54 protein-coding genes (1 of these 54 running past the window's edge) are annotated in these 50,126 nt (G+C 62.9%); 34 read left to right on the forward strand and 20 right to left on the reverse strand.

All coding sequences use genetic code 11. From position 1 onward, the window contains the following. The 5 genes from GRI42_RS02010 to lepB form a co-directional block, all read right to left on the reverse strand. Positions 1–745, reverse strand: partial view of an MgtC/SapB family protein gene (locus GRI42_RS02010; protein ID WP_160606390.1) — the 5' portion only. Its footprint begins 509 nt before the window's first position; 745 of the gene's 1,254 nt are visible here — the first part of the coding sequence; its start codon is at positions 743–745; the stop codon falls past the left edge of the window. 178 nt (positions 746–923) lie between these two features. Next, positions 924–1,196, reverse strand: a complete 273-nt coding sequence (locus GRI42_RS02015; protein WP_160606391.1) for a hypothetical protein — start codon at positions 1,194–1,196, stop codon at positions 924–926. A 78-nt stretch (positions 1,197–1,274) separates the two neighbouring features. After that, positions 1,275–2,180: a GTPase Era gene (gene era / locus GRI42_RS02020; protein ID WP_160606392.1), complete on the reverse strand. Its 906-nt coding sequence runs from the start codon at positions 2,178–2,180 to the stop codon at positions 1,275–1,277. After that, positions 2,177–2,848: a ribonuclease III gene (gene rnc / locus GRI42_RS02025; protein ID WP_160606393.1), complete on the reverse strand. Its 672-nt coding sequence runs from the start codon at positions 2,846–2,848 to the stop codon at positions 2,177–2,179. The genes era and rnc overlap by 4 nt, the downstream gene beginning before the upstream one ends. Then, complete coding sequence (gene lepB, locus GRI42_RS02030) at positions 2,845–3,744, reverse strand: signal peptidase I (RefSeq protein ID WP_160606394.1); 900 nt, start codon at positions 3,742–3,744, stop codon at positions 2,845–2,847. Before lepB ends, rnc begins: the two co-directional genes overlap by 4 nt. A 53-nt stretch (positions 3,745–3,797) precedes the next feature. Here lepB and pgi point away from each other — a divergent pair, with 53 nt between their 5' ends. Then, on the forward strand, positions 3,798–5,381 hold the full coding sequence (gene pgi, locus GRI42_RS02035) for a glucose-6-phosphate isomerase (RefSeq protein WP_160606395.1): 1,584 nt from the start codon (positions 3,798–3,800) through the stop codon (positions 5,379–5,381). On the opposite strand, the gene GRI42_RS02040 is transcribed toward pgi, so the two are convergent. Then, positions 5,378–6,619: a hypothetical protein gene (locus GRI42_RS02040; RefSeq protein WP_160606396.1), complete on the reverse strand. Its 1,242-nt coding sequence runs from the start codon at positions 6,617–6,619 to the stop codon at positions 5,378–5,380. The two genes, pgi and GRI42_RS02040, sit on opposite strands and share 4 nt — an antisense overlap. Before the next feature lie 15 nt (positions 6,620–6,634). Beyond that, entirely contained in the window at positions 6,635–8,215 is a 1,581-nt protein-coding gene (locus tag GRI42_RS02045; protein WP_160606397.1) for a winged helix-turn-helix domain-containing tetratricopeptide repeat protein, read from the reverse strand. Positions 8,216–8,365: 150 nt separating this feature from the next. Between GRI42_RS02045 and GRI42_RS02050 the strand changes: the two genes are divergently transcribed. Then, a complete protein-coding gene (locus tag GRI42_RS02050) occupies positions 8,366–8,590 on the forward strand; it encodes a tautomerase family protein (RefSeq protein ID WP_160606398.1) in 225 nt (74 codons plus the stop codon). A 64-nt stretch (positions 8,591–8,654) separates the two neighbouring features. On the opposite strand, the gene GRI42_RS02055 is transcribed toward GRI42_RS02050, so the two are convergent. Next, positions 8,655–9,725 (reverse strand): MBL fold metallo-hydrolase, encoded by a 1,071-nt coding sequence (locus GRI42_RS02055; RefSeq protein WP_160606399.1) that lies wholly within the window; start codon positions 9,723–9,725, stop codon positions 8,655–8,657. Positions 9,726–10,043: 318 nt separating this feature from the next. Here GRI42_RS02055 and GRI42_RS02060 point away from each other — a divergent pair, with 318 nt between their 5' ends. The 7 genes from GRI42_RS02060 to GRI42_RS02090 all read left to right on the forward strand — a co-directional run bounded on the left by GRI42_RS02060 (position 10,044) and on the right by GRI42_RS02090 (position 15,294). Continuing rightward, on the forward strand, positions 10,044–11,435 hold the full coding sequence (locus GRI42_RS02060; RefSeq protein WP_160606400.1) for a DEAD/DEAH box helicase: 1,392 nt from the start codon (positions 10,044–10,046) through the stop codon (positions 11,433–11,435). A gap of 98 nt (positions 11,436–11,533) precedes the next feature. Continuing rightward, positions 11,534–12,220, forward strand: a complete 687-nt coding sequence (locus GRI42_RS02065; protein ID WP_160606401.1) for a CDP-alcohol phosphatidyltransferase family protein — start codon at positions 11,534–11,536, stop codon at positions 12,218–12,220. Positions 12,221–12,279: 59 nt separating this feature from the next. After that, positions 12,280–12,525 carry a helix-turn-helix transcriptional regulator gene (locus GRI42_RS02070; RefSeq protein ID WP_160606402.1) on the forward strand — a complete coding sequence of 82 codons (246 nt, stop codon included), beginning with the start codon at positions 12,280–12,282 and terminating at the stop codon, positions 12,523–12,525. Next, positions 12,525–13,031 (forward strand): hypothetical protein, encoded by a 507-nt coding sequence (locus GRI42_RS02075; RefSeq protein ID WP_160606403.1) that lies wholly within the window; start codon positions 12,525–12,527, stop codon positions 13,029–13,031. Before GRI42_RS02070 ends, GRI42_RS02075 begins: the two co-directional genes overlap by 1 nt. A gap of 16 nt (positions 13,032–13,047) precedes the next feature. After that, on the forward strand, positions 13,048–13,509 hold the full coding sequence (locus tag GRI42_RS02080) for a hypothetical protein (protein ID WP_160606404.1): 462 nt from the start codon (positions 13,048–13,050) through the stop codon (positions 13,507–13,509). A 97-nt stretch (positions 13,510–13,606) separates the two neighbouring features. Continuing rightward, positions 13,607–14,962: a glutathione-disulfide reductase gene (gorA, locus tag GRI42_RS02085; RefSeq protein ID WP_160606406.1), complete on the forward strand. Its 1,356-nt coding sequence runs from the start codon at positions 13,607–13,609 to the stop codon at positions 14,960–14,962. Between the two features lie 86 nt (positions 14,963–15,048). Beyond that, positions 15,049–15,294, forward strand: coding sequence for a hypothetical protein (locus GRI42_RS02090; protein WP_160606408.1), 246 nt, complete (start codon positions 15,049–15,051; stop codon positions 15,292–15,294). Between the two features lie 14 nt (positions 15,295–15,308). Here the strand turns inward: GRI42_RS02090 and GRI42_RS02095 are convergent, their stop codons facing one another. Beyond that, a complete protein-coding gene (locus tag GRI42_RS02095) occupies positions 15,309–16,430 on the reverse strand; it encodes an NAD(P)/FAD-dependent oxidoreductase (RefSeq protein WP_160606410.1) in 1,122 nt (373 codons plus the stop codon). A gap of 59 nt (positions 16,431–16,489) precedes the next feature. Here GRI42_RS02095 and GRI42_RS02100 point away from each other — a divergent pair, with 59 nt between their 5' ends. The 7 genes from GRI42_RS02100 (at position 16,490) to GRI42_RS02130 (ending at position 21,605) form a co-directional block, all read left to right on the forward strand. Beyond that, on the forward strand, positions 16,490–17,515 hold the full coding sequence (locus GRI42_RS02100) for an NAD-dependent epimerase/dehydratase family protein (RefSeq protein WP_160606412.1): 1,026 nt from the start codon (positions 16,490–16,492) through the stop codon (positions 17,513–17,515). 95 nt (positions 17,516–17,610) lie between these two features. Beyond that, on the forward strand, positions 17,611–18,168 hold the full coding sequence (locus GRI42_RS02105; RefSeq protein ID WP_160606414.1) for a TspO/MBR family protein: 558 nt from the start codon (positions 17,611–17,613) through the stop codon (positions 18,166–18,168). Between the two features lie 31 nt (positions 18,169–18,199). Next, the gene (locus GRI42_RS02110; protein WP_160606416.1) at positions 18,200–18,445 is read left to right on the forward strand and encodes an accessory factor UbiK family protein; all 246 of its coding nucleotides are present in this window, start codon (positions 18,200–18,202) and stop codon (positions 18,443–18,445) included. 70 nt (positions 18,446–18,515) lie between these two features. Continuing rightward, positions 18,516–18,773 carry a hypothetical protein gene (locus GRI42_RS02115; protein ID WP_160606418.1) on the forward strand — a complete coding sequence of 86 codons (258 nt, stop codon included), beginning with the start codon at positions 18,516–18,518 and terminating at the stop codon, positions 18,771–18,773. Between the two features lie 2 nt (positions 18,774–18,775). After that, complete coding sequence (gene recO, locus GRI42_RS02120; RefSeq protein WP_160606420.1) at positions 18,776–19,375, forward strand: DNA repair protein RecO; 600 nt, start codon at positions 18,776–18,778, stop codon at positions 19,373–19,375. Next, entirely contained in the window at positions 19,372–20,439 is a 1,068-nt protein-coding gene (leuB, locus tag GRI42_RS02125) for a 3-isopropylmalate dehydrogenase (protein WP_160606422.1), read from the forward strand. The genes recO and leuB overlap by 4 nt, the downstream gene beginning before the upstream one ends. A 32-nt stretch (positions 20,440–20,471) precedes the next feature. Beyond that, a complete protein-coding gene (locus GRI42_RS02130; protein ID WP_199800386.1) occupies positions 20,472–21,605 on the forward strand; it encodes a glycosyltransferase family 2 protein in 1,134 nt (377 codons plus the stop codon). Between the two features lie 4 nt (positions 21,606–21,609). Here the strand turns inward: GRI42_RS02130 and GRI42_RS02135 are convergent, their stop codons facing one another. Further along, positions 21,610–22,881 (reverse strand): phospholipid carrier-dependent glycosyltransferase, encoded by a 1,272-nt coding sequence (locus GRI42_RS02135; RefSeq protein WP_160606426.1) that lies wholly within the window; start codon positions 22,879–22,881, stop codon positions 21,610–21,612. Positions 22,882–22,924: 43 nt separating this feature from the next. Further along, the gene (locus tag GRI42_RS02140) at positions 22,925–23,317 is read right to left on the reverse strand and encodes a hypothetical protein (protein WP_234033761.1); all 393 of its coding nucleotides are present in this window, start codon (positions 23,315–23,317) and stop codon (positions 22,925–22,927) included. 65 nt (positions 23,318–23,382) lie between these two features. Between GRI42_RS02140 and GRI42_RS02145 the strand changes: the two genes are divergently transcribed. Genes GRI42_RS02145 through GRI42_RS02160 form a run of 4 tightly spaced genes read left to right on the forward strand, consistent with a single transcriptional unit; the run spans position 23,383 to position 26,507 of the window. Next, entirely contained in the window at positions 23,383–23,922 is a 540-nt protein-coding gene (locus tag GRI42_RS02145) for a TetR/AcrR family transcriptional regulator (RefSeq protein ID WP_234033762.1), read from the forward strand. Positions 23,923–23,962: 40 nt separating this feature from the next. Continuing rightward, positions 23,963–25,168: a trans-sulfuration enzyme family protein gene (locus GRI42_RS02150; protein ID WP_160606428.1), complete on the forward strand. Its 1,206-nt coding sequence runs from the start codon at positions 23,963–23,965 to the stop codon at positions 25,166–25,168. Then, the gene (locus tag GRI42_RS02155) at positions 25,165–25,896 is read left to right on the forward strand and encodes an SDR family oxidoreductase (RefSeq protein ID WP_160606430.1); all 732 of its coding nucleotides are present in this window, start codon (positions 25,165–25,167) and stop codon (positions 25,894–25,896) included. The genes GRI42_RS02150 and GRI42_RS02155 overlap by 4 nt, the downstream gene beginning before the upstream one ends. After that, positions 25,896–26,507, forward strand: coding sequence for a 2-hydroxychromene-2-carboxylate isomerase (locus tag GRI42_RS02160; RefSeq protein WP_160606432.1), 612 nt, complete (start codon positions 25,896–25,898; stop codon positions 26,505–26,507). Before GRI42_RS02155 ends, GRI42_RS02160 begins: the two co-directional genes overlap by 1 nt. 4 nt (positions 26,508–26,511) lie before the next feature. Here GRI42_RS02160 and GRI42_RS02165 read toward each other — a convergent pair whose 3' ends face one another. Genes GRI42_RS02165 through GRI42_RS02175 form a run of 3 tightly spaced genes read right to left on the reverse strand, consistent with a single transcriptional unit; the run spans position 26,512 to position 28,658 of the window. Next, positions 26,512–26,913, reverse strand: coding sequence for a TadE/TadG family type IV pilus assembly protein (locus tag GRI42_RS02165; protein WP_160606434.1), 402 nt, complete (start codon positions 26,911–26,913; stop codon positions 26,512–26,514). Further along, positions 26,910–27,389 carry a TadE/TadG family type IV pilus assembly protein gene (locus GRI42_RS02170; RefSeq protein WP_160606436.1) on the reverse strand — a complete coding sequence of 160 codons (480 nt, stop codon included), beginning with the start codon at positions 27,387–27,389 and terminating at the stop codon, positions 26,910–26,912. Before GRI42_RS02170 ends, GRI42_RS02165 begins: the two co-directional genes overlap by 4 nt. 3 nt (positions 27,390–27,392) lie before the next feature. Continuing rightward, positions 27,393–28,658: a TadE/TadG family type IV pilus assembly protein gene (locus GRI42_RS02175; protein ID WP_160606438.1), complete on the reverse strand. Its 1,266-nt coding sequence runs from the start codon at positions 28,656–28,658 to the stop codon at positions 27,393–27,395. A gap of 336 nt (positions 28,659–28,994) precedes the next feature. On the opposite strand from GRI42_RS02175, the gene apaG reads away from it, so the two are divergent. Beyond that, positions 28,995–29,393: a Co2+/Mg2+ efflux protein ApaG gene (gene apaG, locus GRI42_RS02180; RefSeq protein WP_160606534.1), complete on the forward strand. Its 399-nt coding sequence runs from the start codon at positions 28,995–28,997 to the stop codon at positions 29,391–29,393. Between the two features lie 3 nt (positions 29,394–29,396). Here the strand turns inward: apaG and GRI42_RS02185 are convergent, their stop codons facing one another. The 4 genes from GRI42_RS02185 to argJ all read right to left on the reverse strand — a co-directional run bounded on the left by GRI42_RS02185 (position 29,397) and on the right by argJ (position 35,239). Beyond that, a complete protein-coding gene (locus tag GRI42_RS02185) occupies positions 29,397–30,935 on the reverse strand; it encodes a Ppx/GppA phosphatase family protein (RefSeq protein ID WP_160606440.1) in 1,539 nt (512 codons plus the stop codon). After that, positions 30,932–33,118 (reverse strand): RNA degradosome polyphosphate kinase, encoded by a 2,187-nt coding sequence (locus GRI42_RS02190; protein WP_325065286.1) that lies wholly within the window; start codon positions 33,116–33,118, stop codon positions 30,932–30,934. The genes GRI42_RS02185 and GRI42_RS02190 overlap by 4 nt, the downstream gene beginning before the upstream one ends. A gap of 100 nt (positions 33,119–33,218) precedes the next feature. Continuing rightward, positions 33,219–34,016, reverse strand: a complete 798-nt coding sequence (locus GRI42_RS02195) for an inositol monophosphatase family protein (protein ID WP_160606442.1) — start codon at positions 34,014–34,016, stop codon at positions 33,219–33,221. Beyond that, positions 34,013–35,239, reverse strand: a complete 1,227-nt coding sequence (gene argJ / locus GRI42_RS02200) for a bifunctional glutamate N-acetyltransferase/amino-acid acetyltransferase ArgJ (RefSeq protein WP_160606444.1) — start codon at positions 35,237–35,239, stop codon at positions 34,013–34,015. The genes GRI42_RS02195 and argJ overlap by 4 nt, the downstream gene beginning before the upstream one ends. A gap of 113 nt (positions 35,240–35,352) precedes the next feature. On the opposite strand from argJ, the gene GRI42_RS02205 reads away from it, so the two are divergent. The 3 genes from GRI42_RS02205 (at position 35,353) to secA (ending at position 39,227) form a co-directional block, all read left to right on the forward strand. Further along, positions 35,353–35,967 (forward strand): energy transducer TonB, encoded by a 615-nt coding sequence (locus tag GRI42_RS02205; RefSeq protein WP_160606446.1) that lies wholly within the window; start codon positions 35,353–35,355, stop codon positions 35,965–35,967. 77 nt (positions 35,968–36,044) lie between these two features. Next, complete coding sequence (locus GRI42_RS02210) at positions 36,045–36,341, forward strand: hypothetical protein (protein WP_160606448.1); 297 nt, start codon at positions 36,045–36,047, stop codon at positions 36,339–36,341. A 123-nt stretch (positions 36,342–36,464) separates the two neighbouring features. Then, the gene (gene secA, locus GRI42_RS02215) at positions 36,465–39,227 is read left to right on the forward strand and encodes a preprotein translocase subunit SecA (protein ID WP_160606450.1); all 2,763 of its coding nucleotides are present in this window, start codon (positions 36,465–36,467) and stop codon (positions 39,225–39,227) included. A gap of 26 nt (positions 39,228–39,253) precedes the next feature. Here secA and GRI42_RS02220 read toward each other — a convergent pair whose 3' ends face one another. Then, positions 39,254–39,868, reverse strand: coding sequence for a GNAT family N-acetyltransferase (locus tag GRI42_RS02220; RefSeq protein ID WP_160606451.1), 615 nt, complete (start codon positions 39,866–39,868; stop codon positions 39,254–39,256). A 61-nt stretch (positions 39,869–39,929) separates the two neighbouring features. Here GRI42_RS02220 and GRI42_RS02225 point away from each other — a divergent pair, with 61 nt between their 5' ends. The 10 genes from GRI42_RS02225 to GRI42_RS02270 all read left to right on the forward strand — a co-directional run bounded on the left by GRI42_RS02225 (position 39,930) and on the right by GRI42_RS02270 (position 47,700). Then, positions 39,930–40,667 (forward strand): sulfite exporter TauE/SafE family protein, encoded by a 738-nt coding sequence (locus GRI42_RS02225; protein ID WP_160606453.1) that lies wholly within the window; start codon positions 39,930–39,932, stop codon positions 40,665–40,667. A 171-nt stretch (positions 40,668–40,838) separates the two neighbouring features. Further along, positions 40,839–42,059: a tyrosine-type recombinase/integrase gene (locus GRI42_RS02230; RefSeq protein WP_160606455.1), complete on the forward strand. Its 1,221-nt coding sequence runs from the start codon at positions 40,839–40,841 to the stop codon at positions 42,057–42,059. A 120-nt stretch (positions 42,060–42,179) separates the two neighbouring features. After that, positions 42,180–42,383: a MerR family transcriptional regulator gene (locus tag GRI42_RS02235; protein WP_160606458.1), complete on the forward strand. Its 204-nt coding sequence runs from the start codon at positions 42,180–42,182 to the stop codon at positions 42,381–42,383. Between the two features lie 562 nt (positions 42,384–42,945). After that, on the forward strand, positions 42,946–43,296 hold the full coding sequence (locus tag GRI42_RS02240; RefSeq protein WP_160606460.1) for a hypothetical protein: 351 nt from the start codon (positions 42,946–42,948) through the stop codon (positions 43,294–43,296). Between the two features lie 194 nt (positions 43,297–43,490). Next, positions 43,491–44,570 (forward strand): bifunctional DNA primase/polymerase, encoded by a 1,080-nt coding sequence (locus GRI42_RS02245; RefSeq protein WP_160606462.1) that lies wholly within the window; start codon positions 43,491–43,493, stop codon positions 44,568–44,570. Between the two features lie 199 nt (positions 44,571–44,769). Further along, positions 44,770–45,345, forward strand: a complete 576-nt coding sequence (locus GRI42_RS02250) for a hypothetical protein (protein WP_160606464.1) — start codon at positions 44,770–44,772, stop codon at positions 45,343–45,345. 1 nt (position 45,346) lies between these two features. Next, positions 45,347–45,700, forward strand: coding sequence for a thermonuclease family protein (locus GRI42_RS14050; RefSeq protein ID WP_325065287.1), 354 nt, complete (start codon positions 45,347–45,349; stop codon positions 45,698–45,700). Between the two features lie 14 nt (positions 45,701–45,714). After that, entirely contained in the window at positions 45,715–46,197 is a 483-nt protein-coding gene (locus GRI42_RS02260) for a hypothetical protein (RefSeq protein WP_160606466.1), read from the forward strand. Positions 46,198–46,830: 633 nt separating this feature from the next. Beyond that, entirely contained in the window at positions 46,831–47,268 is a 438-nt protein-coding gene (locus tag GRI42_RS02265; protein WP_234033763.1) for a DUF5681 domain-containing protein, read from the forward strand. Between the two features lie 228 nt (positions 47,269–47,496). Then, entirely contained in the window at positions 47,497–47,700 is a 204-nt protein-coding gene (locus GRI42_RS02270; protein ID WP_160606468.1) for a hypothetical protein, read from the forward strand. Between the two features lie 1,732 nt (positions 47,701–49,432). Here the strand turns inward: GRI42_RS02270 and GRI42_RS02275 are convergent. After that, the gene (locus GRI42_RS02275) at positions 49,433–49,837 is read right to left on the reverse strand and encodes a P-loop NTPase family protein (RefSeq protein ID WP_234033733.1); all 405 of its coding nucleotides are present in this window, start codon (positions 49,835–49,837) and stop codon (positions 49,433–49,435) included. Between the last annotated feature and the right edge of the window lie 289 nt (positions 49,838–50,126).

The following is a 50,126-nucleotide window of genomic DNA, read 5'->3' on the forward strand; positions in this document are numbered from 1 at the left end:
ACATGACCGCGCTCGCCAGTGCGATGCCCGCGTTCTCTGCCCCACCACCAGAACCTGCGCCGATTTTCTGGGCGAAGGAATGGGTCACGGCGGTCGAGCTATAAGCCCCGCCGATGATCGCGGTCGCGATGGTGCCCTTGCGCGCACCGAACAGCCGGTTGGCGACGTAGCCTGCAAAGGAAAAACCGGTGACGATGATGACCACCAGCCAAAGGGTCTGAGGCTCCCAGGCATCATAGGGACCGAAGCGGCCCTCGGGCAGGAAGGGGAAGACGGCGAGCGCGATGACCGCATAGCGGGCGAAAGCCTTGATATCGGCTGCATCGAGCGCGCCGACCCAGCGATGGACCTCGGTTCTCAGCGCGAGCACTGCCGTCAAGACCGCGCCTCCTGCCACAGCCAGCGCCGGCTCGCCGGTTCCGGCGAGAAAGCCGAGACCGAGCGTGACCATCGCAGCCACTGCCGAGGTCGCGTCTGGCTTTCCGTCCGCAAGGCTGGAGCGGGAGTAACCGATGGCGACGATGGCTGCCGCGCCCGCCAGAACGACACCTCCGCCGACGGGCTGCCCGGATGCCGCGACCAGGCCGGCGAGACCTGCGGCCAGGGCAAGCAGGGTGAAAGTGCGGATCCCGGCAACGCGCTGACCATCTTCGGCCTCGCGCAGCTTCCAGCCGCGCTCGATTCCGACGAGCAGGCCGACGGCCAGCGCCGCGCCCAGTGCAAGGGCTTCATTCCCCCAGCTCAAGCCTGTCCCATCCCCTCGACCAGCGGCAAAAGTGCCACGGACAGGAATGTCAGTGCCTGAGCCTCAGCGCAAGCAGCGTGGCTTAGGCGCCGGCATCCTGCTTGCCGGACATGACTGCCAGAATGATCCAGTTCAGCGGGACGAGGAACAGGTACACGATGACCAGCAGCAGCGCCGGTCAGCCGATGTCGCGCGCTCTCTTGCCGATCAGGTTGAGCTGACCGATCGCCACGACGATACCGGCGGCAAAGAAGGCCAGCAGGGTACCGAGGGCAAGTGGCTGGACACCGGGCGTCTCAGCCGTACCGCCAAGCCGCTCGAACACGCCGATGCCGCCGCCAATCGTCATGGCGAAGACGATCAGAATCAGGCCGAGGCCAAGTGTAAGCAGAAAAAACTTCCCGCGGCCGACCTTTCCGGTCGTGAATTCCCCGAACATGTCCTGAAACATCTGAGCGGTCCTCCCCTAATCGGCCCACCATGGGGCGAAGAGGAGATACCACGTTCGCGTGAATGCAAGGAGAAGGCGTCAGCGCACCCAGTCGAGGCCCATTTCCTCGAACATTTCCTTGTCCTCCGTCCAGCGTTCGTCGGCCTTCACGTGGAGGAAGAGGTGGACCTTCTGGCCCAGCAATTCGGACAATTCCTTGCGGGCTGCCTCGCCGATAGCCTTGATCCGGCTGCCACCCTTGCCGAGGACGATCGCGCGCTGGTTGTCGCGCATCACCACGATCTGCTGGTGGATTTCGACGCTGCCATCGGGACGCTGGATGTATTTTTCCGGGCGAACCGCGCTGTCGTAGGGCAATTCCTCGTGCAGCTGCTTGTACAGCTGTTCGCGCGTGATCTCGGTTGCCAGCAGGCGTTCCGATGCATCGGAGACTTGGTCTTCGGGATACATCCACGGACCTTCCGGCATCAGCGCCGCAAGCGCTTCCTTCATTTCGGGCACGCCATCACCGGTCAGGGCGGAAACGAAAAACACGTCCGCAAACTCGACCTTTGCGCTCAATTCCTGCGCCAGAGCGAGCAGCGGTTCCTTCTTCGCCCGGTCGACCTTGTTGAGCACCAGTATCTTGCGTTCGGGCCGTGCAGCGATCTGTTCGATCAGCGGTTCGAGTTCGTGTCGCCGCTGCTTGATCGGATCGACGAGCAGAAGCACGGCATCGGCCGCCTCGGCGCCTTCCCAGGCCGCGCTGACCATGGCGCGGTCGAGCCGGCGCTTGGGCGCGAAGATGCCGGGCGTGTCGACCAGGATCATCTGCGTATCGCCCTGCAGCGCGATACCCATCATGCGTGCGCGGGTGGTCTGCGCCTTGGCGGAGGTGATCGCGACCTTCTGCCCGACAAGCTGGTTCACCAGCGTCGACTTGCCGGCATTGGGCGCGCCCAGCACGGCGACGACGCCGCAACGGGTGGTGGGGGTATCGCTCACGCGTATTTCTCCATGAATGCTGCGGCGGCGGCTTTCTCGGCCTCGCCCTTGCTGCCGGCAGTGGCTTCCGCCTCGCCGACCTTGTGTACCTTGACGCGCACGGTGAACTGGGCCGCGTGATCCGGACCCGAACGGTCGATGACCTCGTATTCCGGCGGCGCGCGGCGATTGCCGGCAGCCCATTCCTGCAGCGCGCTCTTGGGGTGTTTGCGTTCGCCTGCGCCGCTTTCCAGTGCAGGTCGCCAGAGCAGGTGGACGAGCTTGCGCGCCTCTTCGAAGCCGTTTTCCACGAACTGCGCGCCCAGCAGCGATTCCATCACGTCGCCAAGGATGTTGTCGCTGTCACGCCCGCCGTCGGCGCGTGCCTGCTTGCTGATCCTGATATGCTCGGCAAGTCCGATGCCGCGCGCCACGCCGGCGCACATCTCGCGGCTGACGATGGCATTGAGGCGCTGGGCAAGCTTACCTTCCGGCGCCTCGCTGCGGTCGAACAGCCACTGGGCGATCGACAGGCCGAGCACGCGGTCACCGAGGAATTCGAGCCGTTCGTAGTCCTTCTTTTCGCCCATGCTCCCGTGGGTCAGGGCCGCGCGCCATAAGGCCTCGTCCTTCACCGTAAATCCGGTCGTCTCGAGCCAGGCGAGCGTTTCGGGAGACAGGCCGGTCAAATGCCCTCTCCGATACGGTCCCATCGTGCGGCAGTGAACCATGTCCAGGGCAGCAGCCATTCTGCGCTTCCGTCGGTCGACCAGAGCACCACGCCGGCCCGTCCGACCAGCAGTTCCTGGTCGATTACGCCCACACCCTGTCCGCTAATCGCAGGAAAGCGGCTGTCGAGCGAATTGTCGCGGTTGTCGCCCATCACAAAGACCTTGCCGGCCGGCACCACGAAGGGTGCGGTGTTGTCGGGATCGATCAGGATGGGCTGGCCGTCGGCACCGACCATGAGATTGCCGTCAGCATCGCGTAGCGGCCGGGCGCCGACATTCCCGAAATCGAGCGTCATGTAGCTCTTGCCCGAAGGCAGCGTCTCGCGGAACTGGCGATAGCGGCAGAGGTTGTCGATCACCGTCCCGCCGTCCGACCGGCAGGCGGTGTTCGCGCTCATCGGGATGTCGGCATATCGTGCTTCCTCGCGCTTCACGGGCTCGCCATTGAGGATGAGCTGTCCGTCCTGCACCGCGATCGTGTCGCCCGGCAGCCCGATCGCGCGCTTGACGTAATCGGTGCGGTCGACCGGGTGCTTGAAGATCACCACGTCGCCCCGTTCGGGCAGGCTGGCGAGGATCCGCTCGCTCGGCCCGGGCAGGCCAAGGGGCAGCGAATTCTCGTTGTAGCCGTAAGGCCACTTCGCCGCGATCAGGTAATCGCCCGTGCGCAGGCCCGGCATCATGCTCTCGGAAGGGATGGTGAAAAAGCTGGCGACGAAGGTGCGGAAAATCAGCACTACCAGCACCAGCTTGAGGCAGAATACCAGGAAGCTGCCCCAGCTTTCCTCTTCTTCTTCCGGCTTGGCCGTATTCGTATCCGTAGCGTTTTCGCGGATTGCGGGGTTCTCATTCATCGCCGCATTCCCTAGTCGCTGACGCCTGACCACGAAAGGACTTTCGCCCAGCCATGACCAAGACCGCCGCCGACCTGTGGAGCGATCTCGACGAACTGCCGCAGCCGACCCTGCTCGAACTCTTCAGCACGGTCCGCGACGGGGGCGAGGGTGCGGACGAACCCGGCGGCGAAGAACGCGTCGCCATGCTCTCGGGCAGGCTGGAGCTGGCAGAGGACGGCACGGACGATCCCATGGCGCCGGGCGGCATCCTGTTCGACTGGTCGAAAACGCACCTCGACCGGGCGGTCCTCGAGATCTTCGAGCAGCTGGCAAAGGCGATGGACTTTGCCGGGATGCGCGCAAAGTTGTTCGCGGGTGAAGTGGTCAATCCCACCGAAGGGCGCGCTGCCGACCATGCCACCCTGCGCGGTGTCGGCGACGAGGCAAAGGTCGAAGAAGCCGCCGCACTGATCGACCGCATGGGCATGCTGGTAGAGGCCATCCACCAGGGCGCATTCGGCGAAATCGATCACCTGATCCACATCGGTATCGGCGGCAGCGCGCTGGGCCCTGCGCTGGGCGTCGATGCCCTCAGTCGCGACCTGTCGCTGTGCGACGTCCATGTTGTCTCCAATATCGACGGCGTGGCGCTGGAGGCCGCCTTTGCCAAATGCGATCCGGCCAAAACGCTGGTTGCCGTTGCCAGCAAGACCTTCACCACCATCGAGACGATGACCAACGCTGAAAGCGCGCTCAAATGGCTGCGCGACAATGGCGTCTCCGATCCGGGCGGGCGCGTCATCGCGCTGACCGCTAACCCCGAGGCTGCCGTCGAATGGGGTGTCGATGAAACGCGCATCCTCCCGTTCCAGGAAAGCGTCGGCGGGCGCTATTCCATCTGGTCGAGCATCGGTTTCCCCATCGCGATGGCAGTGGGCATGGACGATTTCCGCCAGATGCTGGCAGGCGCTGCGGCGGTCGACCGGCATTTCCGCGATACCGACGGGCGCGACAATCTCGTCCTGCGCGCTGCCTTTGCCGACCTCTATTATGCGCGCGTGCGCGGCTGCCAGACCCGTGCGGTCTTCGCCTATGACGAGCGGCTGGGCCTGTTCCCCGATTACCTCCAGCAGCTGGAGATGGAATCGAACGGCAAACGCGTGACCGCCGACATGAAGCCGGTCGATGGCCCGACCGCGCCGATTACCTGGGGCGGGGTAGGCACCGATGCGCAGCACGCCGTGTTCCAGCTGCTGCACCAGGGCACGCACCTCATCCCCGTGGACTTCATCGCCAGCATCGGTCCGGGTGACGATCTCGACCCGGCGCACCACCGCATCCTGCTGATGAACTGCTTTGGCCAAGGCGCAGCGTTGATGACCGGCAAGAAGGGCGAGGACCCGGCACGCAATTACCCGGGCGATCGCCCTAGCGCCACGATTCTGTGCGACGATCTCGACGCGGCCACGCTGGGCGCGCTGATCGCCTTCCACGAGCATCGCACTTTCGCCAATGCCGTCCTCATGGGCATCAACCCCTTCGACCAGTTCGGGGTGGAGCTGGGCAAGCAGATGGCCAAGGCGATCGAGCAGGGCGGCGAGAGCTTCGATGCCAGCACCGAAGCCCTGCTCGCGGCTGCGGGGCTGAACGACTAGGTCAGGGCAAAATACATCGCCGCCAGGGCGCCCATCACGGCGATCGCGATCCAGTTCCACGCCTTGATCACCGCATCGGGGCGCGCTTCAGCCGGCATTTCGCAGCGTGTCACCACGAGGTGGTTGAGCAGCGCCACGACCGGGGCGATGACGAAGCTGGCAGAGGTCACGAAGTCGAGGAAGCCGGTCAGGTCCCGCAGCAGAGTGAAGATCGTCACCAGCGCGATGACTACGAACAGCAGGCAGAAACCGGCATATTCGCGGCGGGTGTAGGACACGTCTTCGCGCTGCTGGAAGATCGCCAGCGAGGCGGCCGCGATGCGTGAATAGGCGTCCACCCCTGCGATCACCGTGGTCAGCATGACCGACAGTGCCGCCAAGGCGGCGAGCAATGCGGCCCATTCCCCCAGCGCGGCGCGATAGAGGCCGACGAGCTGGTCGGCGAAACCGGGCGCGTCGGGCAGGGGAGCGATACCGTCGGGGTGCATGACGCCCGCGCCCATGATGCAGAAACACACCGCCATGAACGCCGTCAGCACATAGGGCCACAGGAAGCCGCTGCGCGCTGCCGAGAGGGGCGGGTGCGCGCCTTGCGGCAATTGCCGGTCGCCCTCGACCTTCCACAGCGACAGCGCGACAGAAACGTCCATCGGATTGGGCATGAAGCCCGCCAGCGCGACGATGAACAGCAGCGCCGCTGCCTCGCGGGTCCAGCTGAAGTCGACCAGCGTGGCCCACTGCACCTGCGGCAGGACCGTCGCGGTGGTAATGAGTGTTGCGATAGTCAGGAAGGCGAGCAGCCAAGCGTTCACCCGGTCCAGCAGGCTGTAGCCGCCGATAAGCAGCAGAGCCGTGGCTGCGAGAATAACGGCGGCTGCAAGGACCGGAATCGGTGCGACCGGACCTACGATCACTGTCAGGATGCCCGCCGTCGCCGCCCCCAGCGCCGCCCAGATGATCGGCACCAGCGGCGTGACCAGCAGCAGGAACAGGATCAGCGCCCAGTTTCCAAGCTCACGGTATCCGGTAAGCAGCGAACGACCGCGCGCATGGGCGAAATCGACGCCAAAGCGGTAGGCCGGGTACTTGAGCACATTGGCGAATACGATGACGACGACCAGCGCAAGGCCGAACATGGCTCCTGCGCGGGTTGATTGGACGAGGTGCGATGTCCCGATCGCCGCACCGGTAAAGATCAGGCCCGGTCCGGCAAGGCGGCGCAGCAGTTCGTTCTTCATGTTTTCGGCAGTCCCCTAAATGCCAAGGGCGCGCATCGCACGCTCCAGCGTTTCGCGCGGTGCGTCTTCCGGGAAGGGGAAGGCGCGGAAAAAGCTTTCGGTACTCAGGTCCGGATCATCGCGGAGAGTGTGGGCCAGCCATTCGGCGGCCTTGTCCTTGTCCCCCGCAAGGTGCGCCGTTACTGCGGCGATCAGCTTGATATGCTTGTGGGCGCCGGGGGTAAGGGCGGCCCGCTCGCCGAATTCGGCTGCCTTCCCGATATCGCCGAACTGGAGATGCGTGAGCGCACGGCTGGAGATCATCGCATAGGCCATCGGGTCGAGCGGGCTGAGTTCCAGGGCAAGCGCAAGGTCGCGGTCGGCCTGCTCGGCCTTGCCAGCAATCGTCGCCACGAGTCCGCGGTTGTAGATGCCTTGCGCGAAGCTCGGGCTGAGGCTGGTCGCGCTGTCGAACCATGCGATGCTGTCGTCCAGTCGCCCCTCGAGCCATGAACAGCGCCCCAGGCTGAAATGGCCGAACGGATCGAGCCGGTCGGTCTCCACCGCTTTTTGGGCGAGCAGCCTGGCTTGTTCGACATGCCGTTCGGTGTCGTCTTCATACGCCATGAACGCGCTCTGGAAATGGGTGAACGACAGGCCTGCCATTGCCCGCGAGAAGTAGGGATCGCGTTCGAGTGCCACTTTGAACAGGTGGCTTGCAGAAGCATTGTCCTGCGGATTGAACCGGTACATGTGGTCGACGCCGAGGTGGAAGCTCGCCCATGCGTCGAGATCTGCGGTGGGCAGCCCGCGGGCATGACGCACCTCGTTCTGCGGGATCCGGACGAGCACGCTTTCGATCACGCCGCGCTCTATCTCGGGGCGTAGGCCCTGAAGGTCCTCGACCGGGCCGGAGTACCGTTCGGACCAGATGCTGCGGCCATCGCGGGTGTCGACGAGCGCGACCTGCACGGTGACGGTCCTGCCCGCCCTCTCGATGGCGCCGGTCAAGCAATAATTGACCTTGAGCGCTCTCCCCACGGCGATCGGGTCGCTGTCGGCACCGCGGAACCGGAAACTGGATCCGCGAGCGATCACGAACAGCCAGTTGATCCGTGCCAGGTCCATGATGATATCCGCGGGCAGGGCGTCGGCGACGATATCGTGCGACCCGCGCTCCCCCGTCAGCTCGAACGGCAGCACCGCGATGGACGGGCGGAAATCGCGGACGGCGTCCGTCGTTTGCACGGGTTCCGGGGCAATCGCTGCTGCAGGCAAGGTCGAGGCATGGGATTGTTCAACGCTGGCCACGAAGCGGAAGCCGCGCCCGTGAATCGTGCGGATGACGCTTTGCGCCTTGCCATTGTCGCCCACTGCCTTGCGCGCAGCCTTCACTCGTGCGGCTACCGCCGATTCCGATACGATACGGCCATCCCAGACGGCATCGATGATCTCGTCCTTCGACACCATGCGGTCGCTGTTCTGCGCGAGGAGTAGCAGGAGAGAGAGCACCTGGGGTTCGACATGGACGCGTTCGCCATCGCGGCGCAGCTCGAATCCGTGCGAATCGAGCTCGAAACTTCCGAAGCTGACGACCCGGGGTATTGGTCCGTCCATCCGAACATCCCCGATTGCGGCAAATCTCCATGAAAAGGTCAGACATCTTCATGCCGAGGTCAAGCATGGAGGTGCGGCAGGACGTATCAACAGGTCATCGGAACAGACCGATCGACACTTAAGAAACGATACTTTCCAAGGAGAATACCAATGCCGCTCGTTACCATCGACGTGATCAAGAACGTTTTCACCGACGACCAGAAGAAGGACCTCATCGGCAAGGTGACCGAAGCCATGGTCGAAGTCGAAGGCGAAGCCATGCGCCCCGTGACCTGGGTCCGCATCATGGAAGTCGAGCAGGGCGACTGGGGCATCGGCGGCCAGCTGCTCGGAGCAGCCGACGTGCACGCACTTGCGGGCAAGAAGGCCGCCTGACCGCGCGCCCGCCAACCCGTCCCGAAGAGAGGCCGTCCCGTATGGGGCGGCCTCTTTTGGCGCATCAAAGCTGGCGACTGCGTTCGATTTCGCTGCTTCCCGCAGGCAGCGAGAACAGCATGCCGTCCTCGCCCACGATTATGGGGCCATCGTAATGCTGGTCCGCATCTTCGAGAAAGGCCGGATAGAGGATCGTGCTGGGCAGGGGCGGGACCAAGTGGGTGAGAACCAGCATCTTTGCCCTGCTCGCTGCCGCGCTCTGTGCCGCCTGCTTGGGGGTCGTGTGATAATCCATGATATCGGCGAAGATCTGTGCCGCATTGGCATTGCCTTGCTCGCCCATGGCATCGCCCATCTTGCCGACGAGCGTGGCCTGGAGCGCCTCATGCACGAGCAGGTCGACCCCTTTGCAGACCGCTTCGAGATTGGATGACCTGACAGTGTCGCCGCTGATACAGGCCGAGCGTCCCTTGTAATCGAAGCGATAGCCGACTGCAGGCTCGACCGGGGAATGGTCGACGCGGAATGCGGTGACGACCAGCCCGCCTTCGTCATACACGACCGCGCTGGAGGCCGGCAGTTCGAAAGGCATGGCGGTCCCGCCGCTACCCGTGGGCGGCGCTACCACCTCGCCGTGATGCGCGATGCGATAGGTCTTGTCGGCCGCGTAGGCAGCGGTGAACCCCTCCACCAGGCCCTCGACACCTGCGGGACCGTAGACAGGCAGCGGTGTCCGGGCGGCGCCCCGGGTCCAGTGAAACAATTGCAGCGGACCGAGACCGTCGATGTGATCGGAGTGGAAATGGGTCAGGAAAAGTGCGCGGACGTCACCGGCATTGAAGCCCATCAGCCCCAGGGTCTCTCCCCCGCCTTCGCCGATATCGACCACGAACAGCCGGTCGCCTGCCACGACGATGTTGCAGGGGCCGGCACGCTCGAGGTTCGGGAGCGGCGAACCGGTCCCGCACAAGCCGACATGGAGGCCGTCGGGCAGGTCTCTCGCGGTGTCGCGCGTCAGGTTTTGTGCAACCGCCCGTTCGAACAGGGCCTCGCCCACCTGCCGCTGAAACATCCATCCGAGCAGAAGGGCTGCCAGCACGACCGCCAATACTGTCAATCCGATCCGCTTTGCCATCCGTGCCGCTCGCCCAATTCTATCCCCGAAGCGGCGAAATATTCCCCATCTGCGAAGGCTGGGCAAGCGATGCCTTCGAACCCCGCGAAGCTATGCGCGACAGGAATACTTTGACTTTCGTGCCTCCTGCCCCCACATGGCCGCCATCGAAGCGCGCTAGCCAGCGTGAAGCGGCGATGTGAGAGACATCCATTGCCCCGGCCGCGCCTCGTTGATTTTCCAAGGACTTCCCTTTTCACGCGGGTCGTTTGACACCCGCGCCGCGCCCGGATTCCAAGTGGCATCCGTCTGCGCGCCGCAAGCATATTGCGAGTACACATGACACAGTTCACCGACCTCGGGCTTTCGCAGCCCGTCCTCCAGGCCCTCGACATGAAGGGCTATACTGAACCGACGCCTATCCAGGCGCAGGCCATCCCGCGCGTTCTGGAAGGCCGCGACCTGCTCGGCATCGCGCAGACCGGCACCGGCAAGACCGCGGCCTTCATGCTGCCGAGCATCGACAACCTTCGCGAGGCCGACCGGCAGACGCCGTTCAAGTCGTGCCGCATGCTGGTGCTTGCCCCGACGCGCGAGCTGGCAGGCCAGATCGCCGACAGCGCCAAGGACTACGGCGCGCTCGCCGGTCTCAAGGTCCATTCCATCGTCGGCGGTACCTCGGTCAACAAGGACCGCAACAAGCTGCACCGCGGTACCGACATCCTCGTCGCGACCCCGGGCCGCCTGCTCGACCTGATCGACCAGAAGGCGTTCAAGCTCGACGGCGTGGAAATCCTCGTCCTCGACGAAGCGGACCAGATGCTCGACCTCGGCTTCATCCACGCGCTGCGCCGGATCAGCCAGTTGGTCCCCGAAGACCGCCAGACGCTGTTCTTCAGCGCGACCATGCCCAAGCAGATCCAGGAACTGGTGGGCAAGTACTGCCGCAACCCGGTCAAGGTCAGCGTGACGCCCGAAAGCACGACGGCAGAGCGCATCGACCAGTATCTCTTCATGGTCCAGCAGGACGAGAAGCAGACCCTGCTCGAGATGATCCTGTCCGAACGCCATCCGGTGCCGGGCAAGTTCGAGCGCGTGCTGATCTTTGCGCGTACCAAGCACGGTTGCGACCGCGTGGTGAAGAAGCTAGGCCAGTCCGGCATTCCCGCCAATGCCATCCACGGCAACAAGAGCCAGCCGCAGCGCGAACGCGCGCTCGACGAGTTCAAGCGTGCCAAGACCCCGATCCTGGTCGCGACCGACGTTGCCGCGCGCGGGATCGACATTCCGGGCGTCAGCCACGTTATCAATTACGAACTGCCCAACGTACCGGAACAGTATGTCCACCGCATCGGCCGCACCGCGCGTGCTGGCCGTGACGGCGTGGCGATCGCCTTCTGCGCCGAGGACGAGCGCGATTACCTCAAGGACATCCGCAAGAAGACCGATGCGGAGTTCGAGCGCCTGCCGCTGCCGGACAATTTCCGCGCGGTGGTGGAGGGTGTCGGCCCGACCAAGCGCGAGCAGAAGCCGAAGCTGGCCCGGCCCAAGGTGCGCCCGACCGGCGATGCCGCGAACCGCAAGCCGAAGCTGAAGAACAAGCACCCGAACCGTGCCGGCGCGCCCAAGCGCGAAGGCGCGGCAGCAGGTGGCGGACGGCCGCAGGGCAAGCGCCCCCCGCGCAACCGCAGCCGCAATCGCCGTCCGGGCGGGGGTGGCGGTAATCGCTGATCCGATACCGGCGCGCGGAACGCGCCAGTTACTGGACAGTTCAGCCGTTCGGGCGCATTAGCGCGCCTTCATTCCTCTTGGGGGCAAGCAGGATCGCAATGGAACCCGCCTTCAAACCCAAGATCACTCCGATCGACCGAATCCAGGAAAACCTCGTCGCCCGTGTGGAACGGCGCGCACTCAACTGGCTGTGCGCGAGGCTCCCGCGGCGCGTGTCGCCCGATATGCTGACCGCCTTCGGCATGTTCGGCGCCCTCATGGTGTTCGCCGGATATCTCGGCAGCAATGCCGATCGCGACTGGCTGTGGCTGTGCGTCGCAGGCTACGTGGTCCACTGGTTCGGGGATTCACTCGACGGGAGCGTGGCCCGCTTCCGCAAGATCGAGCGGCCGCGCTACGGCTATTTCCTCGACCACAGCTGCGATGGCCTCGCCACCACGCTGCTGGTCGTAGGGATCGGCCTTAGTCCGTACGTGCAGCTGGAAGTCGCACTGGTCGCATTGGCAGGATACCTGCTCATGTCGATCCACGCTTTCCTGTCGGTGCGCGTGCTCGGCGAATTGCGCTTGTCCTACATGAATGCTGGCCCGACCGAGCTGAGGTTGGTCCTGATCGCGCTGACACTCGTCATGTATTACGCCGGGCCGGAGGCGCCGGTTGTCTGGCATCTCAACGGCTTCGATCTCTTCGTCGGGGTGGTGGGGTGCATCCTCGTCGGTCTCTTTGTTCTGCAGACCGCGCAGGTCGCCGGGCGACTGGCGGTGGAAGAGCCTCCCCGCAACTAAGAGCGATAAAATCGCAATTGAGTGTTGCGTTAACATAACGATTTGCGTATCAGGCTCGCATGTCGAGGGTGATACACAATCGAATCGCCATGTTCCGCGCCGATGCGGGGCTGAGCCGCCGTGACCTTGCCGATGCCGTGGGTGTGAACCCGCAGACTATCGGTTTCCTGGAGCGCGGCGATTACAAGCCCAGCCTCGAACTGGCGCTCTCGATCGCCGAACAATTCGGCGTTCCGGTAGAGATGGTCTTTTCGTTCGAACCTTTCCCCTCACTGTCGCAGCAATTGGCGAAGGGACGCGAATAATGGCTTACGAGGGCAGCAGGATTGCTGAAGGGCTCGACCGCGCAGCGATGCGCGTGACCGGCCGGCAGGTCCATACGGGCAAGATCGGCCCGAAAACGACGATCGTGGCCACGCTGATATTCATGTCGCTTACCGTCATGGGCATGTACCTGGCGGTGCAGGGCGCGAAGGTCGGGCAGGGCATCGTCTTTTCGGCGGCCATGGGATCGCTCGCGATCAAGCTGTTCAACGACTACAAGGCGCGCGGCACCGGCCCGCTCGATGAGCGGGAACGGGCGATCTACTGGAAGTCCAACGCCCTCGGCGCGATGGTCCCGCTGGTCGGTGTCGCGGTGTGGTCGCTGTTGCTCGGCAACTTTGCCGACGACGGGCTCTGGTATCCGCGCCAATCCTTCGAATGGGTCGCACTGTCCTTCTTCCTGCTCGGCCTGATGACCCAGATCGGCATCATCGTGACTGGATGGCTGACGCCGTCCTACGCCGCCGATCTCGACGAAAACGACTGAATACGAGGTGGATCGCATGAGTTACGAACCGAAGGAAGTCCGGCGCAAGCAGTTGCGCATGCTGGCACCTGCGACCCAGATTGCACTTGCGGTGCTCCTTTTAGCGCTATCGTCACTCGCGCTTTACGCAGCGGCTGCAGGATGGGTCGACCAGACGGTAATGTCTACATTCATAGTGCTGATGACCTTGGTTCTTTCATCCCGGTCTGCCCTGCGAAGTGGTAATGACAGCCAGCTTGACGAGCATGACCGGCAAATGCGGTACTACGCCATTGCCACGGGCGGAATCGTGCCGGTTTTAACCCTGGCCGGCTATAGCCTCTTTCTTTCGGCTGGTGACACGCTGTGGCGACCTGTCAGCAAGGTCGAATGGGGTGCGTTCGGGATGTTCATGCTCGGTGCCACCATCCAGTGCGCAATCATTGCGGCGGCGCGCAAGACGCCTGCTTACGCAGCCGATCTCGACTTCGACGACTAGGACCTGAAGGCGAGGAAATCCCGGCCGGTGTAACTCCAACCTTGGCAAAAGCGGATCGCATGGCGATATCCCCCGCTCACGCTGACAGGAGCGCCGCATGGCCGATACCGACTACGACTACGATCTCTTCACCATCGGCGCGGGGTCGGGCGGCGTCAGGGCGAGCCGCGTTTCGTCCGCGCTCGGCGCTCGCGTCGCCATAGCGGAAGAGCACCGGGTCGGCGGAACCTGCGTCATTCGCGGCTGCGTGCCCAAGAAGATGCTCGTCTACGGCGCACACTTTGCCGAAGACCTCGAGGATTGCGCCCGCTTCGGCTGGGAAATCGGCGAGAAGAAGTTCGACTGGAAGGTGCTGCGCGACAACGTGCTGGCCGATGTGGACCGTCTGGAAGGTGCCTATACCGACACGCTTCAGAACCACGATGTGACGATCTTCAAGGAGCGGGCCGAGATCACCGGCGCGCACGAGATCACGCTTGCGAGCGGGCGGAAAGTCACGGCGAAATACATCCTTATCGCCACCGGTGCGCGTCCGCGCGTGCCCGAATGCGAGGGCGCCGAACACGCGATCAGCTCGAACGAGGCCTTCCATCTCGACGAACTGCCGAAGAAGATCATCATCGCGGGTGGAGGCTACATCGCCAATGAATTCGCCGGCATCTTCAACGAGTTCGGCTGCGACGTTCACGTGGTCAATCGCGGCGACCGCCTGCTGCGCAGCTATGACGAGGCGGTGCGCGACCGCTTGCTGCAGATCTCGACGATGAAGGGCATCAAGTTCCGCTTCAACACGACGTTCGAATACATCAAGCCTTGCGAAGACGGCGGCTACTTCGTGAAGTTGAGCGACAGCGACGAGGAGAAGGCCGACCTCGTCCTCTTTGCTGTCGGGCGCGTGCCGAACACCGAGGGCCTCGGCCTCGACAAGGCGGGGGTCGAGATGGGCGAGAATGGCGAGATCAAGGTCGACCGCTTCAGCAAGACGAATATCGATCACATCTATGCTGTCGGCGACGTGACCGACCGCGTGCAGCTCACCCCCGTCGCCATTCGCGAAGGTCAGGCATTCGCGCAGACGGTATTCGGCAAGGGCGACCCGGTCGCCGTCGACCATTCCTGCATTCCAAGCGCGGTCTTCAGCCATCCGCCTATCGCTGCAGTCGGCATGACCGAGGGTGAAGCGAAGAACGCGCTCGGCTCGGTCAAGGTGTACCTCTCCGACTTCCGCCCGATGAAGAACGTGCTCGCGGGCCGCAACGAACGCAGCCTCATGAAGATGATCTGCGACGGCGACAGCGGCCGCATCGTCGGCATCCACATGATCGCGCCCGAAGCACCCGAAATGATGCAGGCTGCGGCGATTGCCGTGAGGGCCGGGCTGACGAAGGCCGACTTCGATGCGACCACCGCCATCCACCCGACCATGGCGGAAGAGCTCGTGCTGATGCGCTGAGAATGGTATTCGCCGCTTCGAATTGCGCACCCCCCGTAATTCTGTAATAAGTAACCAGGTCAAGAGGTTGCACGGAGAATTCAAAGATGGACAGGGGCGAAAAGAAGCGGGATCGCGGCCTGCTAGTGCTCGCTGTCATGCTGGTCGCGGCCATTCTTGGCGGACCGGCAATCTTCTACGGTTTCCTCGCCATGGGTGAGGCCGGCGTCTTCGATAACGCGAAGGACAACTTCTGGCCGATCGTACTGGTCGTACTCGTGCTTGTGGTTGCGTGGTGGGTCTTCATCCTGTTCCTCGGGAGCCGCGACCTGCGGGCGAAAGACAGCGAATAGCCGCGGCAAAGCGCTCACCCGCGCGTCGGTATCAGCCGCTCTCTCGCCAGCATCTCCCGCGTAACGCCGACGCCGGACAATTCTTCCGGCCATTGTGCCGAAATCGCCAGCGCTTCCGCCGCCAGCGCCATGGCCGGTGAGGTCTGCAATCCGAAACCGCCCTGTCCCGCCAGCCAGAAGAAGCCGGTTGCTGCCGGATCGAAACCGCACACCGGCAAGCGGTCGGGCGCGAAGCTGCGCAAGCCCGCCCATTTGCTGGCAAGGCGCGTAATTGTGAGCGTCGTGGCCTCTTCGACCCGCCAAGCGGCGAGGGCGACGTCCTCTTCTTCCGGCTGCGCATCGCAGGGCTCGCTGTAGTGTTCGTCCATCGGGCAGGCGAGCAGGCGGCCGCGCCCCTCCGGCTCGATATAGAAGCCCGGACCGACAGTCTTGGTGAAGGGCCAGGGCGATACGTCAAGATCGGCCGGTACATCGAATGTGATCACAGTGCGGCGTAGCGGCCTTATGCCGATGGGCGCGACGCCAGCCAGCCCGGCAATCTCGTCAACCCAGGCCCCCGCCGCATTGACGATGACCTTGGCGGCATAGCTCTGTCCGGCGGTATCGGCGATCCAGTGGGAGCCGTCATGGCGCAGCGCCGAGACACTCGCCCGTGTAGCGACTTCGCTACCGGCTGCGATCAGCGAATGCCGATGCCCCTCCAGCATCGCGTGCGCATCGAGCTTGCGTCCCTTATCGTCGAGCAGGGCGCCGATGATCCCGCCTTCTCCGGCGCGAAGCACAGGCACCAGATCGCGCGCCTCATCGGCTGACAGGCGCCTGACGCCGGGTTGCCATTTGCGGTAGCCTGCTTCGACGCGATCGAACGCGCCTTCCTGCCCTTCGAGCGCAATGAACAGCGCAGGGTGCCGCTTGGCTGCCGGCTCCTCCAGAAGCGGGATACTGGCCGCTGTAAGGGCCCTGACCAGCGGCGCGTCCATGTCGAAATGGGCAAAGGCCGCGCTTCGGCCCGAAGCGTGTACGCCGGGTGCATCCTCGGCCTCGCACACGACGACGGACCCATGCCGGGCGAGGCGCGCGGCAGCGGACATGCCCGCGATCCCCGCGCCGATGACCAGATAATCGACCTTGCGCATCGAAACTCCGTTGCCCCCTGCAACCGTGCGGCCTAGCCTGCCTGCAAGGGAGGATAGTGATGCCAGGCACAGTACTCGTAACCGGCGGCACGGGCTATATCGCGGGCGAACTCATCCGCCAGCTTCTGGCGAAGGGGTGGACGGTTCACGCCACCGTGCGCAGCAAGGCGAAGAGCGAAGCGCGGTTGCGTGCCCTGATGGGCAATCCGGGCGAGGACCGGCTCAAGATTTTCGAGGCGGAGCTGATGAGCGACGACGGCTGGGCAGAGGCCAATGCCGGCTGCACGCATGTCGCCCACGTCGCCTCCCCGATCGCTGCCGCCACGCCGAAGGACGAGAACGAGATGATCGTGCCTGCCCGCGAAGGCACGCTGCGTGCCCTGCGTTTCGCAAAGGAAGCGGGCGTCATACGTTTCGTCCAGACCAGTTCGATGGCCGCCGTCGCATATGGCCGGAATGAGAAGGAATACACGGTCGACGAAAGCGACTGGACCGATGTGACCCATCCCGATGTCTATCCCTACGTGAAATCGAAGACGATTTCGGAACGCGCGGCGCGTGACTGGGTGGCGGAGCAGGGCGGGGACATGGAGTTCGTGTCGGTCAATCCGTCGATGGTGCTGGGACCCGTGGACGATGCGGATTTCTCGCCCTCGGTCGAAGCGGTGAGGCAAGTGCTGGCAGGAGCCATGCCGATGGCACCCGACCTAGGGTTTGCCGTCGTGGACACGCGCGACGTCGCCGATCTCCACGTCCGCTGCCTCGAAGAGCCGGGGCTGGGCGGCGAGCGTTTCCTTGCCGCAGGGCGTTTCCTCAAGATCATCGAGATCGCCGATATCCTGCGCGAACGCCTGCCGGCCGCGCACACCCGCAAGGTGCCGACCAAGGTGATGCCGAACTGGATGGTTTCGGTGCTCTCGTTGTTCAATCCGGGCGTCAAATCCATCAAGAGCGAGGTCGGCAAGTCGCGCCACGTCGATGCCAGCCACGCGAAGAACCGGCTGGGGTGGGAAACGCGTCCGGCCGAGGAAAGCATCGTCGATTGCGCGAAAAGCCTCATCGAACACGGTGTGGTGAAGGTTTGAAGCGTCCCGTTGCGGCATGGTTGGCGCGGCCCGGTTGCCAGCGCGCCGCCGGATAGCCAGAAGGGCATCAAACGAATCGCCTCTGGGGGTTTTCGATGAACGTATTGGCTTCGCGCGGCCAGCTTCGCGCAAGTTTCATTCGCTGGGCACTGTTCACCGTGCCCCTGTGCGTCCTCCTGGGCTTCCTGGCTGGCCAGCTCGGTGGCCCGAACAGCCTGTGGTTCCAGAACCTGGTGAAGCCCGGCATCTATCCGCCCCCGGCGACCTTCGGCATCGTCTGGACAATCCTTTACGTCATGATCGGCCTTTCGATTGCGCTGGTTTGCGCCGCCTGGGGCGCGCGCGGTCGCGGCATGGCTATCCTCGCCTTTGCGATCCATTTCCTGCTCAACCTCACCTGGACCCCGGTATTCTTCGGGATGAAGGAAATCACCGCCGCGCTGGTCGTGCTGGTCATGATCGACATCACGCTGCTGGTCGTTATCGCGCTGTTCTGGAAAGTCCGCCGGCTCGCGGCCATGCTGCTGCTGCCGTATCTCGCATGGGTGCTCTTCGCGACCGCGCTCAACTGGCAGTTCTTGCAGCTGAACCCGGATGCCGATGGCGGATTGCCTGCTGGCGGCACGTCCGAACGCGTGCGCATCGGGAATTGAAGCGCGACCACTTCGCGCCTAGATAGCCGCAATGCAAAGCCAGAACCCGCTCATCGCCGACTTCGTCAAACTCGCCAATTCCGCTGCCGGCACGCTTGCCGGCATGACGCGTGAGGCCCGCGAAAGCGCGCGCGAACGCGCCAAGGAAGCCTTCGGCGGGATGGATTTCGTCAGCCGCGAGGAGTTCGACGCGGTCAAGGCGATGGCAAGCAAGGCCCGCGAAGAATGCGACAAGCTGGCCGAGCGCATTGCCGCACTCGAAGCCAAGCAGGGCTGATCCTCCTACACAAAAGTCAGCTTAGGAACCGGTCGCGGTTGCGTGCGTCACCTGCCTGAAAGGTGACGCCATGCTGACCCAGCTCGATCCGCCCATTCCTTTGCACGTCCTCGGTCGCGGGGACAGCTATGCGCTCGCCGTCATCGATTACGGGCCGGAGCACAATCTGCTCTGGGTCACCGCGATCAACGAAACCGGCGAGATCTGGTGTGCACCCAATCCCGAAGTCAGGATGCAGCAGAACTGGTCGATGGGCCGCAAGAAGAGCCTTGCCGTCAAGTCGTCCCGCGAAGCATTGGCTCGCACGGGGATCGCGCCTAACGGTTAGCCATGTACCTGTCCGCCCCCGCGATCCTGCTTGCCGCGCGCCCGCATGGCGAGACGGCGGTCATTGCGCGGATGCTGACCGAAGAAAGCGGGGTCATGGCGGCCTATGTCGCCGGGGGCAGGGGCAGGCAGCTGCGCCCTGTGGTCATTCCCGGCAATCTCGTCGAAGCGGAAATCCGTTCCCGGTCGGATAGCCAGTTGCCCTTTGCCCGGCTCGAACTCGCGCAGAGCCGCGGGCCGTGGCTCAGCGAACCGCTGCCGGCCTCTGCCATCGCCTGGGTATGCGCGCTGACGGCAAGTGCGCTCCCCGAACGCAATCCCTATCCCAGCCTCTATGCCGCGCTGGCGGCATTGCTCGATGCGATCTGCAACGCGCCATCGGCGCGCGGCTGGGCGCCTGCATTGGCGAGCTACGAAATCCTCCTGCTGCGCGAACTGGGCTATGGGGGCGAGCGACCCGAGATAGCGGGGCTTGGCGCGGCTCTGGAAATTCTCGACCGCAACGAGGCCCAAATCGCCCGCTACCTGCTTGCGGACACGCGGGCGGACGTTCTAGCCGCTAGGACTGTATTGAGGCAGCGGCTGGGACGCATAGGAACATGAAGATTGCGGTATTGGCCGGAGACGGCATCGGCCCCGAAGTCACGCGCGAGGCGCTGAAGGTCCTTGATGCACTGTCCCTGCCGGGTCTCGTCCTTTTTGAAGGCGATGTCGGCGGAATTGCCTACAAGCGCCATGGCCATCCGCTACCCGCAGAAACGCTCGAAATGGCCCGCGCGGCCGATGCCGTGCTGTTTGGCGCGGTCGGCGATCCCGAATGCGATACCCTCCCGCGCGAACACCGGCCCGAACAGGCGATCCTGGGCTTGCGCAGCGAGCTGAGGCTGTTTGCGAACCTGCGTCCTGCTGCCGGTTTTCCCGGCCTCGAAGATCTCTCCCCGCTCAAGCCGGAGCTGGCGCGGGGGATCGACCTGCTGGTCGTGCGCGAACTCAATGGCGACGTCTATTTCGGCAAGAAGGGCGAACGCGATAGTGCCGGGGGGCGCGAAGGGTGGGACGACATGTCCTACAACGAGGCGGAAGTGCGGCGGATCGCCCACACCGGTTTCCGGGCCGCGCAGAAGCGCCGCAAGAAACTGACCAGCGTCGACAAGGCCAATGTCCTCGAAACCAGCCGCATTTGGCGCGAGGCGGTCATCAAGGTCGCGGCCGAATATCCCGATGTGGAGCTCGACCACATGTATGTCGACAATGCCGCCATGCAGATGGTGCGCAGCCCCGGCCAGTTCGACGTGGTCCTGACCGGCAATCTGTTCGGCGACATCCTGTCCGACCAGGCGAGTGCCTGCGTCGGCTCGATCGGCCTGCTGGCGAGCGCCAGCCTCGGCGAAAGGCAGACCGGCTTCGGTACCTTCGGCCTTTACGAACCGATCCACGGCAGCGCGCCCGACATTACCGGGCAGGGCAAGGCCAATCCGATCGCGGCCATCCTCAGCCTCGCCATGCTGCTGCGCCATTCGCTCGGCCGCGAGGAAGAGGCGAACCGCATCGAACGGGCAGCCGCGAAGACGTTGGCGAGCGAAATCCGCGGCGCGGACCTCGGCGGAAGTGCCTCTACCGGGGAAATCGGCGATGCCGTGGTTAGGAACCTGCTAAGCATATCTTGAGATTTTCCCGCTAGTCGGGCCATGCAATGGACATGGATCCGCAAACCCAGCCGGCAAGCACCGCAGCGACCGCAAGGCCGCTCGAACTGGCCATCATCCTGCCGACGCTCAACGAGCGTGACAATCTCGCCCCGCTCGTCGTCAGGATCGAGGAGGCGCTCGGTCCGGCGGGCTGGGAAGTGCTCATCGTCGACGACAACTCCGCCGACGGTACTGCCGACGAGGCGCGGCGCATCGCGCTTCGCGACCCGCGCGTCCGGGTCATCCAGCGGATCGGGCGTCGCGGCTTGTCCAGCGCCGCGATCGAGGGGTTCTGCGCAACCGCAGCCCCCTATTGCGCGGTCATGGACGCCGACCACCAGCACGATCCCAAGCTGCTCGCCGTGATGCTTGCCAGCGTGAAGGCGGGCGAGGCGGACGTCGCTGTCGCCAGCCGCTTTGCCGAAGGGGCAAGCATGGAGGAGTGGGGCAGGCCCGACCGCGAGAAGCTGTCGAGCATCGCCAACGGCCTTGCGCGCAGGCTCACCGGTGTTGAGTTGTCCGATCCGATGAGCGGGTTCTTCCTGCTGCCGACCGAAATCGCCCGGCGTCTCGTGCCGAACCTTTCCGGGATCGGCTTCAAGATATTGCTCGACCTGCTGGCGACCTCGAAAACACCGCTCAGGGTGAAGGATTTCCCGATGAATTTCTCCGCGCGCCGCTCGGGCGAAAGCAAGCTCGACCGTGCCATCGCGCTGGATTTCCTCGCTGGCCTATACGACAAGAGCTTCGGCAGGATCATCCCGACCCGCTTCGCGCTGTTCGGCACGGTCGGCGCGCTGGGCGTGCTGGTCCACATGGCCATTCTCTACGTTTTCCTGCTGGTTGCAGGCACGAACTTCAGCTGGAGCCAGGCCGCCGCGACCTTTGGTGCGATGACCTTCAATTTCTGGCTGAACAATTTCCTGACCTATCGCGACCGCCGCCTGAAAAGCGCGAACCGGATATTCTGGGGCTGGGCGAGCTTCATTGCGGCCTGCTCGATCGGCGCCTTTGCCAACGTGGCCGTCGCAACGACACTGCACGACCGCGGTTTCCACGAGCTGGTAGCAGCATTGGTCGGCATCGGTATCGGTTCGGTATGGAATTACGCTCTGTCGAGCCGCTTCGTCTGGGGCCGGTTCTGACCAATTACTTCCAGCCGTCGATCCACGCCCAGGTCGCGAAGCTGTCGGGTCCTGCCAGCGGTTCTGCGGCGAGGATCTCGTAGAAAAATCCGAAAAACAGCGCGCTCAGCACCAGCACGGCGCCTGAAACTTTTTTCCAGCCCGCCCGCCAAAGGTCGTCCAGCGTGAGTGCCAAGGCGATCAGCAGGAAAGTACTCGGCAGGAAGTAGTGGTAATAGAACTGGGTCGATTTCTCCGCGACCAGCCACAGGCCAAGGCTGACGGCATAGAGCACAGCGATGGCACCGTGTGCGGGCGACTTCTGCGAAATGCCGCGCATCGCACACCAAACCAGCGCCGGCAGGCCTAGCAGCATGGTCAGGGGGTTGCCGACCAGCAAGACGCCGCGCTGCGCACCGTCCACGTTTTCGTAGAGATACCAGATGGCCCGCAGGTTGAGCATCCATTCGGGCCAGGTGGATTCGTAAGGATGGCTCTGAAGGACCTGCGTCTGGAGATCGAGCATGAGCCTGTGATGCGCGGCGATGCCCTCGTTTATTCCGTCGACCTGAAATGAATAGGCGGGCCAGAACGTCAGCCAGTAAACGAACAGCGGCAGTATGCCGAGCCACAGGAAAGCCTCGACCAGCGTCATGCCGGGCACTGGCATCCCGCGCCGCGACAGGAACAGGCGGCGGCGGCCCGCGAACCACCTCAGTACAAGGAAGGCGATACCGGGCGCCATGGCGAGCGGCACGGCATTCCATTTCGCGCCCATCGCGAGGCCCAGCGCGATCCCTGCCAGGGCAAGGCTGCGGCGGCCGGTTTCCGGCTCGCGCATGGCGGCGGCCAGCTGCCAATATGCCAGCGCGATCGCGCAGACCATGAAGATGTCGAGCATGGCGATGCGCGAATGGATGAACAGGTGGAAGCCGGTCGCGACAAGCGTACCTGCGGCGACAACGGCAAACCGGCTCAGCGTTGCGAACCATGCCGCCCGCATGATTGCGAAGAGTGCCAGCGCGCCGGCGAGAGAGGAAAACAGGCGCCAGCCCCAAGGGTTGTCGCCGAAGATCGCAATGCCGAGCGCAATCATCTCCTTGCCGAACATGGGATGTTCGCGATTGGTGAAATTGCCCAGTTCGAGCAGCTCGCGCGCTGCCGGGAGGTAATGCACCTCGTCGAAATAGGGCGCGCTGGGGATCGCGAGGTTCCACAGCGCCAGCAGCCAGAAGCCGACCGCAAGCGCGGCGCACCAGGCAATCGGATCGCGGGGCTGCTCAGGTGCGCGGCTCATCACGCTGCGGCTTAGGCAGCGGCGGCGCGAGCTGCAACCCGCATCAGGCTTCTGTACGCGCTTCCAGCCAGAAAAGGCGTGCGGCCATGGCGAGCAGGCCGATACTTGCAGTTGCCGCGACGAACAGCAGCCATGGCACTAGGTTCATCCCTGCCGCACGTGCCCGAGGTGCAATCAGGAAAACCGCGATCCCGACTGCGAACAGCAGGTCCCACCAGACCTGCACGCCCCACAGGTTTTCCGTGTGATTGGTCCAGACCAGCAGCACGCCCTCGCGCGCGATCGTCACTGCGGTGAAGGCTGCGAACCCTGCCGCAAGGGCGGCTGCCAGAGTGGCGCTGCCGGTCTTCGGAGAACCTGCGAGGATGTAGCCGAACGCCATGACTATTGAGACGAGGCCGGCGGCGGCGAGGATTTCGTAAGCGGACACAGGCATTCCCCGATTCGAATGTAGCAGACGCTACACTTGTAGCCTTGTGTAGCAGTCGCTACAAGTGGGGCATGAAGACTGGCCGTATGTCGCGCGAAACCCTGCTTCCTGCGCTGGCTGCCCACGTCATGCAGAACGGGCTGGGAAGCTTGTCGCTTCGGCCGCTCGCCAGGTCGGCCGGCACCAGCGACCGGATGCTGATCTATCATTTCGGCAGCAAGGAAAGGCTGGTCGAAGCCTTGCTCGACTTCCTCGCGCTGCAGTTCACGCAGGCGCTCGATACGGCCTTTCCAGCCCGGCGATCGGTATCGCGGCGTGCCTGTGCGCAGACGGTGTTCGACATTACCGGCCAGCCCGAGTTCGCGCCCTTCTTCAGGGTCTGGTGGGACATCGTGGCAGGGTGCGCGGCCGGTGACAGGGCCCATCTCGACGCGGCTGGCAGGATAATGGACCGGCTGCTCGATTGGGTCGTCGACCACTTGCCAGAAAGCGATCCCGATCCTGCCGAGGGCGCGCGCGCGGTGCTGGCAGTGATCGAGGGGGCCCAAATGCTCAGGGCGGTCGGGCGCGGGTCCATCGGCCAAGCGGGGCTTTCCGCCCTCGAAGGCTGAGCCGCTTGCGGCACGCTTTGCGCGTGCTATCCCGCAGGCGATGAAAAAGACCACCGGTACAGATCGCTCGATCACTTCGAAGTGGCGGCCAGCCACGCAGGCCGTGCGCGGGGGCACCTGGCGTAGCGAGCATGGCGAGACCAGCGAGGCGCTGTTCCTCACCTCGGGCTATACCTACGACAACGCGCAGACCGTCGCCGATCGCTTTGCCGGCGAGGCGGAGGGCATGACCTATTCGCGCCTCCAGAACCCGACCGTCGCCATGCTGGAAGAGCGCATCGCGCTGATGGAAGGTGCCGAAGCGTGCCGTGCGCAGGCGAGCGGCATGTCGGCCATGACCACGGCGCTGCTGTGCCAGCTTTCGGCAGGCGACCATGTCGTGGGTGCACGCGCGGCCTTCGGCTCGTGCCGCTGGCTGCTCGACCACCTCCTCCCCCGCTTCGGTATCGAGACCACCGTCGTCGACAGCGCCGATGATGATGCGTGGGAAGCTGCCATTCGTCCCAACACCAAGGTCTTCTTTTTCGAGACCCCGGCCAATCCGACGCTCGACGTGGTCGACCTCGCCCATGTCTGCGCTGTCGCCAAGGCGCACGGCATCACGACGGTGGTCGACAATGCCTTTGCCACCAGCGCGCTGCAAAGGCCGATGGACTTCGGCGCCGACGTGGTCGCCTATTCCGCCACCAAGCTGATGGACGGGCAGGGCAGGGTCCTGGCGGGCGCGGTCTGCGCTTCGCAGGAGTGGATCGACGAGGTCCTGCTGCCGTTCCAGCGCAACACCGGCCCGAACATCGCGCCGTTCAATGCCTGGGTCGTCCTGAAGGGCCTCGAGACGCTGAGCCTGCGTGCCATGAAGCAGAGCGAGAATGCGGTTGCACTGGGCAAGGCGATCGAGGGCCGGGTGCCGAAGATGCTGCATCCCGGCCTAGCCAGCCACCCGCGTCATGAACTGGCGACACGGCAGATGACCGCGACAGGCCCGATTTTCGCCTTCGATGTCGGCGACCGCGCGACCGCGTTCCGTGTTCTCGATGCGCTGGAACTGGTCGATATTTCGAACAATATCGGCGATGCGCGCAGCCTCATGTGTCACCCTGCCAGCACGACCCATGCGGGCATGACGCAGGAAGCGCGCGACGAGATGGGCGTGACAGAGGGTCTGCTGCGTATCAACGTCGGGCTCGAGGACGTGGAGGACGTCAAGGAAGACCTCGAACGCGCCCTGGGGGCTGCGGGGCTGTGAGCAGGCCTGCCGCCCTTGTCGTCGGTGCAGGCGACGGGCTGGGCGGGGCCATCGCCAAGGCTTTTGCACGCGAAGGCCTGACTGCCTGCGTTACCCGCCGCCCGCGCCACGAGGACAAGCTTGCTGGGCTAGTGTCCGAAATCGAGGCCGAAGGGGGCAGCGCCATCGCTTTCGGGGTCGATGCGCGCGACGAGGAGGACACGATTGCCCTGTTCGAACGGATCGAGCGGGAAGTCGGCCCGCTCGAAGTGGTCGTTTTCAACATCGGCGCGAACGTGCGTTTCGGCATCCGCGACACGACCGCGCAGGTCTATCGCAAGGTGTGGGAAATGGCGGCCTTTGCCGGCTTCCTCGCAGGCAGGGAGGCGGCAAGGCGCATGGTGCCCCGCGGTCGGGGTTCGATCCTGTTTACCGGCGCAACCGCCAGCCTGCGCGGCGGGGCGGGGTTTTCCGCATTTGCCGGGGCGAAACATGCTCTGCGGGCCTTGGCGCAATCGATGGCGCGCGAACTGGGCCCCGAGGGCATCCATGTCGCCCATGTCGTGATCGACGGTGCGGTGGACGGCGATTTCATCCGCGGCCTCTACCCCGATTGGGAGGAAAGGCTGGCGGAAGACCGGCTGCTAGTGCCGGCGAGTATCGCGGAAGAATATGTGCGGCTCTGGAAACAGCCGCGTAACGCATGGACGAACGAGCTGGACCTGCGCCCGTGGAAGGAGCAATTCTGATGAGCAAGACGGTCGAATTCATTCTCGATCTGGCCGCGCCCAATGGCTACCTCGCCTGGTATCCGCTGAAGGATATCGTGGCACGCACGGGCGCAGAATTGCTCGTGACACCCGTCTTCCTCGGCGGGATGCACAAGCTGACCGGGAACGCGCCGCCGATGATGCGCGACGCGAACGTGAAGGGGAAGGTCCCCTATGCCGCGCTCGAATTCCAGCGCTTTCTCGACCGCCACGCGATGACGAAATTCCGGATGCATCCGGCGCTGCCGTTCAATTCGATCCTGCTGCAGCGCGTCCTTGTGGCGGCGAAAGACCAGCAGGAGATGCAGGCGCTCGTCGATGCGTTCCAGCCGGCGGTGTGGGAGCAGAACATCGACTGCTCCGATGTCGAGGCAGTGGGCGGCGTGCTGGCCGAAAGCGGTTTCGATGCGCAGCGCCTGCTTGGCGCAACGCAGGACGCGGAGGTTAAGCAGCGGCTGGTGGACAACACTTCGCAGGCCGTCGAACGCGGAGCCTTCGGCATCCCGACTTTCTTCGTCGGGTCCGAGATGTGGTTCGGCAAGGAACGGCTCGGCCAGCTCGAAGAATACCTGACCGGCGGCAAACCCTAGGGCGTCAGCTCGGCAGGTAGATCTGCTTCGTTTCCGTCAGTGTAATCGGCGGGATCATCGCGAAGGGGATGATCGGGCGTAGCTGCACGGTCATGGTCATCGTGCCTGTCTCGGCATTGTTCACCGTGCCGCGCCGGAAGGTCAGCGTCTGGACGGCGTTGGGATCGACCCCGATCAGCGCAGCGCGCGTGGTCGCGATGACGGTTGCGTCGGTGGCTGCCGGATCGACCTTGGCCAGTCGCAGTCCTTCTCCCATCGCATTGCGCATCGACCCGTTGGCGTTGAGCACCAGGCCGAAGTTCAGGATGCCGATCATCAGCGCCACCAGCACGGGCAGCGCGATGGCGAACTCGATTCCGAAGGAGCCTTCGCGGTCGCGGCGCAGGCGCTTGAAAAGATGCGTCATTGCAGCCTCACGATGCTGTCGCCGGTCACGGTGGTCGGCGAATAGGGAACGGTGGTCCCGCTGAACATGGCACCCATGTTGCGCCAGTTGAAACCGGTCGACACGGGTTGGTCGATTGCGACGCTCACGAAGCGCTTCTGGACCTGTCCGGGCGAGCAGTTGCTGTTGAAGCTGTACCCTTGCGTCCCGTCGCATTCGAGGATCAGCTGCACGCGGATGTCGCTGGTCGGGCGGTTGCTGGCGTTGCGGGCCTCGGCCACGAGATAGCTCGTGTCGGTGGAGGTCGGCCGCTTGGCAAGGGCGAGGTCGGTAGTCTGCTGCGCAGCCTGCTCGAGATCGATGCGCGTTGCCACGATCACCGACAAATCGACCATGCCGAGGAACAGCAGCGCGAGCAGCGGGGCGGCGAGCGCCAGTTCGACGAAGCCGACACCCGAAGTGTCGCGATAGAGCTTGCGGAGGAAGTGATACAGCATGGCCTACTCCACCACCCTGATCGTGAAGGCGGACGAATTGATCGTCGTCAGGTCAGGGTCGCAATTGTTGTCGATGTTGTTCGTCCCGCCGAAGCGCACGCGCTGGGTGACGATCAGCAGGCACTGCGCAGTCTGCGACGAATCCCCGTTGTAAATCAGGTCGTTGGTCGGGAAATAGATCGCCCCGTGCAGGTTGATGTCCGAACCGCCGTTGATCGTGTTGCTCAGGTCCGACGCGATGCGGTCCTGGTAGAACAAGATCCCGCCCCACAGCGGGTCTTCCGCCATGGTTGGTGCGCGAATGTCGATTTCCGCGCTGCCGTTCACCGACAGGGTCGCGACCTGCGTAGGGTTGTTCCCGGTCAGGATAAAGGTGACCCCCCCGGTCGTGCCGGGAGCCATGAAAACCTCTGCACCCGAGTTGATCGTCAGCGAACCGCCATCGATCACGTAGACACCGGGGCGCAGGTAAACGGTGCCCTGGATACGCAGCCCGTTATTGTAGCGGCACGGATCGAGCGTGCGGGTCTGGCCGGGCGTCACGTTGACATTGTTGAGGTTACAGGTTGGCGACCAGGTCAGGTTGCGGCTCGCCAGCGGATCCTCGACTGGCAGGCCATAGGATACGAGCGAGGCGTTGGACGGCAAGTTGCCCGATCCGTAGTCGATCCCCCCGACACTCATGACGAGGTCGGTATTGAGGAAGCTCGAACCGCCGAGGTCGACCGAAACGCCCCCCGGAGAATTGGACGAAACCGGGCAGCCCAGATTGACTTGCGCGCCGCCGAAGACGTCGATGCCCGTGCCATCGGTTGCCAGTGCGCGCACGCACGGATTGCCGATTGCGACGGCGGTGGCGACGGCGCGGGTGCGTATGGTGGGCGGGGTCGACAGGAAGACGGAAGAGAAGGGCAGGGCGCGGCTGGTGGTCGCGACGACTTCGATCGCCCCGCTGTCGCCCGTCCAGGCGCCGCTGGTCGGCGGCGTGGAAACCAGCTCGATCGTGTGGACCGTGTTGGCGGTGCGTCCGACCTCGCTGGTGACTGCCGTGTTGTGGTCGCGCCCGAAGGACATGGCAAGCGCGCCGGCAACGGCGCCGGTATCGACGGCCTGCTGCATCTGCCGTTTCCAGAGATACCACTGGACCGTGTCCACGCTGATCCCCGCGGCCCCGACGAGCGCAGTGATCCCGGCCCCTGCCATAAGCAGCAGGTTTCCGGTCGTGTCCTTCTTCAGACGCTGCAGAAATGTTCCGATACGCCTGCCCATTGCGTTGCCCCTCGGCTTGAATTTCTCCGAGAATGGAAACTACCCCTCCCTGGCTAAGAGAAAGTCGCAAACCGCGGTAAATCGATATTAACCATGACATCGGCTCATCTGCGCGCAGCGAGCCAAGTCAGGGGCGCGAATAACTGTTCATCGTCCTGCAAATTTCTGCGCTTGCGGAACCCATTGCGGCCAAGTCCGCACGCATTCGTGAACGCGAGGCACGCAGCCATTATCTCCGCATTCTGCACCATTCTCGCTGAAAACGGCGGATAAGTGGGGTTTCTGCAGCCTCCCGGCCTTGTCGTCCGCAGCCGAATTCCTAATTTGGTACATGTGATCAAGGAGCTTTTTCAGCACGCCGCCACGACCGACGGGATTACCGTCCGAGTTGCCGTGAATTTCCTTCCCGAACAGTCGCAGCCCGATGCCGACAAGTGGTTCTGGGTCTATCACATCCGCATCGAGAACGGTTCGCACGAAAAGGTTCAGCTCAAGACCCGTCATTGGCGCATCACCGATGCGCGCGGCATGGTCGCCCATGTTGATGGCGAAGGGGTCGTGGGCGAACAACCACTGCTCGCACCCGGGGCCAGCCACGATTATGTGTCGGGTTGTCCACTGGAAACACCCTATGGCTCGATGGAAGGTTTCTACACCTTCGTGCGCGAGGACGGCTCGCCTTTCGAGGTGCGAATTCCCTTCTTCCCGCTGGCCGCACCCGCGACCGCCGGCTGAGGGTCAGTCCTCTTCCTCTTCCTCTTCCAACTCGTTCGAGAAATCGAACTTGCCGATCTTGATCCTGGGCTTTCGGCCCAGCCATTCGGCGAGGACTTCCAGATCCTTGGTCAGCGGCCAAGTGGCAAGCGCGGCCCGGCTTTCGTCCATGTAGAGGACAAGTGACTTCTTCTTGAGCCGCAACCTGCTGGAGGCGAGGGCGACTCTTGCGCCTGCGCCCAAGCGGCGGGCCAGGCGGTAGCCGAGCCCCCAGGTAAGACCTTCGCGAAGGTCCTCGTCGCTTGCGAGGCGGCGCAGGCGGTTAGGAACCTCCGTCGCGCCGAGGCTGCCGAGAAGCGCGGCACAGATCATCGCACGGTCGCGCGGCGTGCAGTCGATCCATCGCTTGTCCAGCGCCCATTCGGTCGCATGGTTGGACCGCAGGTTAGGCTCCACGCGCTGGAGGGCGAGGGCGAGCTGTGCCGCCGCGAGGCGAAGACGCTCGTTCCGCTTGCCGCCCCCGCTGGCGAGATCGACCGTCCAGCCTGCAATGCGGGTCGCATCGACGATCGGCGCATCGCGCGGTTCGGCAAAGGCGTGGACGCCCGCCAGCAGCGGGTCGAGCGAACGGGTAAGGTCGTTGAGCTGCGAAAACAGCAGGCCTTCGCGAATGCCCCAGCTCGAAAAGACGAGGCTTTCCGGCTTCAATTCGGCCAGCAGGGGTTTCAGCAATGCGGCCGCATCGGGAAGGTATCCGGCACGCATCGGCGATATGCCCGAAATCTCCATCAGCTTTTCGGGGTCGGCATCGACCAGCCTTCCGGCAAGATCTTGCGCCTCCTCCACCGTCAGGCAGAACCCGTGGGGGTCGGTCAGCGGATAATCGCATTCACGCATCGCGTAATGTGCCAGCGCCCGCCACGTGCCGCCGATCATGTAGAGCGGGCCTTCGTGACCCGAAGCCCAGCCGACGCCGGACAGCGTGTCGTGAACCTGCTGTTCGAAATCGCCGGCCGCGGCACGCTGGGCAGGAAGGCGTAGTGTGCCGAAGGGCAGGCTGACCGCATCGTGGCATTCGCCATCGCCAATGGAGACGAGTTCGAGACTGCCGCCGCCGAGGTCGGCAATCATGCCTTTCGCACCGGGAAAGGCGCCGATGGCACCGAAAGCGGAAGCGCAGGCTTCCTCCTCACCCGACAGCAGGCGCGGAGATAGGCCAAGCGCAGCGACGAGGTCGAGAAATTCCCCGCCGTTCTCGGCATCGCGCGCGGCGGCCGTCGCGACCGTCTGCACATCGTCGATACCGCGGTCACGGATAATCAGGGCGTAGCGGGCAAGGGCGGCCAGCGCCTCGTCCATGGCCTCTTCGGGAATGCGGCCTGTTTCCGACAGATCGCGGCCGAGGCGTGCGGCGACCTTCTCGTTCCACACGGTTTCCGGCGAGCGGGCCGTGCCTTCGTAGAGCACGAGGCGGACGGTGTTCGACCCGATGTCGATGACGGCACGGGGCGGATGGATCAGGCGGCGCTGCCACTTGGCGCTGCGCGATTTGACGGAGGTCATCGTTTCGCCCCGCTCAGCGTGAGGCGCGGGACCTCATGCCGCTGGAGAGCGGAGCCACGCCCGGAAAGCGAAGGGTTCGACATGAAATATTCGTGGCAGTTGAAGCCGCCGTCGCCCTTGCGCATCCGCAGGTACTGCCCGTCGGGGCCGAGGCGCCAGCTCTGTTCGGTGTCGAGGATATTGGCCAGCATGACTTGCCCCAGCATCTGGTCGTGGACCGTTTTGTTGGTGACCGGGACCAGCACTTCCACGCGCCGGTCGAGATTGCGGCTCATGGCATCGGCGCTGGTGATGAACACCTTGGCCTGCCGGCTCGGAAGCGCCTTGCCATTTGCGAAGGTCCACATGCGACCATGTTCGAGAAAGCGCCCGATGATCGACTTCACGCTGATGTTTTCGCTGAGGCCGGGGATGCCGGGCCTCAAGGAACAGATGCCGCGCACCACCATGCGGATTTCGACGCCCGCCTTGCTCGCTTCGTAAAGCTTGTCGATCATCGCCTGGTTGGTGATCGAATTGAGCTTCACCCATATGCCCGACGGCTTGCCCGCCCGTGCATTGGCGATTTCGACGTCGATCAGCTCGTACAATTTCTCGCGCAGGCCGATGGGCGAGATGGCGATCTTCTCCAGGGCATCCGGCTCGATGTAGCCGGTGATGAAGTTGAACATCTTGGCTGCATCGCGCCCCAAAGCCGCATCGGCGGTGAAATAGCTGAGGTCGGTGTAGATGCGCGCATTGACCGGGTGGTAATTGCCCGTGCCGAAATGGCAGTAGGTGCGATAGCCGTCTTCCTCGCGCCGCACGACGAGGCTGACCTTGGCGTGCGTCTTCCATTCGGTGAAGCCGTAGATCACCTGCACGCCTGCGCGTTCGAGCTCGTTCGCCCAGCGGATGTTGCGCTCCTCGTCGAAGCGCGCTTTCAGTTCGACCACCGCGGTCACGGCCTTGCCGTTCTGCGCGGCCTCCACCAGCGCGGCGATGACGGGTGATTGGTCGCCTGCGCGGTAAAGCGTCTGCTTGATCGAGACGACCTGCGGATCGACTGCCGCCTGGTGCAGGAAATCGACCACCACTTCGAAGCTTTCGTAGGGGTGGTGAATGACCATGTCCTTCTCGCGGATGGCCGTGAAGACATCGCCGTCATGGGCCAGCACGCGCTCGGGATAGCGGGGCGAGAAGGGAGTGAACTTGAGGTCCGGACGCGGTTCGTTGCAGATCGCCGAGAGGTCGGACAGGCCCAGCATCCCGCCGGTCTTCACGATCATCGCCGCGTCGACGTCGAACTGTTCGCGCAGCAGCGCCTCTGCCGAGGCGTCGCATTCGTCGTCGAGTTCGAGCAGGACCGCACGGCCCCGGCGCCGGCGCTGGATGGCGGTGCGGAAATAGCGCACGAGGTCTTCGGCTTCGTCCTCGACCTCGATATCGCTGTCGCGCAGGACGCGGAAAATGCCGTCGCCGAGGATCTTGAAGCCCGGGAAGAGCTGGCTGGCGAACCGGGTCACCAGCTGTTCGATGGCGACATAGATCGCCTTTTCGCCGGGCACGCGCACGAAGCGCGGCGCGCCGCTGGGGATCAACACCATTTCGACCAGCTCGCCCTTGCGGCGACCGCGCTTGAGGCGGAACAGCACGCCCATCCCGCCGCTGGCAACGAAGGGGAAGGGATGCGAAGGGTCGATGGCCTGCGGCGTGATCAGCGGCAGGATGTCGGTGGTGAAATAGTCTTCGAGCCAGTCCTGCTGCTGCTTGTCGAGCTGCTCGACCAGCGCGATCAGTATGCCTTCGTCGGCCAGCAGGCCGCGCAGTTCGTCGAGGCTGTCCTGCTGGCGGTGCTCCAGCTGAAGGACCTGTTCGCGGATCGCGTCGAGTTGCTGGCGCGGGCTCAGCCCGTCGATCCCCGGCGTTTCGATGCCGCGATGCACCTGCCCTTCGAGGCCGGCGATGCGTACCATGGTGAATTCGTCGAGGTTGCTTCCGGAAATCGACAGGAAGCGAAGGCGTTCGAGCAGCGGATAGCGGGCGTTTTCGCTTTCCGCCAAAACGCGGCGGTTGAAGCTCAGCCAGGACAGTTCGCGATTGGTATAGCGGTCTTCCAGCGCCATCGGCTCCTGCGGGGTGTCCGCATGGGAATCGCCGGTTTCGGCCTCGGGGCCGGAACTGGGGGCATTGCCTAACGTCACTGCGTTTCCTCTGCTGGCTTGCCGGTCAGCGTAAAGCGAGCGTGCGCTATTGGAAAGGGTTTCGCGTTGCCACCCGATGCGCAGGCGTGTCGGAATTCCGTCATAAATGCGCGTAAAGCGCCGCCAATTCGTCCCACAGCGTGGGGCTGGAGGCACCAAGGAGGCCGGTGCGCCTATGTTCGTCGACCCGGTAGGGGGAGCCGTCCGGGCGGGCCGCCTTGCCGCCGGCTTCTTCCAGCCACAACACGCCTGCCGCATGGTCCCAGGCCAGCGTGCGCTCGAAGATGGAAACGTCGTTTTCGCCCAGCGCGAGGCGCGGATATTGTTCGGCAGCGCAATAGGGGATGTCGACAAGCGCGTATGCCGGCTCGATATGCCGTTTGGTTGCCTCGCGACGCGCTTCTTCCATGTAGACGAGCGAGATTGCCGCGACAGGCGGCGTCCGTCCGGTGCCCTTGGCGGTGACGCGCTCGCCATCGACGAAGGCACCCTTGCCGCGATGGGCGGAGCAGAACCGGCCCGTCAGGCAGTCGTAGATCCAGCCGGACTGAGTGAACCCGCCTTCAGCGCGGGCGACGAGGACGCCGAACGGGCCGTGGCCGTTGGCGAAATTGCGCGTCCCGTCGACCGGATCGACGATCCAGCATGGCTGGTCGAGCCGGTCTAGCACCGAAGGGTCTTCATGCGCCGCCTCCTCACCGACGAAGGCGATCGTGCCATCGATGCGCGCCAGTCCTTCGCGCAGGAGCTTTTCGGATTCGCGGTCGGCGATGGTGACGGGATCGTTGCCGCCCTTGTCCTCGACTTCGCCCGCCGAAAGATTGCGAAAGCGCGGCAGGATTGCCGTTTCCGACACCTTCCGCAGCAGGGCGAGTATCTCGGCGTCGAGCGCACTCAAGAACGGTAATCCGCGTTGATATCGATATATCCGTGCGTCAGGTCGCAGGTCCACACGGTCGCACGGCCTGCGCCAAGGCCAAGGTCCACGTCGATGCGGATGTCCTGCCCTTCGAGGTGGCGGGCCACCGGAGCCTCGTCGTAATCGGGCAGGGGCTGGCCGTCGCGCGCGGCCCAGGTGCCACCGAAACCGATGGAGAGACTGTCGCGGTCGGCGGGTTCGCCTGCCTTGCCTACCGCCATGACCACACGGCCCCAATTGGCATCGCCGCCGGCAATCGCGGTCTTCACGAGCGGCGAGTTGGCGATGGACATGGCGATCTTGCGCGCGCTCGCATCGTCGGTTGCGCCGGTCACCGCGATCTCGATGAACTTCTGCGCGCCTTCGCCGTCGCGAACGACAAGCTGTGCAAGTTCGCGGCACACTTCGAGGAGCGCGGAATAGAAAGCGTCCGCGCCGGCGCTTTCCCAGCCGGAAAGAACCGGATTGCCAGCCTTCCCCGTAGCGAAGAGCATCACCGTGTCGCTGGTCGAAGTGTCGCCATCCACCGTGATGCAGGAAAACGTCTCGCTGCTCGCGCGCGAAAGCATCTGCTGGAGGAAGGCCGGTTCCACCGCCGCATCGGTGAAGATGTAGCCGAGCATGGTCGCCATGTCGGGCGCGATCATGCCGCTGCCCTTGATGATGCCGCACAGCTCGACCCGCGTACCCCCGACCAGCGCCGATGCATGCGCGCCCTTGGTGAAGGTATCGGTCGTGCCGATGGCGCTCGCCGCCTCTTCCCAACTGCACGGCTGCGCTTCGAGGGCGGCGGCCACGCCTGCGCGCGCCTTGCCCTTGGGCAGCGGAACGCCGATCACGCCGGTCGAGGACACGAAGACCTGTTCCGCCGGGCAGCCGAGCGCTTCGGAAACCTGCTCCATGATCTGCACCACCGCCTCGCGCCCGCGGTATCCGGTGAAGGCATTGGAATTGCCGGCGTTGACCACGAGCGCACGTGCATGGCCGTTGGCGACGTTTTCCCGGCCCAGTTCCACTTCGCTCGAGGCGCAGGCGCTCTTCGTGAATACGCCGGCGACGCTGGTGCCTTCGGCCAGTTCGGCAAAGGTCAGGTCGGCGCGGTCCCATTCCTTGTAGCGCGCACGTGCCACCCGCAGCACGGCACCGTCGATGGCGGGCATGGCGGGGAAGGGCTTCGCGAGCGGAGAAGGGGTCAGGTCCATCCCGTGCGGATTATTGGGATGGCCGGTTGCGTCAAGTTCTATCGCCCTTTATCCCGTCCCGCGACGCAAGCAGGCCCGACCGATCCGGACGGTGCCCGCTTTGGGGGGACGCAATGAAATATCCGATCGCATTGATTTCGCTCGCCTTTGCTCCGCCACTCGCGGCGCAGGTTGTGGAACTGAACCCGACCAGGCGCGAGGTGGTCGAGGATCCGGCCGAAAAGGCCGAGCCTGCCTCGAACCCGGGTACATGGGTGACGACGGACGATTATCCGAGCTGGGCCGCACGGGCTGGTACCAAGGGCCGCGTGGTCACGAACCTGACGATCGAAGCGACCGGCCGGGTAAGCCGGTGCGAGATCGTCACCAGCAGCGGAGTCTCCGAACTCGACCGCACGGCGTGCGAGAAACTGATGGAACGCGCGCGGTTCAAACCGGCCCGCGACAACAAAGGCGTGCCGGTCGCATCACTGTATGAACAGGCGGTTCGGTTTACCCTGCCGAGCGCGACGCAGCTGCCCGAGGAATTCGATCTGGTGATGGAATTCGTCATCTCTCGCGACGGTTCGGTGCGCGAATGCCAGATAACTGGCGCACCGAAGAACACGGAGAAGAACCCTTGCGAGAACGCGCCCACTTTCGAACCTCCGCGGGCCGAAGACGGCACGCTGGAAGAGCGCCGCTATCGCATGACCCACAAGATCGAGCGCCTGCCGGTCGGTGACTGAGCCCGGCCCGTTCAAGAAAGTTTCATATTCGGCAGGCAATTCTCCTCGCGGGTAAATCCGACAGCGGGGTGGACGGCATGACGATCAGCACTTATCTTAGCCGCACGATGATCGCCCGTTTCCTCGCCTTTCTTGCGCTCCTGACCGGCCTTGCCGCGCTGGGCGCGCCTGCGCAGGCGTTCGAAGGATCGGTCGGCGTCGGCGTCGAACAGCGTGCCGACCAGGACGATGCCAAGGACGCGCAGTCGCAATGCGCGGAACGGCAGCGCAAGCAGAAGTCGCGTACCGACAAGCTGACGCCCTGCAAGCCGCAGCAGCCGGTCGTGATCTACATTCCGACGGTGATGTTCGGCCCCGACCGCGCTTTCGAATAGCGTCTTTCCGGACCTGACGGTTTCCTGCCCGGCACCACCTGCGTGCGCGGGCATTTTCCTTACATTGGCGCGTCCGATCGACGCCCGCACTCCATCATTCGTATCCGAGGCTGTTGCCCCACCATGTTCAAGACCATCACCAAGTCCCTGTTCGGCTCGTCCAACGACCGTTACGTCAAGTCGATCGGCAAGATCGTGAACCAGATCAACGCGCTGGAGCCGCAGCTCCAGGCGTTCTCCGACGATGAACTGCGTGCGCAGACGGACAAGTTCCGCGCCATGCTGGCCGATGGCCAGACGCTAGACGACATCCTGCCCGAAGCCTTTGCCACCGTGCGCGAGGCATCGGTCCGCGTGCTGGGCATGCGCCACTTCGACGTGCAGATGATCGGCGGTATCGTGCTCCACCGTGGCGAGATCGCTGAAATGCGCACGGGCGAGGGCAAGACGCTGGTCGCGACGCTCGCCACCTACCTCAACGCCATCGAAGGCAAGGGCGTCCACGTCGTCACCGTGAACGACTACCTCGCTCGCCGCGACGCGGAATGGATGGGTCGCCTGCACCAGTTCCTCGGCCTGACGATCGGCGTCATCGTCCCGAACCTCAACGAGTTCGAGCGCCGCGATGCCTATGGTGCGGACATCACCTACGGTACGAACAACGAATTCGGCTTCGATTACCTGCGCGACAACATGAAGCACGAGCGCGGCCAGATGGTGCAGCGCCCCTTCAACTTCGCGATCGTCGACGAAGTGGACTCGATCCTGATCGACGAGGCGCGTACCCCGCTGATCATCTCCGGCCCGACCGAGGACAAGTCCGAGCTTTACGTCGCCGTCGACGCCATCGTGAGGAACCTCGAACCCGAATGGTACGAGGCCGACGAGAAGACCAAGAACATCACCTGGACCGAAGAGGGCACCGACGCCATCGAGCAGAAGCTCAAGGATGCGGGCCTGCTCGAGACCGACAATCTCTACGACGTCGAGAATACCCAGGTCGTCCATCATCTCGACCAGGCCCTCAAGGCCAACATCATGTTCAAGAAGGACACGGACTACATCGTGAAGGACGACAAGGTCGTCATCATCGATGAATTCACCGGCCGCATGATGGACGGCCGCCGCTGGTCGAACGGCCTGCATCAGGCGGTCGAGGCCAAGGAGGGCGTGAAGATCGAGCCGGAAAACCAGACTCTCGCCTCGATCACCTTCCAGAACTACTTCCGCATGTATCCCAAGCTGTCGGGCATGACAGGCACTGCCGCCACCGAAGCCGCGGAATTCTGGGACATCTACAAGATGAACGTGGTCGAGATTCCGACCAACGTGCCCGTCCAGCGCGTCGACGAGGAAGACGAGTTCTACAAGAACACGCAGGACAAGTTCCAAGCCATCGCCAAGGCGATCAAGGAAAAGTACGAAACGGGCCAGCCGGTCCTCGTCGGCACCGTCTCGATCGAGAAGAGCGAGCTGCTCTCCAGCTTCCTCGAGAAAGAAGGAGTGACCCACGAGGTCCTCAACGCCCGCCAGCACGAGCGCGAGGCGCATATTGTGGCGCAGGCGGGCCGTATCGGCGCCGTCACCATCGCCACGAACATGGCCGGTCGCGGTACCGACATCCAGCTGGGCGGCAATGTCGAGTTCCGCATCGAAGACGAATTGCGCGACATGCCCGACGGGCCGGAACGCGATGCGGCCATCGCCAAGATCAAGGCCGAAGTGGCCGCGGAAAAGCAGCGCGTGCTCGACGCGGGCGGCCTGTTCGTGCTCGGCACGGAACGCCATGAAAGCCGCCGCATCGACAACCAGCTGCGCGGTCGTTCGGGCCGCCAGGGCGACCCCGGCCTGTCGCGCTTCTACCTCTGCCTCGAGGACGATTTGCTGCGCATCTTCGGTCCGGACACGCTGTTCGCCCGCATGATGAATTCGAACCTCGAAGATGGCGAGGCCATCGGTTCCAAGTGGCTGTCGAAGGCCATTGAGACGGCGCAGAAGAAGGTCGAGGCGCGCAACTACGAAATCCGCAAGCAGGTCGTGCAGTACGACGACGTGATGAACGACCAGCGCAAGGTCATCTACGAACAGCGCGCGGAAATCATGGACAGCGAAGCGGTGGACGATGTCGTGATCGACATGCGCCGCGATGCCGTGAACGCCATCGTGTCGGAAAACTGCCCGCCGGGTTCCTATCCGGAACAGTGGAACATCGAAGGCCTGAAGGAACGCGTCGAGGAAGTCTTCGGCCTGACCTTCCCTTACGAAGAATGGCTGCAGGAAGACCAGATCGAGCCGGAACTGATCGAGGAACGGATCGCCGCCGAAGCCGATGCGCGCATGGAAGCCAAGATCGGAAAGGCCGATGCCGGCCTGTGGCGCCGGATCGAGAAGAGCCTGCTGCTGCAGGAACTCGATCACCAGTGGAAGGAACATCTCTCCACGCTCGACGCGCTGCGGCAGGTGGTGTGGCTGCGCGCGCACGCGCAAAAGCAGCCTATCAACGAGTACAAGCAGGAAGCCTTCGCCCTGTTCGAACGCATGCTCGACAAGCTGCGCGAGGATGTGACGGCCAAGCTGCAGCGGCTCGAACTGGCAGAGCCAGCCCCGCTGCCGCAGGTCGACCTGCCCGAACTGCCGGACTTTCTCACGGGCCATATCGACCCGCTGACGGGCGACGACAATTCGAACGACGGCGATGGATCGGCCGAACGCGAAGACCTGTTCGGCTCGCTCGCCGGAAGCCCCCGTGCTGCCGCCAGCCCGGGCGGTGCGGCCCGTGCCGACAATCCCTTTTCCGGCATGGAAATCAGCCGCAACGCACCGTGCCCCTGCGGTTCGGGCAGCAAGTACAAGCACTGCCACGGCTCGGTCGGAGCGCAGGCCTGATCGTCAGGTAATGGGCCGCGCGGCGTTCAGGCGCTGCGCGGCTCGCGCACCATCGGCACCAGGGGCGGGGCATCGGGTGTCGGCCTGATTTCTCCGCACACCACGAAGCCGAGCGAACCGTAGAACCCTGCATTGGCCGGGTTCGAATTCTCCAGATACGCAGGAACACCCAAGCGGTCGCAGGCGGCGAGTATGGGCGCGATAAGCTTGCGTCCGAGCCCCTTGCCCTGCGCGCCGGGGCGCACGGCAATGCTGAACAAATAAGCATGCTCGAAATCGGGGTGGACCTTGTCCATCGCCTCACCGGTCATGATGCCGCGCCGCACCGCGCCCGGTCCGCATTTCAACAGCGTGGGCAGGGCGAAGGCCGCGTAATCCGCCGTGCCGAAGCTCGCGTCGCCGCCCGGCAGCATCCACATGCAGGCGCCCTCATCGCCGTGGGTATAGCAATAGCCGCGGGGTGCGTAGATGCGCCGTGCCTGCAGGTGAAACAGGTGGCTGATGCCCGCGAAATTGCCGAACAGCCAGTGGTTGAAGGGATCGTTCCTGAAACCGTCTGCGGTGATATCGCCGAGCTTGCGCGCCTCTGCGGGGCCTGCGCGAACCAGCCCCTCGTTCAGTACGATATCGCTGCTTTTCATGTGGTCCTGCCCCTCGATGCGCGATGCTAGCCTGCAGCGGTGAAGCGGTCTAGGCAGGGTTATGGCCGCGCTCGCCCTTGCATTCCTGATCGTGGCCTTGCTCTACGCCAGCGTGGGGTTCGGTGGCGGCTCCACCTACAATGCCTTGCTGGCCTTGTCGTGCGTCGACTACCGCATCCTCCCGCTGATTGCGCTGGCCTGCAATATCGTGGTCGTGGCGGGCAGCACTGTCCGTTTCGCGCGGGCAGGCGTCACGCCCTGGCGCGGCGCGCTGCTGCTGACCGCCATTGCCGCGCCCGCGGCTTTCCTCGGCGGGCTTACGCCGATCGGCGAAAGCGAATTCCTGGCCCTGCTGGGCGCTGCCCTGCTGCTGACCGCGCTGACCATGTTGCTGCCTGTAGCGATGAATGACGGGGAGCCTGCAGGCTTCGCGCGATTCATGCCGCTCGTGGCTGCACCGCTCGGTTACTTGGCGGGCATCGTGGGCATCGGAGGCGGCATTTTCCTTGCCCCGCTGCTGCACCTTGCACGCTGGAATTCGGCGCGTGCCGTGGCCGCGACGGCCAGCCTGTTCATTCTGGTCAATTCGCTGTTCGGGTTGGCGGGCCAGGTGCTCAAGGGCGGGGAGGGCCGCTTTGCCGCTGCCGTCGATATCGGCCTGCCGCTGCTGGTGGCGGTAGCGATCGGGGGGCAGATCGGCAGCCTGCTGGCGCTCAAATACCTGCCGCAACGCTGGATACGCTGGGGCACCGCCGCGCTCACCGCATGGGTGGGGCTGCGCCTACTGACTGGAATGTAAGAGAATAGTGGCTCCCCGAGTTAGACTATAACTATTGTCTACCGGAATCGATGGTGGTGCATATACGGTAATGATTCCAGTCGATTATTTGGGGATTTGTGCTTCACGGTGCATTGACGTCTACCCAAATCGAGCCCAAAATGTGGGAGCGTTTGTGGTAAGGACACGCCGATGGCAATTCACAAATTGAAGCCGCTCCAAGTCGAAAAGGAAAAGAGGCCGGGCCGCTACGGTGACGGGAATGGCCTTTATCTTCTCGTGTCCGATACTGGCGGGAAGTCATGGCTGCTGCGGGTCATGGCCTACGGAACCGACAGGCAGGGCCGAATGAAATGGATGCGCCGAGACATAGGCTTAGGACCTCTCAGTCTCGTGAGCCTTGCTGAGGCGCGGGAAATGGCGCGCGAGTTGCGGAAGGCCGCCCGCGATAAGAAAGATCCAACGCAGGTGCGCGATGCGAAAGAGGAGATCGCACCCACTTTCCGACAGGCGGCCCAGCAATGCCACGAGGCGAAGGCGTCGGGTTGGTCGGACAAGAACGCTGCCGCTTTCCTTTCGTCGCTTGCGCTGCATGTATATCCGAAGATCGGAGACAAGCCGGTCAGCGACGTTGATGCAAAGGACGTTGCCCTTGTCCTCGGCCCAATCTGGCAAACCAAAATTGCCCTTTCCAAGAAAATCCGCGCCCGCATCGGGCTTGTGCTTGACTACGCCCACGCAATGGCTTGGCGGACTGATGGTGCGCCGCGTCAAAGCCTCTCGGCCCTGCTCGCCAAGCAAGCGGAGGGCGGAAACTTCGCCTCGATGCCATACGAAAGCCTGCCCGCATTTATTCAGAAGATTGAAGGCGAGCCGGAAACGATGGGTCGCCTCGCCCTGCTGTTCACGATCTACACGGCTGGGCGTAACGGTGAGGTTCGCGGCGCTCGTTGGTCGCAAATCGATTTCGACAAGAAGCTTTGGAACCGTCCTGCCGATTTGATGGGAAAGACAGGGACGCCGCACACCATCACGCTCTCGCCAGAGGCACTGGCCATACTTGAGCGGGCCAAGGCGTGGCGGCGGTTGGATGGGGATGGGCTTATATTCGAGGGGAAAGGCGGCAAGCGCCTGTCCGACATGACAATCGGAAAGATCGTGAAGCCTACGGGCTACACGGTCCATGGCTTCCGCTCAACGTTTCGGACCTGGGCCGCCGAGAAGATGCCGAGTGTGCCGGAAGCGGTCGCTGAGGCGGCTCTGGCCCATACCATCCCTGATAAGGTAATCCGCGCTTACAATCGGGCGAAGTTCCTCGAAATGCGGTTCGCGCTGCTGGAGGCTTGGGGGCGTTACGCAGCTGGAAGATCTGGCGAAGTGATCCGGTTGCCGCTGAAGGTGCGCGAAGCCTGACTTCGCGAAACAATCCCCAAACAATCCCCAAGAACAGGAGGAGAACGCCTAGCGTGATTCGCGAAGATCAGCTATGCACGTATAAGCTCCTGACCGGAGTGTAGCAGTAGAGGAAATCTGATGCAACAAGAAGTTTCACCTGGAGGAATGAAGACGATCAGCCAGTTCTGCGCCGACAATGGCTGTAGCCGCTCGTTCGCGTACATCGAACACCGTGCAGGTCGTCTGACCTTCACGAAGCTGGGCCGTGCTACGCGCATCAAGTTGGAGGATGAACAGGCCTGGCGTGACAGCCTGCCAGTAGTGACGGTTGAGGCAGCTTAAATGTCGGCCTCAAACGGAAGGACCCTCGCTCCGTAAGGAAGAGCGAGGGTCCGAAAAGCCGCTTGGAAGCAGACTCCTTTAGTACGACCGCATTAGCCGAACTTTACGCTTACGTCAAGTCGGCAGCGGTATTTGGTCAGCTTCCTTGCGTCGAAAAATGACGGAAGGAACAAAAGATGAACCGTGTGATTCTAACGCGCCGCGATCCCGGCGTTGAGAAGCTGCTGGGCGGTCTGCCCCAATATGCAATCCCTGACCGGCTGGAGCCTTTGCGGCGCTGGGCGGTGTCCATGATGGCTGACGCGTCGGCTTGGCAAATGGCCCGCCGCCGCAATGGTCTCTTCGGAGCAAGAGGGGGCCACGCGCATGGATGAACGGGCCAAGCTTCGGGCGCTGGCTCTAGCGCTTCTCACGAACGGTCAGGGCATTAACCGAAGGAGCGGCCAATTTCTGGGCCAGCTCTGCGCGCCTGATCACTACCCCCTCACGCCACGGCAGCATCACTGGCTTGGCCAGCTTGCCGACAGAGGGGGCATGGGTGAACAATTTGCGGGGATTGAGTATGTCGAAGGATAACTGCGAGAAGGCCCATTACGGGCGCGGCACGGCTGCGGGAAGCAAGGGTAATACGCCCACAGCGAAGGCGAACAGCGTGGCGGCGGCTTCACAGGTCACTCAGACCTTACCGCGTCGTCATCGTCAGGTCGTCGAGGCTTTCGCCAGCTACGGCGCTTTCGGTGCAAGGCCTGAGGACGTTGCCAACGATCTTGAATTGCCTGTCCATGTGGTCCGTCCACGTTGCGGTGAACTGCGCAAGCGCGGATTGCTGCATGAGGTTGGCAAGCGTCCAGGCTTGTGGGGATGCGATGTAACGGCGTTTTCGGTCGTGAAGCCTGACGACGAGGCCGCATAATGGATCGCGGCGAGGTCATCTTGTCGCGGGACGAGGGTGGCGAATATGTCGTTACCCTCGCTCCTCCTGATCCCGGCAACCTTCACCCTACGGAGCAGCGCTTCGCGGATATTCGACAAGCTCCCGGCGCTTGGGGAGGTCTTCGCCTTTGCCTCGGTCGCCGCAAGGTCGATTTGACGGAGGAGGGGTAGGCGATGGGCATTTTTGCGGATTGGCAGCCTGCCTATGCCGAAGCAGGGTTAATCACATTGCCGCTCGACGGGAAAAAGAAAGGCCCCCCAGGTTGGAATAAGATGGGGTTGCCGCGTTCCGCTGCCCTTGCAGCGGATAACGACGACTGCGACGTTTTCGGTGTCCTTACTGGCCGTGGCAGGAAGAAGGGTGTCTCTCATCCCGGCGTCACGGTCATTGACTATGACGGCACCGATGAAAACCAACTCGGGGATCTGATTGGGATACACGGCAGGCCGGGGGCGCTGATCCGCACTGCCAGCGGAAAATTCCACTTGTATTATCGGAATTGTGGCGAGCGCCGCAAACTTCGCATTCATGGGAAGGGGCAAGGCGACCCGCTTGTCGATCTCTGCGGCTATGGTGGGTACGTCGCCGCTCCTCCCTCCCGTCTCGGCTCCGGCTCGTATGACTTCCTGGAGGGTTGTTTCGATGACATCGCCAGCGGGCACCTACCCAAGTTAATCGGTCTTCGATCGGAACACTACACTAACAGCGCCTTCAATCCCCGTGCCGCGCTCACCGAGCCCGACGCCACAGCCCGGAACAAGACGCTTTTCGAAAACGCCCTCCAGTTCCTCGCCTCAACCCCGGATCTACAGGCCATGTCTATGCATCTCGATATTTTGAATGGCGATTACGCCAAGCCCGTATCGTCGAATGAGTTGGAGACCATCAAGGCGAATGCATGGAAGGCGCAAATTGAAAACCGCAATGGCTATGCAGCACCATACACTCAGCTCGACAACCAAACCCTCGACGCGATCACGGCGCACCGAAATGCCAAACTCTTTCTATCGATCTTCATGCACATCAAACGGCATTGTGGCGGGCGGCGTATATTCTTCATTGCGAACAAGATGTCTCGGGTGATTGGCTGCAAGGATGAGATGATTTCCGCGGCCCGAAAATTTTTTGAGGACATCGGAGCGATTGTTTTGGTGGCCGAACACACGAACACCCGGCCTGCCGTTTACCGTTGGGCTTGGGTGCCAGAGCAAACTGCCTTCGAAGAGCTGCTTGACTTGGATTTGACTGCGTGATGGGCCTTACTCCCCAAGTCCCCCCTCCCCGGTTGGTTATATTACTACCCCTTTTAGGGGGGTCCAAATTTCGGGGGCAACCTTGTGCCCCACTTCTCTGTAATTCCGTAATGAGCCCTAGATAACCACTCTTAAACTAAGGCTGGTAGTTGAGTATTGTTTCGTAGTCGCGCAAAAGGAGCGAGAAGGGGGAAACTTGATGAATAAGAACTATCGCGATTTCTCGTCCGTTGGGTTGCTTGCCATTTTGCTTTCGTCTCCTGCTATTGCGCTTGCCCAGACAAGTGAGGATAGACAGGCGAGCGCCTCTGCTCCGGACAAAGATAAGTCGCTTGAGGCCGGAGGTCGGCTGGATTTAGTCTGTGGCGGAGCCGGGACGGCGAACAAAACCACTGTTCTAACCGGTAATTCCAGTTCGACTTACAGCGGTTCCGGCGGCTTTGTCACCGGCTCGACGAATGCCACCGTCTATGGAACTCGACAGCAAGGCTTCGGCGATCAGGTCGCGCTGTTTATAGAGAACGGAGAGGGTCGTGTTCGCATGCCTCGCGCAATGCTGCCAGTGTTTCGTGGCGGAGAAGACGGGTGGTTCAAGCTCGGTGACATTGAAGTGAAGGAAAACGAGATCACGGCGACTGTGCGGGTCAATTTCATTAACAACCCAAAGCTGCGGGTAGATCGCTACACCGGCGCAATTTCGATCTCAGGCAAGGCCGGTGACTACTCCGGTCAATGCCAGCGCTTCGTCCCCGAAGAGACCGAGCGCCAGTTCTAACGTGCTGAACGTCGTTGCCTCTGTCGCGCTATCCGTCTGCGCTCCAGGTCCACACGATAACTGCGTTGTCGATGGTGATACGTTTTGGATCTCCGGTGAAAAGGTCCGCATTGCTGACATAGACGCGCCAGAGATGGATGGGCGCTGCCCTTACGAAAGCCGCCTTGCCGTTACGTCGCGTGATCGCCTGCGCCAGCTTCTCAACTCGGGCGAGTTCAAGCTGCATAGAGAAGGGCGGGACCGTTACGGGCGAACGCTCGCGGTCGTCACCATCGACGGCTATTCTGTTGGCGATGCGCTCGTTAGCGAGGGGTTGGCGAGGACATGGACGGGTAGGCGGGAGCCGTGGTGTTAGCAAGGTGAGGCATAATGCGGGGTAAAGTGGAGCATACTGACAAGGAGGCGCGAGCATGGGCCCTTGAACGGATATTCGGGCGGCTCAAAATGCTACTCGCTTGGATAGCCCTGTTGGTTTCAGCGCCTCTAACCCTCTTTCTCGGTGCGAAGGGAATAGCAGCTGCACTGAACGGAATCCGCGATTGGTGGCACTATGTCGAACCGACTCCCGATCCAGACGCGTGGATTTACCTTGGCTTGTTCTTCGGTGCAGGGTTCGTGTGGCTGCTTTCATATCACTACGTTGATGCTTCCGCGGTGAGCGAGGATAAACGCTTTAACGATTTCATCCGCCGCCGCAGGAACGCCAACGAAGCATTCGAAAGGGCAGCGGAGAGGGAGCGCCTGCGAGAGAAGACTTTGTGGGACAAGGTGAAGGCAGTTTTTGTCATCATCTACGGCTCAGCGATGCTCCTAATGCTAGTTGCGCTTTTGCTTAAGAGCCTACTGGCCTAGCCCCGGTCCGATGCGGTCCGGCCTCGATCCGCACTTCAGGCACTTTAGCCGCCTAGCCAATCCCTCCAGGCTGTAACTTGACCAGCCGCGCGCCATGATGGTGGCAAGCAAGCCGTGGGGGTCGAGCACGACCACGCGCCCGCAACGGCAGTCCAGCCTCAGCTTGTAATTATGTCTCGCATAGTCGGCCAATGTGTCTAGGCGCTTGCTGCTCATCGTGCGGAACATGGCGGGAACATATGAGTCGGGCAAGAGGGTCAGACACTTTACGAGCCAGCCAAAATATGCTATGCGCGGCCCTCACTTCGCGGGAAATCGTGAGGCATTCCATCGTCGTGAGATTGAGGGGAAAGAGAATGCAGGCTGCACACATTAGGTTTGGGGCCAGTCCGCCTATCGTGGCGACGCTGGCTCTTTGTGCGCAAGGGGCAGGTCGCTCGGTGTCCGAATATTTCCGCGCGATGGTGCGTGAGAGGGTGGGGCTTCAGTGATCGCGGACGTTCCCGAAGGCGATCTCCTGCACATATTCTTTCCCAGCTACTACGGCGCGCCGGTTCTCGGGGGCGCTCGTTCGGCTGGCCAGCACAATCGAAGCGAGGGCATCCCGCCGCCGTACCCAAGCTACAAGGTGCAATGACGATGGCAGGCGGACCGAAAAGAAGCGGGCGAAAATCGGATGGTACGTTCGCGCCAGGTAACTCTCTGGGCGGGCGAACGCCGGGTTCGCGCAACAAGACGACAATAGCTGTCGAAGCGCTGCTAGAGGGCGAGCATGAGGCGTTGACGCGTAAGGCTATCGATAAGGCGCTTGAGGGGGACGTTACCGCGCTGCGACTGTGCTTGGATCGGATTGCACCCGCTAGGCGCGATGCGCCCGTTTCGTTTGTCCTCCCGCCCATTGCCTCGGCAGAGGACGCGGTGAAAGCCTCGTCCGCGATCTTGGCTGCTGTAGCGGCTGGCGAGGTCACGCCTGATGAAGGCGCAAGGGTTATGTCACTGCTCACGGCTCACAAGGCCCTCGTGGAAACCTGCGACCTAGAAACGCGCATTGCTGCGCTGGAGGCCAAATGAACAGATTGGAAAAACGGCTCGACGCGTTGGAGGCAGGAGGACGCAAAGCCCGCGCTCAACCCGCCATGAGGCGTTGGCTTGGCATAGCGCTCACCCCGGCAGAGGAAATAGAGGCAGACGCCTATGTCGCGCCTGACTTTTCCAAGGTCGATTGGTCGCAATACTCGCAGGAGGTTCGCGAGTGGCTGCAAGTGGGCAGAACTGGCGAAATGGATAGGATAGGGCACGATGCGGCTTAGAAACCGGGTAGAAGTGCTGGAGAAGAAGGACCGCGGGGATTTCGTTCCCTTCGTTCGTATTATCCAGCACGAAGGACAGAGCGAGGAAGAAGCAACAGCGGGGCACGAAGCTGAGCACGGCCCGTTGGGCAACTGCGCCCGCATCCTGCGTGTCATCATCCGCGAACCCAAAGCCCTAGATGCCTCGGCTTAGCGCGCGGGTTTCCAGATTGGAGCAGGCAAAGGGCGGCAATGAACGACGCCCCGTTCTGATGATAACACCTGGAGCCGAAGTAGAAGCGGAGCTTGCTGACTGGCAATCACGATATGGGCCGTGTGATGCTGAACCTGTCTTGATCCAGCTTGTCGGATTCACGCCTTCCTAATCCAAAACCCGACATTCCGCTAACGACCCGATTGCGGACACGGCTGATGCGGCTATCCTACCCCAATGGATGACGAAGGCTATACTGGACGCTCTACAGAAGAGAGGTGGGGTTGCATCGCTTCAACTCTCGTCGGTACGCCAATCTTCTTGTTCTTGCTTGTCGCTGACGCGCTTGGAGACTGTGCGCCTGGCACCTCATGTCAGAAGGGATTTTTGACGCAAGTGCTGCTCCCCTCTTTCGCTATTGCCGCTACGGTCGGTCTCATCGTTTGGGGGACCATTAAGATTGGTCGCCGGAGGGGCCGATAGGGACGATTGGGAAGGGCTTGGCAGACGTCCGCTTTCCACCCAGTTCTCGCCTAATTTTCGGAGCATAGGTTATGCCAAGAGCGGACGGACAATGATCGACCCGATACCGGTCATTGCCCAATGAAGATATATGCACCGGATATGACTACTTTGGTAAGCAGCGCGATCGTCCTTTTCCTTGGAGTTTTGGCTGTCCGGTTGGCGAAGTTCTCCCGCACGAGTGTGCGATTGCGCGACTGGACAGTCGCCATTCTCGCAGGCCTCTTTGCCCTTACGTCCGCTGTTGGGGCGGCTATGACAGTTCTTGATCTTCTTGGACTCGTAAGGTAATCTTGTTAGGTCAGCTTGCCACCCCTCTGACGACGCTTTCACCGAGTTGACGATGTGCTGGTAGCGGACCGACGGCTATCTGCCCGTATGCGGACTAGAAAACCAAGAGCACAGCGGGAGAAATCAGCAGAGCTCCCAAAGCCCAATGCCACCAGCGGGCGTTTTGGATATTAGGGAGTGCTCGGGCGAAGGCAGCTCCAATCCCGGCAAAAACCAAGAGACCCGCTCCCACTAGTTTCGCATTCTCCGCTTGCGAGAACATTCCTAGCGAAAACGCCGCAAGGATACATATCGCTACGCTCAGCCAAACGTAGACTTGGGCTATCCAGCGCCAGCTCCTCAGCGATTCTTCGTTACGATAGGGCGGAATCATGCAGCAAACCTAGTTTTGACGGCGTCCGCTTTCCACCCCTCTGAAGCCGCTTTCACCGAGCTAGCGCGGTGCCAGGAACGGACATCCAGTTAACGAACCGATTGCGGAAGTTCAGCGCCTCAATCCTTCCACGTAGGAGCGGAGTTCCTCAGTGACTGTCACGGCTCGCTCGCGAAATCCGGGCATCGCGCTGAGCCCCATATGCTCGGTTTCCATTTCGACAAGGTAGTCAGCAACATCGGCATTTGATTGCCCATTCCAAAGCTTCGCAGCTGCTTGGAGCAAATAGGAATCGTATTCGTCTGCGGCCTCCTCAGGCCAGCTGCCATTTGGTCCAGCAATCCCAATGGGGTCCCAATGCCCCCATCCGATGTCGCGCAGACACGAGAGCTTGAAAGTCGGAATAGAAGTCATTGTTTTAGTCTACTTCGCGAACGGCAAGTTTCCACCCACTTCGTGACCGTTTCACCGAGCTAACGATGAGCCAGGAGCGGACGGGCGGCTAACGACCCGGTTGCGGACACAATTTTATCGACATCTTCCGCGTCAAAGTGCCGCAAGCCACCGCTTGAGCTCTTTTGGTCCGCGCAGGCGAATTATCTTGGCCTGATGACCTTCTAGTGCCTGCTCTGTGCGAGGACGCGGGCCCCGGTTCCAGAACAAGACGTAGAGGAAAAACTCTAGGTCAAAGCGTTCCGGGCAGCCTTCGGTCATGTCCGGACGTGTGGTGCCACGGTGTCGGAAGACTCTCAGCATCAGGCGCCAAAGGCAGAGGCCGATGGGAAAGTCGAGGTAGATTATCGCGTCTGCTCTCGGAAGACGGAGATCGAGCGTGCTGCCGTAATTACCCTCGATCAGCCAGCGATCAGTCGCTACGAGCGCACCCAGTTTTTCTCTCAACTCGTGTTTGTCGGTCTCTACCCATCCGGGTAGCCAGCCCAAGTGGTCCATATGGTAAATCGGAAGATGAAGCCGACCCCCAAGTTCCCGGGAAAGGGTGGATTTGCCTGAGCCACAGGGTCCAATGATCAAAACGCGCTGCAAATTGACCCCCGGTTAGAATGGTTTTGGACGTGATGGACGTGCCGACTCGTTCGACCTGCCATCCCCTACGCGTGCAATCCAACATCTATAGCAGTCAACTTCAGGCCCCGGCTGCCCAAAGTCCGCTTTTCACCCATCTAGCGACAGTTTTGCCGAGTTAGCGATGTGCCAGGAGCGGACGGGCGGCTAACGACCC

This window comes from Qipengyuania gaetbuli, assembly GCF_009827315.1.
Classification (GTDB): domain Bacteria; phylum Pseudomonadota; class Alphaproteobacteria; order Sphingomonadales; family Sphingomonadaceae; genus Qipengyuania; species Qipengyuania gaetbuli.

Coding starts and splice junctions, on each gene's coding strand:
- pgi (WP_160606395.1), top strand. CDS start 3,798: ATGACCAAGACCGCCGCCGACCTGTGGAGCGATCTCGACGAACTGCCG.
- GRI42_RS02090 (WP_160606408.1), top strand. CDS start 15,049: ATGGACAGGGGCGAAAAGAAGCGGGATCGCGGCCTGCTAGTGCTCGCT.
- GRI42_RS02055 (WP_160606399.1), bottom strand. CDS start 9,725: ATGGCAAAGCGGATCGGATTGACAGTATTGGCGGTCGTGCTGGCAGCC.
- GRI42_RS02050 (WP_160606398.1), top strand. CDS start 8,366: ATGCCGCTCGTTACCATCGACGTGATCAAGAACGTTTTCACCGACGAC.
- GRI42_RS02115 (WP_160606418.1), top strand. CDS start 18,516: ATGCTGACCCAGCTCGATCCGCCCATTCCTTTGCACGTCCTCGGTCGC.
- GRI42_RS02145 (WP_234033762.1), top strand. CDS start 23,383: ATGAAGACTGGCCGTATGTCGCGCGAAACCCTGCTTCCTGCGCTGGCT.
- GRI42_RS02260 (WP_160606466.1), top strand. CDS start 45,715: ATGCGGGGTAAAGTGGAGCATACTGACAAGGAGGCGCGAGCATGGGCC.
- GRI42_RS02210 (WP_160606448.1), top strand. CDS start 36,045: ATGACGATCAGCACTTATCTTAGCCGCACGATGATCGCCCGTTTCCTC.
- GRI42_RS02225 (WP_160606453.1), top strand. CDS start 39,930: ATGGCCGCGCTCGCCCTTGCATTCCTGATCGTGGCCTTGCTCTACGCC.
- GRI42_RS02130 (WP_199800386.1), top strand. CDS start 20,472: ATGGATCCGCAAACCCAGCCGGCAAGCACCGCAGCGACCGCAAGGCCG.
- GRI42_RS02070 (WP_160606402.1), top strand. CDS start 12,280: ATGTCGAGGGTGATACACAATCGAATCGCCATGTTCCGCGCCGATGCG.
- GRI42_RS02160 (WP_160606432.1), top strand. CDS start 25,896: ATGAGCAAGACGGTCGAATTCATTCTCGATCTGGCCGCGCCCAATGGC.
- GRI42_RS02240 (WP_160606460.1), top strand. CDS start 42,946: ATGTCGAAGGATAACTGCGAGAAGGCCCATTACGGGCGCGGCACGGCT.
- GRI42_RS02170 (WP_160606436.1), bottom strand. CDS start 27,389: ATGCTGTATCACTTCCTCCGCAAGCTCTATCGCGACACTTCGGGTGTC.
- secA (WP_160606450.1), top strand. CDS start 36,465: ATGTTCAAGACCATCACCAAGTCCCTGTTCGGCTCGTCCAACGACCGT.
- lepB (WP_160606394.1), bottom strand. CDS start 3,744: ATGAATGAGAACCCCGCAATCCGCGAAAACGCTACGGATACGAATACG.
- leuB (WP_160606422.1), top strand. CDS start 19,372: ATGAAGATTGCGGTATTGGCCGGAGACGGCATCGGCCCCGAAGTCACG.
- GRI42_RS02140 (WP_234033761.1), bottom strand. CDS start 23,317: ATGCCTGTGTCCGCTTACGAAATCCTCGCCGCCGCCGGCCTCGTCTCA.
- GRI42_RS02235 (WP_160606458.1), top strand. CDS start 42,180: ATGCAACAAGAAGTTTCACCTGGAGGAATGAAGACGATCAGCCAGTTC.
- GRI42_RS02080 (WP_160606404.1), top strand. CDS start 13,048: ATGAGTTACGAACCGAAGGAAGTCCGGCGCAAGCAGTTGCGCATGCTG.
- GRI42_RS02220 (WP_160606451.1), bottom strand. CDS start 39,868: ATGAAAAGCAGCGATATCGTACTGAACGAGGGGCTGGTTCGCGCAGGC.
- GRI42_RS02045 (WP_160606397.1), bottom strand. CDS start 8,215: ATGGACGGACCAATACCCCGGGTCGTCAGCTTCGGAAGTTTCGAGCTC.
- GRI42_RS02095 (WP_160606410.1), bottom strand. CDS start 16,430: ATGCGCAAGGTCGATTATCTGGTCATCGGCGCGGGGATCGCGGGCATG.
- GRI42_RS02065 (WP_160606401.1), top strand. CDS start 11,534: ATGGAACCCGCCTTCAAACCCAAGATCACTCCGATCGACCGAATCCAG.
- GRI42_RS02270 (WP_160606468.1), top strand. CDS start 47,497: ATGCGGCTTAGAAACCGGGTAGAAGTGCTGGAGAAGAAGGACCGCGGG.
- GRI42_RS02185 (WP_160606440.1), bottom strand. CDS start 30,935: ATGACCTCCGTCAAATCGCGCAGCGCCAAGTGGCAGCGCCGCCTGATC.
- recO (WP_160606420.1), top strand. CDS start 18,776: ATGTACCTGTCCGCCCCCGCGATCCTGCTTGCCGCGCGCCCGCATGGC.
- GRI42_RS02135 (WP_160606426.1), bottom strand. CDS start 22,881: ATGAGCCGCGCACCTGAGCAGCCCCGCGATCCGATTGCCTGGTGCGCC.
- GRI42_RS02075 (WP_160606403.1), top strand. CDS start 12,525: ATGGCTTACGAGGGCAGCAGGATTGCTGAAGGGCTCGACCGCGCAGCG.
- GRI42_RS02110 (WP_160606416.1), top strand. CDS start 18,200: ATGCAAAGCCAGAACCCGCTCATCGCCGACTTCGTCAAACTCGCCAAT.
- GRI42_RS02060 (WP_160606400.1), top strand. CDS start 10,044: ATGACACAGTTCACCGACCTCGGGCTTTCGCAGCCCGTCCTCCAGGCC.
- GRI42_RS02250 (WP_160606464.1), top strand. CDS start 44,770: ATGAATAAGAACTATCGCGATTTCTCGTCCGTTGGGTTGCTTGCCATT.
- GRI42_RS02165 (WP_160606434.1), bottom strand. CDS start 26,913: ATGACGCATCTTTTCAAGCGCCTGCGCCGCGACCGCGAAGGCTCCTTC.
- GRI42_RS02175 (WP_160606438.1), bottom strand. CDS start 28,658: ATGGGCAGGCGTATCGGAACATTTCTGCAGCGTCTGAAGAAGGACACG.
- GRI42_RS02105 (WP_160606414.1), top strand. CDS start 17,611: ATGAACGTATTGGCTTCGCGCGGCCAGCTTCGCGCAAGTTTCATTCGC.
- GRI42_RS02230 (WP_160606455.1), top strand. CDS start 40,839: ATGGCAATTCACAAATTGAAGCCGCTCCAAGTCGAAAAGGAAAAGAGG.
- gorA (WP_160606406.1), top strand. CDS start 13,607: ATGGCCGATACCGACTACGACTACGATCTCTTCACCATCGGCGCGGGG.
- GRI42_RS02205 (WP_160606446.1), top strand. CDS start 35,353: ATGAAATATCCGATCGCATTGATTTCGCTCGCCTTTGCTCCGCCACTC.
- GRI42_RS02150 (WP_160606428.1), top strand. CDS start 23,963: ATGAAAAAGACCACCGGTACAGATCGCTCGATCACTTCGAAGTGGCGG.
- argJ (WP_160606444.1), bottom strand. CDS start 35,239: ATGGACCTGACCCCTTCTCCGCTCGCGAAGCCCTTCCCCGCCATGCCC.
- GRI42_RS02275 (WP_234033733.1), bottom strand. CDS start 49,837: ATGGACCACTTGGGCTGGCTACCCGGATGGGTAGAGACCGACAAACAC.
- GRI42_RS02265 (WP_234033763.1), top strand. CDS start 46,831: ATGACGATGGCAGGCGGACCGAAAAGAAGCGGGCGAAAATCGGATGGT.
- GRI42_RS02040 (WP_160606396.1), bottom strand. CDS start 6,619: ATGAAGAACGAACTGCTGCGCCGCCTTGCCGGACCGGGCCTGATCTTT.
- GRI42_RS02015 (WP_160606391.1), bottom strand. CDS start 1,196: ATGTTTCAGGACATGTTCGGGGAATTCACGACCGGAAAGGTCGGCCGC.
- GRI42_RS02100 (WP_160606412.1), top strand. CDS start 16,490: ATGCCAGGCACAGTACTCGTAACCGGCGGCACGGGCTATATCGCGGGC.
- GRI42_RS02245 (WP_160606462.1), top strand. CDS start 43,491: ATGGGCATTTTTGCGGATTGGCAGCCTGCCTATGCCGAAGCAGGGTTA.